At 72.8% G+C, this 54,651-nt stretch carries 52 protein-coding genes and 1 tRNA gene (1 of these 53 only partly in view); 29 read left to right on the forward strand and 24 right to left on the reverse strand.

Translation table 11 applies throughout. The annotated features are described in order from the left end of the window. Positions 1–252: 252 nt before the first annotated feature. From ACZ6YG_RS04140 to ACZ6YG_RS04150, 3 genes are all read right to left on the reverse strand, one after another. Positions 253–326, reverse strand: a tRNA-Ile gene (locus tag ACZ6YG_RS04140). A gap of 430 nt (positions 327–756) precedes the next feature. Beyond that, entirely contained in the window at positions 757–2,256 is a 1,500-nt protein-coding gene (locus ACZ6YG_RS04145; protein ID WP_466017178.1) for a S1 family peptidase, read from the reverse strand. 89 nt (positions 2,257–2,345) lie between these two features. Continuing rightward, positions 2,346–3,278, reverse strand: a complete 933-nt coding sequence (locus ACZ6YG_RS04150) for a LysR family transcriptional regulator (protein WP_148032944.1) — start codon at positions 3,276–3,278, stop codon at positions 2,346–2,348. A gap of 96 nt (positions 3,279–3,374) precedes the next feature. Between ACZ6YG_RS04150 and ACZ6YG_RS04155 the strand changes: the two genes are divergently transcribed. The 3 genes from ACZ6YG_RS04155 to ACZ6YG_RS04165 are packed head-to-tail and all read left to right on the forward strand — an operon-like array spanning position 3,375 to position 4,643. Further along, on the forward strand, positions 3,375–3,599 hold the full coding sequence (locus tag ACZ6YG_RS04155; protein ID WP_148032943.1) for a DUF6158 family protein: 225 nt from the start codon (positions 3,375–3,377) through the stop codon (positions 3,597–3,599). Further along, the gene (locus tag ACZ6YG_RS04160; RefSeq protein ID WP_148032942.1) at positions 3,599–3,835 is read left to right on the forward strand and encodes an RIO2 family protein; all 237 of its coding nucleotides are present in this window, start codon (positions 3,599–3,601) and stop codon (positions 3,833–3,835) included. Before ACZ6YG_RS04155 ends, ACZ6YG_RS04160 begins: the two co-directional genes overlap by 1 nt. A gap of 28 nt (positions 3,836–3,863) precedes the next feature. Then, positions 3,864–4,643: a putative hydro-lyase gene (locus ACZ6YG_RS04165; RefSeq protein WP_222709029.1), complete on the forward strand. Its 780-nt coding sequence runs from the start codon at positions 3,864–3,866 to the stop codon at positions 4,641–4,643. On the opposite strand, the gene ACZ6YG_RS04170 is transcribed toward ACZ6YG_RS04165, so the two are convergent. Further along, positions 4,606–6,819, reverse strand: a complete 2,214-nt coding sequence (locus ACZ6YG_RS04170; protein ID WP_466017179.1) for an ATP-binding cassette domain-containing protein — start codon at positions 6,817–6,819, stop codon at positions 4,606–4,608. The two genes, ACZ6YG_RS04165 and ACZ6YG_RS04170, sit on opposite strands and share 38 nt — an antisense overlap. A gap of 49 nt (positions 6,820–6,868) precedes the next feature. On the opposite strand from ACZ6YG_RS04170, the gene ACZ6YG_RS04175 reads away from it, so the two are divergent. Next, on the forward strand, positions 6,869–7,489 hold the full coding sequence (locus tag ACZ6YG_RS04175) for a TetR/AcrR family transcriptional regulator (RefSeq protein WP_148032940.1): 621 nt from the start codon (positions 6,869–6,871) through the stop codon (positions 7,487–7,489). Here the strand turns inward: ACZ6YG_RS04175 and ACZ6YG_RS04180 are convergent. The 3 genes from ACZ6YG_RS04180 to ACZ6YG_RS04190 are packed head-to-tail and all read right to left on the reverse strand — an operon-like array spanning position 7,431 to position 9,328. Then, complete coding sequence (locus tag ACZ6YG_RS04180; protein ID WP_219544772.1) at positions 7,431–8,021, reverse strand: P-loop nucleotide/nucleoside kinase family protein; 591 nt, start codon at positions 8,019–8,021, stop codon at positions 7,431–7,433. The genes ACZ6YG_RS04175 and ACZ6YG_RS04180 overlap by 59 nt on opposite strands. A 4-nt stretch (positions 8,022–8,025) precedes the next feature. Then, complete coding sequence (locus ACZ6YG_RS04185; RefSeq protein ID WP_219544771.1) at positions 8,026–8,394, reverse strand: PPOX class F420-dependent oxidoreductase; 369 nt, start codon at positions 8,392–8,394, stop codon at positions 8,026–8,028. Positions 8,395–8,416: 22 nt separating this feature from the next. Further along, on the reverse strand, positions 8,417–9,328 hold the full coding sequence (locus ACZ6YG_RS04190) for a phosphotriesterase family protein (RefSeq protein ID WP_466017180.1): 912 nt from the start codon (positions 9,326–9,328) through the stop codon (positions 8,417–8,419). Positions 9,329–9,500: 172 nt separating this feature from the next. On the opposite strand from ACZ6YG_RS04190, the gene ACZ6YG_RS04195 reads away from it, so the two are divergent. Further along, positions 9,501–9,959: a TIGR02611 family protein gene (locus tag ACZ6YG_RS04195; protein WP_148032936.1), complete on the forward strand. Its 459-nt coding sequence runs from the start codon at positions 9,501–9,503 to the stop codon at positions 9,957–9,959. A gap of 10 nt (positions 9,960–9,969) precedes the next feature. On the opposite strand, the gene ACZ6YG_RS04200 is transcribed toward ACZ6YG_RS04195, so the two are convergent. Further along, positions 9,970–10,290 (reverse strand): GroES family chaperonin, encoded by a 321-nt coding sequence (locus ACZ6YG_RS04200; RefSeq protein ID WP_148032935.1) that lies wholly within the window; start codon positions 10,288–10,290, stop codon positions 9,970–9,972. Positions 10,291–10,345: 55 nt separating this feature from the next. Further along, entirely contained in the window at positions 10,346–11,284 is a 939-nt protein-coding gene (locus tag ACZ6YG_RS04205; RefSeq protein ID WP_466017181.1) for an endonuclease/exonuclease/phosphatase family protein, read from the reverse strand. Between the two features lie 84 nt (positions 11,285–11,368). On the opposite strand from ACZ6YG_RS04205, the gene ACZ6YG_RS04210 reads away from it, so the two are divergent. Next, positions 11,369–12,619, forward strand: a complete 1,251-nt coding sequence (locus tag ACZ6YG_RS04210) for an ArgE/DapE family deacylase (RefSeq protein WP_466017182.1) — start codon at positions 11,369–11,371, stop codon at positions 12,617–12,619. A gap of 10 nt (positions 12,620–12,629) precedes the next feature. Here ACZ6YG_RS04210 and ACZ6YG_RS04215 read toward each other — a convergent pair whose 3' ends face one another. The 3 genes from ACZ6YG_RS04215 to ACZ6YG_RS04225 are packed head-to-tail and all read right to left on the reverse strand — an operon-like array spanning position 12,630 to position 15,495. Beyond that, the gene (locus tag ACZ6YG_RS04215) at positions 12,630–13,430 is read right to left on the reverse strand and encodes an ABC transporter ATP-binding protein (RefSeq protein WP_466017183.1); all 801 of its coding nucleotides are present in this window, start codon (positions 13,428–13,430) and stop codon (positions 12,630–12,632) included. After that, positions 13,430–14,437, reverse strand: coding sequence for a FecCD family ABC transporter permease (locus tag ACZ6YG_RS04220; protein ID WP_148032931.1), 1,008 nt, complete (start codon positions 14,435–14,437; stop codon positions 13,430–13,432). Before ACZ6YG_RS04220 ends, ACZ6YG_RS04215 begins: the two co-directional genes overlap by 1 nt. After that, on the reverse strand, positions 14,434–15,495 hold the full coding sequence (locus ACZ6YG_RS04225) for a FecCD family ABC transporter permease (protein WP_364226788.1): 1,062 nt from the start codon (positions 15,493–15,495) through the stop codon (positions 14,434–14,436). Before ACZ6YG_RS04225 ends, ACZ6YG_RS04220 begins: the two co-directional genes overlap by 4 nt. A gap of 85 nt (positions 15,496–15,580) precedes the next feature. Here ACZ6YG_RS04225 and ACZ6YG_RS04230 point away from each other — a divergent pair, with 85 nt between their 5' ends. Further along, positions 15,581–16,588, forward strand: coding sequence for an ABC transporter substrate-binding protein (locus tag ACZ6YG_RS04230; protein ID WP_466017184.1), 1,008 nt, complete (start codon positions 15,581–15,583; stop codon positions 16,586–16,588). On the opposite strand, the gene ACZ6YG_RS04235 is transcribed toward ACZ6YG_RS04230, so the two are convergent. Both ACZ6YG_RS04235 and ACZ6YG_RS04240 read right to left on the reverse strand, forming a co-directional pair. Next, a complete protein-coding gene (locus tag ACZ6YG_RS04235; RefSeq protein ID WP_466017185.1) occupies positions 16,572–18,977 on the reverse strand; it encodes a helicase-associated domain-containing protein in 2,406 nt (801 codons plus the stop codon). The two genes, ACZ6YG_RS04230 and ACZ6YG_RS04235, sit on opposite strands and share 17 nt — an antisense overlap. 78 nt (positions 18,978–19,055) lie before the next feature. Continuing rightward, complete coding sequence (locus tag ACZ6YG_RS04240) at positions 19,056–19,559, reverse strand: ATP-binding protein (protein ID WP_148032927.1); 504 nt, start codon at positions 19,557–19,559, stop codon at positions 19,056–19,058. Positions 19,560–19,782: 223 nt separating this feature from the next. On the opposite strand from ACZ6YG_RS04240, the gene ACZ6YG_RS04245 reads away from it, so the two are divergent. From ACZ6YG_RS04245 to ACZ6YG_RS04255, 3 genes are all read left to right on the forward strand, one after another. Then, positions 19,783–20,604 carry a helix-turn-helix domain-containing protein gene (locus tag ACZ6YG_RS04245; RefSeq protein ID WP_148034773.1) on the forward strand — a complete coding sequence of 274 codons (822 nt, stop codon included), beginning with the start codon at positions 19,783–19,785 and terminating at the stop codon, positions 20,602–20,604. After that, positions 20,605–20,841 carry a DUF397 domain-containing protein gene (locus ACZ6YG_RS04250; protein WP_148032926.1) on the forward strand — a complete coding sequence of 79 codons (237 nt, stop codon included), beginning with the start codon at positions 20,605–20,607 and terminating at the stop codon, positions 20,839–20,841. An 87-nt stretch (positions 20,842–20,928) separates the two neighbouring features. Next, positions 20,929–21,186: a hypothetical protein gene (locus tag ACZ6YG_RS04255; protein ID WP_148032925.1), complete on the forward strand. Its 258-nt coding sequence runs from the start codon at positions 20,929–20,931 to the stop codon at positions 21,184–21,186. Positions 21,187–21,197: 11 nt separating this feature from the next. Here ACZ6YG_RS04255 and ACZ6YG_RS04260 read toward each other — a convergent pair whose 3' ends face one another. Continuing rightward, on the reverse strand, positions 21,198–21,782 hold the full coding sequence (locus tag ACZ6YG_RS04260) for a histidine phosphatase family protein (RefSeq protein WP_148032924.1): 585 nt from the start codon (positions 21,780–21,782) through the stop codon (positions 21,198–21,200). A 25-nt stretch (positions 21,783–21,807) separates the two neighbouring features. After that, a complete protein-coding gene (locus ACZ6YG_RS04265; RefSeq protein ID WP_466017186.1) occupies positions 21,808–22,980 on the reverse strand; it encodes an MFS transporter in 1,173 nt (390 codons plus the stop codon). Between the two features lie 49 nt (positions 22,981–23,029). Between ACZ6YG_RS04265 and ACZ6YG_RS04270 the strand changes: the two genes are divergently transcribed. From ACZ6YG_RS04270 to ACZ6YG_RS04320, 11 genes are all read left to right on the forward strand, one after another. Beyond that, positions 23,030–23,914: a Gfo/Idh/MocA family protein gene (locus tag ACZ6YG_RS04270; protein ID WP_261808699.1), complete on the forward strand. Its 885-nt coding sequence runs from the start codon at positions 23,030–23,032 to the stop codon at positions 23,912–23,914. A 198-nt stretch (positions 23,915–24,112) separates the two neighbouring features. Continuing rightward, positions 24,113–25,081 (forward strand): ABC transporter substrate-binding protein, encoded by a 969-nt coding sequence (locus tag ACZ6YG_RS04275; RefSeq protein WP_466017187.1) that lies wholly within the window; start codon positions 24,113–24,115, stop codon positions 25,079–25,081. Between the two features lie 44 nt (positions 25,082–25,125). Next, complete coding sequence (locus tag ACZ6YG_RS04280; RefSeq protein WP_378525118.1) at positions 25,126–26,157, forward strand: FecCD family ABC transporter permease; 1,032 nt, start codon at positions 25,126–25,128, stop codon at positions 26,155–26,157. Then, the gene (locus ACZ6YG_RS04285) at positions 26,154–26,927 is read left to right on the forward strand and encodes an ABC transporter ATP-binding protein (protein WP_466017188.1); all 774 of its coding nucleotides are present in this window, start codon (positions 26,154–26,156) and stop codon (positions 26,925–26,927) included. Before ACZ6YG_RS04280 ends, ACZ6YG_RS04285 begins: the two co-directional genes overlap by 4 nt. Beyond that, the gene (locus ACZ6YG_RS04290) at positions 26,924–27,577 is read left to right on the forward strand and encodes an adenosylcobinamide amidohydrolase (protein WP_148032920.1); all 654 of its coding nucleotides are present in this window, start codon (positions 26,924–26,926) and stop codon (positions 27,575–27,577) included. The genes ACZ6YG_RS04285 and ACZ6YG_RS04290 overlap by 4 nt, the downstream gene beginning before the upstream one ends. 160 nt (positions 27,578–27,737) lie before the next feature. Then, positions 27,738–29,225 carry a tetratricopeptide repeat protein gene (locus tag ACZ6YG_RS04295; protein WP_466017189.1) on the forward strand — a complete coding sequence of 496 codons (1,488 nt, stop codon included), beginning with the start codon at positions 27,738–27,740 and terminating at the stop codon, positions 29,223–29,225. Next, the gene (locus ACZ6YG_RS04300; RefSeq protein ID WP_466017190.1) at positions 29,225–31,060 is read left to right on the forward strand and encodes a serine/threonine protein kinase; all 1,836 of its coding nucleotides are present in this window, start codon (positions 29,225–29,227) and stop codon (positions 31,058–31,060) included. Before ACZ6YG_RS04295 ends, ACZ6YG_RS04300 begins: the two co-directional genes overlap by 1 nt. Before the next feature lie 89 nt (positions 31,061–31,149). Then, on the forward strand, positions 31,150–31,809 hold the full coding sequence (locus ACZ6YG_RS04305; protein ID WP_148032917.1) for a response regulator: 660 nt from the start codon (positions 31,150–31,152) through the stop codon (positions 31,807–31,809). An 86-nt stretch (positions 31,810–31,895) separates the two neighbouring features. Then, positions 31,896–33,971, forward strand: coding sequence for a DUF6421 family protein (locus tag ACZ6YG_RS04310; protein ID WP_466017191.1), 2,076 nt, complete (start codon positions 31,896–31,898; stop codon positions 33,969–33,971). Beyond that, positions 33,968–34,597: an SDR family NAD(P)-dependent oxidoreductase gene (locus tag ACZ6YG_RS04315; protein ID WP_148032915.1), complete on the forward strand. Its 630-nt coding sequence runs from the start codon at positions 33,968–33,970 to the stop codon at positions 34,595–34,597. The genes ACZ6YG_RS04310 and ACZ6YG_RS04315 overlap by 4 nt, the downstream gene beginning before the upstream one ends. Then, the gene (locus ACZ6YG_RS04320) at positions 34,594–35,643 is read left to right on the forward strand and encodes a threonine aldolase family protein (RefSeq protein ID WP_148032914.1); all 1,050 of its coding nucleotides are present in this window, start codon (positions 34,594–34,596) and stop codon (positions 35,641–35,643) included. Before ACZ6YG_RS04315 ends, ACZ6YG_RS04320 begins: the two co-directional genes overlap by 4 nt. 16 nt (positions 35,644–35,659) lie before the next feature. Here the strand turns inward: ACZ6YG_RS04320 and ACZ6YG_RS04325 are convergent, their stop codons facing one another. Then, positions 35,660–37,063, reverse strand: coding sequence for a phytoene desaturase family protein (locus ACZ6YG_RS04325; protein ID WP_466017192.1), 1,404 nt, complete (start codon positions 37,061–37,063; stop codon positions 35,660–35,662). Between the two features lie 73 nt (positions 37,064–37,136). Next, positions 37,137–37,766, reverse strand: a complete 630-nt coding sequence (locus ACZ6YG_RS04330) for a DUF305 domain-containing protein (RefSeq protein ID WP_466017193.1) — start codon at positions 37,764–37,766, stop codon at positions 37,137–37,139. A 122-nt stretch (positions 37,767–37,888) separates the two neighbouring features. On the opposite strand from ACZ6YG_RS04330, the gene ACZ6YG_RS04335 reads away from it, so the two are divergent. Continuing rightward, a complete protein-coding gene (locus ACZ6YG_RS04335) occupies positions 37,889–38,599 on the forward strand; it encodes a DUF3105 domain-containing protein (RefSeq protein WP_364226823.1) in 711 nt (236 codons plus the stop codon). Positions 38,600–38,660: 61 nt separating this feature from the next. Continuing rightward, entirely contained in the window at positions 38,661–39,116 is a 456-nt protein-coding gene (locus ACZ6YG_RS04340; protein WP_364226826.1) for an SRPBCC family protein, read from the forward strand. Here the strand turns inward: ACZ6YG_RS04340 and ald are convergent. Further along, the gene (gene ald, locus ACZ6YG_RS04345; protein WP_148032909.1) at positions 39,109–40,224 is read right to left on the reverse strand and encodes an alanine dehydrogenase; all 1,116 of its coding nucleotides are present in this window, start codon (positions 40,222–40,224) and stop codon (positions 39,109–39,111) included. The two genes, ACZ6YG_RS04340 and ald, sit on opposite strands and share 8 nt — an antisense overlap. 159 nt (positions 40,225–40,383) lie before the next feature. On the opposite strand from ald, the gene ACZ6YG_RS04350 reads away from it, so the two are divergent. After that, positions 40,384–41,250 (forward strand): excalibur calcium-binding domain-containing protein, encoded by an 867-nt coding sequence (locus ACZ6YG_RS04350; protein ID WP_466017194.1) that lies wholly within the window; start codon positions 40,384–40,386, stop codon positions 41,248–41,250. Here the strand turns inward: ACZ6YG_RS04350 and ACZ6YG_RS04355 are convergent. Genes ACZ6YG_RS04355 through ACZ6YG_RS04365 form a run of 3 tightly spaced genes read right to left on the reverse strand, consistent with a single transcriptional unit; the run spans position 41,247 to position 45,110 of the window. Continuing rightward, a complete protein-coding gene (locus tag ACZ6YG_RS04355; protein WP_148032907.1) occupies positions 41,247–42,632 on the reverse strand; it encodes an NCS2 family permease in 1,386 nt (461 codons plus the stop codon). The two genes, ACZ6YG_RS04350 and ACZ6YG_RS04355, sit on opposite strands and share 4 nt — an antisense overlap. Before the next feature lie 54 nt (positions 42,633–42,686). Continuing rightward, the gene (locus tag ACZ6YG_RS04360) at positions 42,687–42,920 is read right to left on the reverse strand and encodes an EF-hand domain-containing protein (protein WP_466017195.1); all 234 of its coding nucleotides are present in this window, start codon (positions 42,918–42,920) and stop codon (positions 42,687–42,689) included. A 21-nt stretch (positions 42,921–42,941) separates the two neighbouring features. After that, positions 42,942–45,110, reverse strand: a complete 2,169-nt coding sequence (locus tag ACZ6YG_RS04365) for a xanthine dehydrogenase family protein molybdopterin-binding subunit (RefSeq protein ID WP_466017196.1) — start codon at positions 45,108–45,110, stop codon at positions 42,942–42,944. Positions 45,111–45,204: 94 nt separating this feature from the next. Here ACZ6YG_RS04365 and ACZ6YG_RS04370 point away from each other — a divergent pair, with 94 nt between their 5' ends. Further along, positions 45,205–46,773, forward strand: coding sequence for a PucR family transcriptional regulator (locus tag ACZ6YG_RS04370; protein WP_466017197.1), 1,569 nt, complete (start codon positions 45,205–45,207; stop codon positions 46,771–46,773). Between the two features lie 7 nt (positions 46,774–46,780). Here ACZ6YG_RS04370 and ACZ6YG_RS04375 read toward each other — a convergent pair whose 3' ends face one another. Continuing rightward, complete coding sequence (locus ACZ6YG_RS04375) at positions 46,781–49,606, reverse strand: AfsR/SARP family transcriptional regulator (protein WP_148032903.1); 2,826 nt, start codon at positions 49,604–49,606, stop codon at positions 46,781–46,783. Positions 49,607–50,089: 483 nt separating this feature from the next. Here ACZ6YG_RS04375 and ACZ6YG_RS04380 point away from each other — a divergent pair, with 483 nt between their 5' ends. The 4 genes from ACZ6YG_RS04380 to ACZ6YG_RS04395 all read left to right on the forward strand — a co-directional run bounded on the left by ACZ6YG_RS04380 (position 50,090) and on the right by ACZ6YG_RS04395 (position 54,549). Further along, entirely contained in the window at positions 50,090–51,373 is a 1,284-nt protein-coding gene (locus ACZ6YG_RS04380) for a helix-turn-helix domain-containing protein (RefSeq protein ID WP_261808698.1), read from the forward strand. Positions 51,374–51,418: 45 nt separating this feature from the next. Further along, complete coding sequence (locus ACZ6YG_RS04385) at positions 51,419–52,012, forward strand: copper resistance CopC family protein (RefSeq protein WP_148032901.1); 594 nt, start codon at positions 51,419–51,421, stop codon at positions 52,010–52,012. Continuing rightward, a complete protein-coding gene (locus ACZ6YG_RS04390; protein ID WP_148032900.1) occupies positions 52,009–53,979 on the forward strand; it encodes a bifunctional copper resistance protein CopD/cytochrome c oxidase assembly protein in 1,971 nt (656 codons plus the stop codon). Before ACZ6YG_RS04385 ends, ACZ6YG_RS04390 begins: the two co-directional genes overlap by 4 nt. 165 nt (positions 53,980–54,144) lie before the next feature. Continuing rightward, the gene (locus tag ACZ6YG_RS04395) at positions 54,145–54,549 is read left to right on the forward strand and encodes a sensor histidine kinase (protein WP_148032899.1); all 405 of its coding nucleotides are present in this window, start codon (positions 54,145–54,147) and stop codon (positions 54,547–54,549) included. Here the strand turns inward: ACZ6YG_RS04395 and map are convergent. After that, positions 54,536–54,651, reverse strand: partial view of a type I methionyl aminopeptidase gene (gene map / locus ACZ6YG_RS04400; RefSeq protein WP_148032898.1) — the 3' end only. The gene runs 733 nt beyond the window's last position; 116 of the gene's 849 nt are visible here — the last part of the coding sequence; the start codon falls outside the window, past its right edge; its stop codon occupies positions 54,536–54,538. The genes ACZ6YG_RS04395 and map overlap by 14 nt on opposite strands.

The raw sequence follows: 54,651 nt of genomic DNA on the forward strand, positions 1-54,651 counted from the left end.
CAAATGATGCTAAAGTGACCATCGAGGCGATTGCCTCCTAATAGTCCACCGGATTACAGGTGGCCTTCTCAAACACCATCTCCCTGGGCGCGGCCAATCCTCGGCGCGGTGCAGGGCGGCAGCGGAGGCGGCGGTTCGCCCGGTGCCTCGAAAAATCATGCTGAAGGAGGGGTCCGAAACTGGCGGTCCCCCAACCGCCGCTTCCCCCGCCCGCGGAAGCGGGATAGGGTGCTCCGTACCTGGTGAAGTGGGTAGGGCGGGTGGGACTTGAACCCACGACCCACGGATTATGAGTCCGATGCTCTGACCGGCTGAGCTACCGCCCCTGGATTGAGTTGTGCGCATCGACAAGGTTAAAGCATGGTGAGCGCCCCCAGCCCCGCCTGATGCCTCGCACATCATTCCACGCCTAGCCCTCTCGGGGGAGAGTAGGACGATCATTCTTCCGAGAGCGGACGGGGTGGCGCGCTCGCCGGTGAAGCTGATCTACGAGACGCACGCCACCACGGTGGAGCCGGCGAGCTGTCCGCCGCCGGGCGGGAACAGGCGCGTGAGCTGGGGGAGCGGCGGAAGGACGTGGACATGGTCCACGCCTCGGACCTGCGCCGCGCCGTACGGACCGCGGAGATCGGCGGGCGGCAACAGGGGCAGGGCCGCACCGTTGTCAACCGGTGGGCCCTGCGGGTGCTGTTCGGCGGGACGCCGCTGGAGGAGCTGGTTGAGGGCCCGTTCCAGTGGCGTCCCGGGGGGAGTACGTTACGGCCGGTTGAAGCCGAGGGTGTACGCGCCGGAGCCGCTGTAGGCGTGCACGCGGTAGCGGTAGTAGCCGGCGCTGCCGTTGTAGGTGACGGTCTCGTCGGCGCCGGGCGTGATGCCCTGGGCCACGGTGCTCCAGGAGAAACCGTTCCACCTCTGGAGGTAGAGGTCGAAGTCGGTGCCGTCAGGGGCGTCCAGGCAGGCGGCGTGGGTGCCCGACGTCGTCGTCTGGTAGTAGGAGCCGTTCGGCTGGTAGGCGTTCTGGCCGGACGACAGCGAGCCGGTGTGGGTCGACTGGTAGCCCTGGCAGCCGGTGGGCGGGTCGGGGTCGCCGCCGCCGTCGCTGGTCACCAGGGTCAGGCCGCCGACGGAGATGATCTCGCCGATGGGCTGGAAGTACGTGGTGCCGCCGATGCTGCAGTTGCCGGAGCCGCCGGAGGTCATGCCCTGGGCCTGGTCGCCGGAGATGAACGCGCCGCCGGAGTCGCCGGGCTCGGCGCAGACGGAGGTGCGGGTGAGTCCGGAGACGGTGCCCTGCGGGTAGTTCACGGTGCTGTTGAGCGCCTGTACGGTGCCGCAGTGCCACTGGGTGGTGGAGCCGGAGCGGCACACGGAGCCGCCGGGCTGGGTGACGGACGCGCCGCGCACCGGCAGGATGCCGGCCGAGTAGCCGTTGACCACGCCGGGGGCGGTCCAGTCGGCGTTCGTCGCGACCCAGGCGTAGTCGTTGCCGGGGAACGAGGAGATCTGGAAGGTGCCCTGCGCCACGCGGTTGTAGCCGGTCGTGGACTGGCCGTTGGAGCCGCAGTGGCCGGCGGTGGTGAAGCCGACCTGGGTGCCGCGCCGCGCGGCGAACCCGACGGAGCAGCGCGAGGACGAGATGTAGTACGCGTCGCCGCCGCGGATGTCGTACAGGAGCTTCGGCCGGTCCGCCGAGTCGGCGAACTTGACCGCGCCGGTGTCGACGCCGGCGCTCTTCGCCCAGGCCAGGGCCGCGTCCTGGTCGGCGGCCTGCACGACGACCGCGTTGTCGGCGGGTGAGACCGACCAGCTGTGCACGGTGTCGGGCGGCGCGGCCTTGTCCAGGCCGTCCTTGACGGCGGTGAGCTGGGCCAGCGTGCGGGTCACGATGCGGGCCTCGGCGCCGGAGCTCTTGATCGCGGCGGCGTCCGACTGCTTGACGCTGGCCGCGACCAGCTTGCTCTCCGGCCCTTCGAACCAGGCGCCGGCGTAGCGGTCGCCGAGCTGCTTGGCCAGGGCGGGCGCGGCCTGGTTGCCGCGGGCCTCGTTGGCCATCCGGGCGACGGCCTGCCTCTCGCTGATGCCGAGGTCGCGCTCGATGGCGTCGATCACGCCCTTGGGGGGCTCGGCCGTGGCGGTGGTCGTGGCGGTGGTGGTGGTCGTGGTGGTGGTCGTGGTGGTGGGGGTGGCGACGGCGGGGGTGGCCGTCATGACTAAGGCACCGATCGAGATGGCGATCAGCGCTGGGGTCCGCAGCATGGGGTGTCTCCTCGCTGTGGCTGGGGGGTGCCGTCAACGTACGCGGGTGGCCGAGACCCGAGGAGTACCAGTTCGGCCCTATCACGGTGTTATGGCGCGGTGCCGAACCCGGGGTTGCGGCCCAGCCAGTCGTGGTAGGCGCGGCTGCGCCGTACCGCTTCCCGGTGTGTCTGCTTGGCCTGGAGGAGCACCCACGCGGCGTCCGGCGCGGCCGGGTGGCGGCCGAGGAGCTGGCGCCAGCGCAGCGGCGCGTTCTTCAGCGGCACCACCACCATGCCGGGGGCGGGCTGGTGGGTGGCCTGGCAGAGCACCACCGCGCGGCCCACCTGCGCCAGGTGCACGCAGGTGGCCACGTCGGTCTCGTAGATGGTGCCCGGCGTGAACCCGGCCCGCGCGCACGCCATCGCGAAGCAGTCGTTGAAGCAGCCGTCCCCCGGCGTGACCGCCCACTGCTCGTCCGCCAGGTCGGCGAGCTCCACCTCCTTCTCCACGGCCAGCGGGTGGTCCACGGAGAGCAGGGTGAAGACCGGGTCGAGGCTGATCGTCTCCCAGGCCAGGGTGCCCGCCGGAGTGCCGTTGTCGCCGCACGCCCCGGTCAGCACGTAGTCGAGCCGGCCCAGCTCGACCATGGTGGTCAGCTCGTGCGCCGACCAGCTGGTGTAGGTGGTTACCTGGCGTTCCGCGGCCAGGCGGTGCACCAGGCCGCCGAGTATCGGGCCGTTGGTGGCGCCTATCCGGTAGCCGGAGGTGGGGGCGTGCGCGAACCGTACGGCCTCCTCCTGCAGCTCCTTGGCGGCGGGCAGGAGTACCCGGGCGCGGGCGAGCACCAGCTCGCCCAGCCGGGTGGGGCGGGCGCCGTGACGGTCGCGCTCGAAGAGCGCGCCGCCGAGCATCCGCTCGATGCGCTTGAGCTGGGCGGTGAGGGCGGGCTGGGCCAACCCGAGCATGGAAGCGGCCTTGCTGACACTTCCGGCGTCCGCGACGGCGCGGACGATCTTGAGGTGCCTGAGCTCGAGGTCCATAACGGGAAGGTAAGGCGGTCTAATCTCCCAAACAATGCCTATGTGTCAGGAAATGTGACAGATATTGTCGAGCGCCATCTGGGGTAGAGGGAGCCCATGACGACGATGGGAATCGACCCGGCCCAGCTGAGCGACGAGGACCTGCTGCGCGAGCTGCGGCAACTGCACACCACCCGCACCGACACCTTCCTGCACGGATCCGACGACGCGCTCGCCCGTCACACCTCGCGGACGAACGAGATGGAGTCCGAATATCTGCGCCGCTATCCGGAGCGCGAGATCGACCCGAACCGGCTGCGCGAGGGAGCGAGGGCACGCTGATGGATCCGCGACACGACGTGCAGGCGCTGTCCGACGTCGACATCCACGTCTATGAGGCCGTCGCGGGCCCGGCCGTCGAGCACGGCTGGGTCGGTATGGACGAGCTGGTGCACATCACCGGCCTGCCCGGCGAGGAGGTACGGGAGAGCCTGGAGCGGCTGATCGGCCAGGGGTACGTGCTGCCGACCCCTGACGGGTACGGGCTCGGGCCGCACACCTTCGGCGTCTGGCGCTGATCCGGCGACTCGGGCGTACGCTCGAGGAGTGGACGTCGCACACCTGACCCCCGCGCAGGCGCGCGAGCGCTTCCGCGGCGGGGAGCGCACGCCGACGGCGGGCTGGTGCAGGGGCTGGACCCAGGCCAATCTGATCGCCGTGCCCCAGGAGCTGGCCTACGACCTGCTGCTGTTCGCGCACCGCAACGCACGGGCCTGCCCGCTGCTCGACGTGGGCGAGCCCGGCGCGGTGCGCACCCGCCTGTTCCCCGGCGACCTGCGCACCGACCTGCCCGGCTACCGCGTCTACCAGGACGGACGCGCCGTCGCCGACACCGGTGAGGTGGTGGCGGAGTGGCGGGCGGACCTGGTGCCGTTCCTGTTCGGCTGCAGCTTCACCTTCGAGCGGGCGCTGCTGGCCGCGGGCGTGCCGATCCGGCACCTGGAGCAGGGCGTGAACGTGCCGATGTACCGGACGAACGTGCCGTGCGAGCCGTCGGGGCCGCTGGCGGGGCCGCTCGTGGTGTCGATGCGGCCGGTGCCGGAGGCGCTGGTGGCCACCGCGATCGAGGTCAGCGGGCGCTACCCGATGGTGCACGGCGCGCCGGTCCACACCGGCGACCCGGCCGTGATCGGCATCGGCGACCTGGGCAGGCCCGACTTCGGCGACCCGGTGGAGGTGCGGGAGGGGGAGACGCCGCTGTTCTGGGCGTGCGGGGTGACGCCGCAGGCGGCGGTGATGGCCAGCGGCGTGGAGTTCGCGATCGGGCACCTGCCGGGGCACATGGCGATCATCGACGCGCGGGACGAGGACTATCGAGAGACTTAGCCAGATATTTCGCGGTATGGGTGGAGGCTTCGGCCAGCGCCGCCGGGGTGCCCTCGAACACCACCCGCCCGCCGTGCCGTCCCGCCTCCGGCCCCAGGTCGATCACCCAGTCGGCGTGCTTGACCACGTCGAGGTCGTGCTCCACCACGATCACCGCGTTGCCGCCGTCGACGAGCCGGTCGAGCAGCGCCAGCAGCCGGTCGACGTCGGCCGGGTGCAGGCCCCTGGTCGGCTCGTCGAACACGTACACGTGACCGGTCTCGTGCAGCCGGTGCGCCAGCTTGAGCCGCTGCCGCTCGCCGCCCGACAGCGTGGCCAGCGAACGCCCCAGGGTCAGGTGGCCCAGCCCCAGTTCGCCCAGCCGGTCGAGGCCCGGCAGGTCGTAGTCGCGCACGGCCTCGCCGGCGGTCAGCGCCAGCACGCCGGCGATGTCGCGCCCGGCCAGGCGGTACGACAGGGCCTCGCGGTTGTAGCGGGTGCCGCCGCAGGCGTCGCAGACGCGGGTCACCGGGTCCATGAACGCCAGATCGGTCCTGATCTCGCCGCGCCCGCCGCACTCCGGGCAGGCGCCCGCCGAGTTGGCGCTGAACAGCTTGGCCGGCACCCCGTGCGCGGCCGCGAACAGCTTGCGCAGCCGGTCCATCGCCCCCAGGTAGGTGGCGAGCGTCGAACGGGGCGAGGCGTGCACGGCCGACTGGTCGACCAGCACCGTGCCGGGGTGGCAGGCGGGCAGCTCGCGGGTCATCAGCGTGCTCTTGCCCGACCCGGCCACGCCGGTCACCGCCGTCAGCACGCCCAGCGGCACCCGGACCGTCACGTCCGCCAGGTTGTGGGTCCGGGCGCCGCCGATCGTCAGCCACCCGGACGGTTCGCGTACCCGCTCCTTGAGCCCGCGCGCCCGCCGCAGCGCGCGGCCGGTCGGCGTGTCGCCGAGCCCGGCCACCGGGCCCTGGTAGACCACCCGCCCGCCGTCGGCGCCCGCGCCCGGCCCCAGGTCGACCACCTGGTCGGCGAGCGCGATCACGTCGCGGTCGTGCTCGACCACGAGCACCGTGTTGCCCTTGTCGCGCAGCTGCAACAGCAGCCCGCCGAGCAGGTGCACGTCGCGCGGATGCAGGCCGGCGCTGGGCTCGTCGAAGACGTACGTGAGACCGGTGAGGCCGCTGCCCAGGTGGCGCACGGTCTTGAGGCGCTGGGCCTCGCCGCCCGACAGGGTCGGCGTCTCCCGGTCGAGGCTGAGGTAGCCGAGCCCGATGGCCTCGACGCGGCGCAACGCCTCCACCGCCGCGCGGGCGACCGGGTCGGCCGTCTCCGCCAGCACGCCGATCAGGTCGGTGATCTCCATCGCGCAGTGGTCGGCCAGGCTGCGGCCGTCGATGCGGGAGGCCAGCGCCGCCGGGTTGAGCCGCCGGCCGCCGCACGCGGGGCAGGCGCGCTCGCGCACCACCTCCCGCGCCGCCTGGTCGAGCGACTCCACGTCGCGGTGGAGGTGGACGCGGTCGAACCGGGTGATCACGCCCTCGTAGTCGTGGGCGCGGCCGTCGCGCTCGACCTTGAACCCGCTCCCGTGCAGCAGCAGGCCGAGCTCCCGCTCGGTGTAGTCGCGCAGCGGCTTGGCCGGGTCGAACAGCCCCGACTTCGCGTAGAGGCTCCACACGTAGCCGCCGACCGCGTACGGCCGCAGCGCTCCCTGGGCCAGCGACAGGTCGAAGTCGACCAGCCGCCCGACGTCGACCTCCGTCTTCCGCCCGAGGCCGGCGCACTCCGGGCACATGCCCGCCGGGTCGTTGAACGAGTAGGCCGTCGCCGGGCCCGCCGAGGGCTCGCCGCGCCGCGAGAACAGCACCCGCAGCATGGGGTGGATCTCGGTCATCGTGCCGACCGTGGAGCGGGCGTTGCCGCCCACCGGCCGCTGGTCGACGACCACCGCGGCGGTCAGCCCCTCCAGCCGCCCGGCGCGCGGGCGCTCGTGCTTGGGCAGCCGGTTCCTGACGAACGCGCTGTAGGTCTCGTTGAGCTGGCGCTGCGACTCGGCCGCGATGGTCTCGAACACCACCGACGACTTGCCGGAGCCGGACACGCCGGTGAACACGATGAGCCGCTCCTTGGGCAGCCGCAGGGAGACGTCGCGCAGGTTGTTCTGCCGGAGACCGGTGAGCACGATCTCGCGGGACATGGCTCTCCTCCATAGCTCCAGCTATTACCTGTAGCCTAAGCTACATGTCATGGCTGACATTCCCGATCGGAGGGCCCGCCGGCGGGCGGAGACGCTGGAGGAGATCCTGGCCATCGCCCTGGAGGTGATGGCCGAGGACGGCGTGGCCGGGCTGAGCCTGTCGGCCGTGGCCAGGCGGCTCGGCATCCGGCCGCCGTCGCTGTACAAGTACTTCCCGTCCCGGCACGCCGTCTACGACGCGCTCTTCGAACGCGGCCAGCGGGCCTACCTGGAGGCGGTGCTGCGGGGCGCCGCGGGCGCTGAGCCCGGCCTGGCCGCGATGGCCGCCTCGCTGGAGGCCGGCGCGCGGTGGGTGATGGCCAACCAGGCGCTGGCCCAGCTGCTGTTCTGGCGGCCGGTGCCCGGGTTCGAGCCCTCCGAGCGGGCGTACGCCCCGGCCCTGGCCGTCCACGACCACTTCACCGCGCTGACGTCGGCCGCCATCGAGCGCGGCGAACTGCATCCGGACGCCGCCGGCGAGGAGGGTCAGGCCCTGGGCTCCAGCCTGATCGCCGGCCTGCTGTCGCAGCAGCTCGCCAACGAGCCGGGCGCCGCGTTCGAGGAGGGGCGGTTCACCCGGTGGGTGGCCCGCCTGCCCGGGGTGCTCGGGGCGATATACCCGCCGCGGTGAGCTGCGCCCCCAGCGGGGGCGCGCCGCGCCGGTTGTCGATCTCCAGGTGCGGCACCGCGGGCGGCTCGTCCACCCTGATCCTGGCCAGGTACGCGTCGAACGCCGCCAGCTTGCCCGCGTCCCTCGGCAGGCCCCTGGCCTCCAGGCGCTCGCGCAGCGTCGAGGCGTCGGAGCGCACCCACACCAGCCGCACCGGCGGGCCGCCCAGCTCCGCCACCCAGCGTCGCCAGCGCGCCGCGTCGTGCACCTGGCCGGTGAAAGGGCCGTCGAGCATGACCGGGCAGCCGTGCTCGCGGATCCGCCGGGCGGTCGCGGTCATGCCGGCATACTCGTGCCTTTTGACGTGCTCGTCGTACCAGGAACCCTCGCGTTCCCCATGAGGCCTGCCGTAGCCGGCCAGCACCTCGGCGACGAGGCCCCCGTACATCGTGTCCTTGTCGAGCAGGGCGGGCACCGGCGACAGGCGGGCGAGCAGCGCGGCGGCCACCGTGGACTTGCCCGCCCCCGGCGGGCCGCTGACGACCCAGATCACGGTCTCAGTCTGGCAGGCCCCAGGAGATGACCTTCGCCGGCTTGACGCGGATGACCGCGTCGGACATGCCGGGCCTGGGCGGGCGCACGCCGGTGAGCGCCTCCGCGGTGCCGCGGATCTCCACCCCGCGCACGATCCACGGGCTGACCGAGGCCAGCTCGTCCACCACCAGCGAGACCGTGCTGCCGGCCCGTACGTTGCGGAACTTCTTGGTGGCGGCCAGGTCGAGGCCGCCGATGTCGATCGTGCCGGCCTCGGCGTCGACGAAGAAGCCGACGGGGTTGTTCTGCACCTGGCCGCCGGGCGCGACCGTGGCCAGGCGGCCCAGCCGCTGGGTGGACAGGAAAGCCAGCTCGGATTCGGTGAGTCTCATGACGTCAGCATGAGACCTCGACTCAGCTTGAGGTCAACCCGTCCGTCAGCCAGCGCAGCGGGTTGTCGTGGATGATCGCGCTCAGCGTCTCCGCCTCGACGCCGGCCTCGCGCAGCCTGGGCAGCACCGCGGCGGACAGGTGCCCGTAGCCGGGGCCGCCGTACTTGCCGAGCTGCGCGACCCGGCTCACGCCGCTGCTGAGCAGCAGCCGGCCGGCGTGGCCCTCGCGGATGAGGTCCAGGGCGACGGCCGCGGCCCGCTCGGCGCCCACGCCGATCGAGCCCATGCTCACGTACGCGCCGGACTCGGCGATCTTGCGGGCCGCGGCCGGGTCGGCGCCCGAGCAGCCCACGGACACCCGGGAGGCGGGCAGGCCCTCGATCATCAGCAGTTCCAGCATGGCCAGGCCGTCCTGGCCGTAGGTGGCCACCGACAGCCGGGAGGAGAGCGCGGCGCGGGCGGCGGCCCGCAGGGCGCGCTCCTCGGCCGGGGTGGGGTGCGCGCCCCAGCAGCCGACCTCGCCGATCACGCCGGGGAACACGCCGCTGTCGTCCATCCCGTCGAGGATGTCGGCCATCAGCAGGCCGGTGAGCGTGTCGGCGTCGGCGTCGGCGTCGGCGGCGCCGGAGAACGGCCCAGTGGAAAGGCCCGTGGCGGCGACCACCGGCACACGGCTGCCGGCGGCGATCCTGGCCAGGGCGGCCGCGTCGCGGCCCATGCCGATGGAGGTGAGCTCCACGACCAGGCCGAGCGGGTCGTCGCCGGTGCGCAGCGCGCGGAGCTCGGCGATGACGGCCTGCTCCTCGTCCAGCCAGCGGTACGGATCGGAGTCGATGCCCACGGCCCAGCGCATGTCGGCGCGGAGGTGTTCGTGGGGGAGTACGGCACCGGTCACCGCGGCCGCGCGGACGGGGCCGGTAACAGTGCGAAGCATAACCTCGGGCATGCTCTACAGTAGCTGAGAAAAGCCCGATATATCCTGGTTTAGCGCCAGATTTTACCGTTCAGCGGGTTTGACGGACGTTCCGGGTGTAGTCCACATTTGGCCACTCGTGCCTGTGGGCCTACCCGTATCCTGGTGACCACACCGACTGTCCGGGGGGACCGTGCCGACGCAGAAATCCGAGACGGGGGACGCCGACCTCATGAAGGACGAGGCCGCGCGTCACTCCAGCATTCCTCGCCGTCGCGGGCTCAAGGGCTGGCTCGACGGCGTCAGGGCCACGCGCACCGGCGCGCTCACCCTCAAGGTGGTGATCGGCGTGATCGGCACCATCATGGTGGTCGGCGGCCTGATCATGGTGCCGTTCCCCGGCCCCGGCTGGCTGGTCGTGTTCGGCGGCCTGGCGGTGCTGGCGACCGAGTTTCACTGGGCGCACCGGGTGCTGGAGTTCGGCAAGCGGATGCTGCACGCCTGGACCGAGTGGTACAAGCGGCGGGGCTGGACCGTGCGGATCATCGTGGCGTTCGTGACGCTCTGCGCCATGGGCCTGATCATCTACCTCAGCCTGCTCACGTTCGGCGTGGACGTCATCCAGGTGGCCAGGCAGTTCGTCCTCCCCTGAGGCGGGGGCCTCAGAGATAGAGACCCGTGCCGTGGTCGGTCTCCTGCGTGGCCACCGCGTGCAGGTCGCGCTCGCGCATCACGAGATAGGTCTGCGCGTGCAGCTCCACCTCGAACTGGTCTTCAGGATTGAGCAGCACCTTGTCGCCGACCCGGACCGAGCGCACGTTGGCGCCCACGCCGCAGACCTCGCCCCAGGCGAGCCGGTTGGCCATCTTCACCGTCGCCGGGATGACGATGCCCGATCCGCTGCGTCGCTCCTCGGTGTCGCGCTCCAGCCGGATCATCACCCGATCGTGCAGCATCTGAATCTCGAACTTCGGCTCTTCCACGTGCCAAGTTTACGTTCCGCCGGGTAAGGATCACTCCACGCCCGTACGGCGGACTTCAGGGAAGGGTGAGAACGGCGGAGACCGGGTGGTGGTCGGTGCCCTTGAGCGTGTGCACGCCGAAGGAGCGGACGCCGATGCGGGAGTCCGCCACGACGTGGTCGATGGCGACTCCCGGGAGCGGGCCCCAGCCGCCCTGCGGCCAGGTGGTGCGCAGGCCGTGGCCGGTGACGTCGGCGGCGTCCCGGTAGCCGCTCGCGAGGAGCTCGCGCATGGGCAGGTGGTCGAGCGTGGCGTTGAAGTCGCCGGCCAGGACCCGCAGCGGGCCGCCGGCGCGGGGGAGCGCCTCCAGCCCGGCCCGCCAGCAGGGCTGCCGACCGTACCTCTTGGGCGCGCACGGGTGCACGGAGACCAGCTCCACCCGCGCCCCGCCCGGGTGCGCGAGCACCGCGCGGACCTGGCCGAAGCGGCCGTGCTCGATCGCCTCGCCGGGGGTGAGCGGGTGCCGCGCGTACAGGGCCGAGCCGCCGGCTCCCTGCCTGGGCCGGGTCACGGCGTACGGGAACGTCTCGGGCAACCCGGCTTCCTCCAGCCGCTCCATGGCGTCAGGCGTCAGCTCCTGCAACGCCAGCACGTCGGGCCGGAGCCGGGCCACCAGCGCCATCAGCTCGCCGGTGTCGGCCACGCCGACCATGAGGTTGGCCGCCAGCACCCGCAGCGGCGCCCCGGCCGGCTCCGTGCCGCCGTCGGCCAGGCTCCTCGGCACCACGGCGAAGCCCAGGGCCACCGTGGCGGCCAGGGCCAGCACGGCCGCCGCCCGTTTCCTGAGCGCCGCCGCCAGCACCAGCCCGGCCCCCGCGGCCGCCGCGACGTGCGGGGTGACCGCCACCGCGGGCACCCACGGCCAGTCCGGCTCGAACCCCGACAGCCGCAGCGCCGCCCACACCGCCGCCGCGCCCGTCACACCCCACGCCACCAGACTCGCCACGATCTTCACGCCTGAGTATCGCCACAACTTCCGGTACGAGTTCACGGGATTTCCTGGCATTCCCGTCATGAGCCGTCATGAGAAGGTGTGCGCATGCGCGACGTGGAACTCAGGGTGCTGGACGCCATCGACGACTCCGAGGCCGTGAACCTGCTGGCCGAGACCGTCGGCGTGCCCAGCGTCACCGGCACCGACGCCGAGTCGGAGCTGCAGCATCACTTCGCCGGCCTGCTGACCGAGGCCGGCATGGACGTGGACGTGTGGAAGCTCGACCTCGACGACCTGCGCGAGCGCGACGGGTTCCCCGGCACCGAGGCGCCGAGGAGCGAGGGGTACGGGGTCGTCGGGGTGGTGGGCGGCGACGGCGTCCCCGCGCTGGCGCTGCAGGGGCATGTGGACGTGGTGCCCGTCGGAGACCTGGCCAGATGGGAGGGGAACGACCCGTTCGCCGCCCGGATCAGCGGCGACGTCCTGCACGGCAGGGGCGCCTGCGACATGAAGGCGGGCCTGGTGGCCAACCTGGCCGTGGTGCGGGCCGTCCAGCGGGCCGGGATCAGGCTCACCCGCCCGCTGGCCGTGCACTGCGTCGTCAGCGAGGAGGACGGCGGGCTGGGCGCGTTCGGCACCCTGGCCAGGGGGCACACCGCCGAGGCGGCGGTGATCACCGAGCCGACCAGCGGCCAGGTGATCACCGCCAACGCGGGCGCGCTCACGTTCCGGCTGGAGATCGCCGGCCGGGCCGCGCACGGCGCCGCCCGGCTGGAGGGGGTCAACGCCATCGAGGTGTTCTGGCCGGTGTTCGAGACGATCAGGCGCCTGGAGGCCGAGCGGAACAGGGACGTCCCCGCCGTGTTCGGCGGCAACCCGCTGCCGTACCCGATCGAGATCGGCACCGTCCACGCCGGCGACTGGGCGAGCACGGTGCCGGACCTGCTGGTCGCCGAGGGCCGGCTGGGCGTGCGGCTGGACGAGGACCCGGCGGCGGCGCGGGCCGCGTTCGAGGAGGCGGTGCGGTCGGCCGCGCACCCGTGGCTGCGGGAGAACCCGCCGGCGGTGACCTGGCCAGGCGGCCAGTTCGCCAGCGGCCGGCTGCCCGCCGGTCACCCGCTGCTCAGCGAGGTGAGGCAGGCGGTCGCCGACACCGGCGGGGCCACCCTCACCGAAGCCGCCGCCCCGTACGGGAGCGACCTGCGGCTGTACGCGGGCAGCGGGATCCCGACGCTGCACTACGGCCCCGGCGACGTGCGCTTCGCGCACGCGCCCCGTGAGCAGGTGGCGGTGCCGGAGTTCCTGGAGGTGATCCGCGCCCTGGCCGTCCTGGCGGTCCGCCGCTGCGCGCCCTAGCAGGGGCTCCTCAGGCCGGGGACGTGACCCGGTGGCGGGACTCGGGGACGATCAGCGGGGTGCCCGACTGGGGGTCCTGGATGATCTCGCAACGCAGCTCGAACACCTGCTCGACCAGCTCCGGGGTGACGATCTCGGCGGGGTCGCCCTCGGCCAGCACGCTGCCCTCCCGCATGACGATGAGGTGGGTGGCGTAGCGGCAGGCCTGGTTCAGGTCGTGCAGCACGGCCACCATCGTCCGGCCCGCCTCGTGCAGGTCGGCGCAGAGGTCGAGCACCTCGATCTGGTGCGAGATGTCGAGGAACGTGGTCGGCTCGTCCAGCAGCAGGATCGGCGTCTCCTGGGCCAGCGCCATGGCCAGCCACACCCGCTGCCGCTGCCCGCCCGACAGCTCGTCGACGATCCGGTCGGCCAGCCCGGTCACGTCCGTGGCCCGCATCGCCTCGGTCACGGCCGCCTCGTCGGCCTTCGACCACTGCCGCATCAGCCGCTGGTGCGGGTAGCGGCCGCGCGCCACCAGGTCGGCCACGGTGATCCCGTCAGGGACGATCGAGCTCTGCGGCAGCAGCCCGAGCCGCCGCGCGACCTCCTTCGACGGCAGCGAGGTGATGACGCTGCCGTCGAGGTGCACGGCGCCCTGCTTCGGCTTGAGCATCCTGGCCAGGGCGCGCAGCAGGGTGGACTTGCCGCACGCGTTCGGGCCGATGATCACGGTGAAGGACCGGTCGGGGATGGCCACGGACAGCTGACTGGCCACGACCCGCTGGTCGTAGGCGAGGGTGAGGTCGGTTCCTGAGAGGCGGGTGGTCATCAGTAGCGGTCCTTTCGCAGCAGGAAGGCCAGGTACGCGCCGCCGATGGCGGCCGTCACCACGCCGACGGGCAGCTGGACGGGGGCCAGCAGGCGCTGGGCGATCAGGTCGGAGGCGGTCAGCAGCACGGCGCCCATGAGCGCCGAGGAGGCCAGCGTGACGCCGGGTGAGCGGGTCAGCCGGCGGGCGAGCTGCGGCGAGGCCAGCGCGACGAACATCACCGGCCCGGCGGCGGCCGTCGCCACCCCGCACAGCAGCACGCCCGCCACGATCGCGACAGCGCGCACCGGCTCGACCCTGATGCCCATGGCGCGGGCGGCGTCGTCGCCCATCTCGATCATGCGCAGCGGCCTGGCCACGTACGCGCAGAGCGGCAGCAGCAGCGCCAGCGCGACGGCGACCGGGATCGCGTGGTCCCAGCCGCGCCCGCTCAGGCTGCCGGTCAGCCAGGCGGCGGCGGTGGCGGCGTCGTAGATGTTGGACCGCGTCAGCAGGTAGGAGTTGGCCGCCAGGAGCAGCGCGTTCGCCCCGATGCCGACCAGGACGAGCCGGTAGCCCTGCACGCCGCGCCGGTACGACAGGGCGTAGACCAGCACGGCGGTGATCACGCATCCGGCCAGCGCGCCGCCGGCGATGACCGCGGCCGAGCCGCCCGCGACCACGGCCAGGATGCCGCCGGTCGAGGCGCCGGCGGTGAAGCCGATGAAGTCGGGGCTGCCGAGCGCGTTTCTGGTGAGGCTCTGGAAGATGGCGCCGCTCAGCCCGAACGCGGCCCCCACCAGCAGCCCGGTGGCCACCCGGGGAGCGCGCAGCTTGTTCACGATCAGCTCGGCGACCGGCGTGCCCTCACCCGCCAGAGCCGCCAGGATGTCCGGCACCGGCACGGTGAACTCGCCCGTCGAGATCGCCGCCACCGCCACCGCGCACGCGATGAGCAGCAGCAGCGCGGTGACGGCCAGGGAACGCGGGGCCAGCCGCATCGACCAGGGGCCCAGGCGGACGTTCATAGTGCGGCGAGCCTCCTGCGCCGGGCCAACAGGATGAAGATCGGCGCGCCGATCGCCGCGCACATGATGCCGACCTGCACCTCGCCCGGCCGGGCGATCAGCCGCCCCACGATGTCGGCGCCGAGCAGCAGCACCGGCGCCACCACCGCCGAGTACGGCAGCACCCACCGCTGGTCCTGGCCCACGACGGCGCGCACCGCGTGCGGCACCGCCAGCCCGATGAACCACAGCGGCCCGGCCGCCGCCGTCGCCGCCCCGCACAGCAGCGTCACCGCCACCGCCGTCAGCGCCCGGGTGCGGCCGACCGCCACGCCCAGGGCGCGGCCCGCGTCGTCGCCCAGCGACAGCATGTTGAGCGGCCTGCCCAGGCACAGCCCCAGCGCCAGCCCGGCCACCAGGAAAGGCGCCAGCCGCAGCGCCGTGTCGGCCGTCTGCCCCGCCAGCGAGCCGGTCAGCCAGAACCGCATCCGGTCATAGGTCTGGGAGTCGATGCGCAGGATGGCCGACGACATGGCGGTGAAGACCATGCCCACCGCGATGCCCGCCAGCGCGAGCCGTACCGGACCTCCTCCGGTGCGTCCCGCCGCGCCGAGCGAGTAGACCACCAGCGAGGCCCCGGCCGCGCCCGCGAACGCGAACCACACGTAGACGGTCGGGTCCGTGAGCCCGAACAGCCCGAGCGCGAGCGTGACCCCCAGCGCGGCGCCCTCGTTGATGCCCAGGATGCCCGGGTCGGCCAGCGGGTTGCGGGTCAGGCTCTGCATGAGCGCCCCGGCCAGCCCGAGCGCCGCGCCGACGCCGATGCCGAGCAGCGTGCGCGGCACCCGGAGCTCCCTGATGACCGTGTGGTCGCTGGAGCCGTCGGGGGCGAGGAACGCGTCGAAGGCGGCCGTCAGCGGCATCGCCCGCGCGCCCAGCGCCACGCCGGCGAGGCCCACGAGGACTAACAGCCCGAGCGCCACCAGCAGCCCCGCGGCGAGCGTGACCTGCCGGCCGCGCCGCGGCGGCGGGTCCCCGCCCGCCTCGGTGGCAGGTTCGGTGTGCTCGGCCGGGCGCACCCGCCCCCCTCTCCTTACGGTCTGGCTTAGGCGAGGCTAATCTAAAGCCTCAGTACGAAGGCAAGCCTAACCTTAGGGAGTACTCATGTCGGGACCGGTCATGGCTCGGCGAGGTTTCCTCGCCGCGGCGGCGGGTCTGGCCGCCGCCGTCACGCTCGCCGCGTGCGGCGGCGCGGGCGGTACCGCGGCCGCACCGGAGGCGTCCTCCGCCCCGGCCGCCCAGCCGTGGACGTTCACCGACGACCGCGGCAAGAGGGTCGACCTCGACAAGACCCCCTCCAAGGTGGTCGCCCAGGTCGGCGCCGCCGCCGCGCTGTGGGACTTCGGCGTGCGCCCGGTCGGCGTCTTCGGCCCGCACAAGCTCCAGGACGGCAGCAAGGACCCGCAGGTCGGCAACGTCGACATCACCAAGGTCACCGGCCTGGGCAACGTGTGGGACGAGTTCAACGTCGAGCAGTACATCGCCCTGCAGCCCGACCTGCTGGTCAGCAGCATGTACGAGAACGGCACGCTCTGGTACGTGCCCGAGAAGTCCAAGGACACCATCGAGCAGGTCGCCCCCACGGTCGGCGTCATGCTCACCGGCAAGACCGCCACCGAGGTGATCGGCACGTACGAGAAGCTGGCCGCGTCGCTCGGCGCCGACATGGCGGGCGTGCCCGAGGCCAAGGCCCGCATGGAGGCCGCCACCGAGGAGCTGGCGGCGCTCAAGGATCTCAAGATCCTCATGATGTCGGGCGGCGCCGACCAGATGTGGGTGGTCAACCCGCCCGAGTACGCCGACATCCGCCACCTCATGGACAACGGCCTCGACATCGTGGTGCCGGACAAGGTGGACGAGGGCGGCTTCTTCCAGACCCTCAGCTGGGAGAACGCCGACACCTACGACGCGGACGTGATCCTCTACGACACCCGCACGCAGGCGCTGAAGCCCGAGGAGATGATGAAGAAGCCGACCTTCGCCGAGCTCCCCGCGGTCAAGGCCGGCCAGCTCTACCCGTGGCGTGCCGAGGCCCCCTTCAGCTACCAGGGCTACGCCGACTTCCTGGAGGAGCTCGTGGCCAACCTGAAGAAGGCTAATAAGCTCCCTTGACCTCGACGATCTCGGCGAGGGGGAACTCCAGGTAGTCGCCCGCCTCCTCGCACCAGGCGTCGAGCGCCCCGTTGCGCAGCTCGCCGTGGCTGATGGTGGCGGTCAGGCCGTCGGTCAGCGTGATGCCCGCCCGCACGCCCCGGTCGACCACGAAGCCGAGCAGCGACTGCTGCGCCGTCGGCAGCCTGGTCGCCATCCGGCCGATCACCGCCCAGGTGCGGCCGTTGCGCTCGCCCGCCTCACGGCTCTCGGCGATGAGGCGGCGGGCATGCTCGTGCGGGTCGGGCACCGGCTCGGCGATCACCGGCTCATCGGACGGCTGGGCGTCGGACAGCTCGGCCACCTGACCGCCCGGCAGCAGGATCAGCCTGCCGTTGCGGGGCTCCTCGGCGCGGGTGCGGCGGATGGCGATCTCGCCGGTGTCGGCGACGGGCACCGGCGCGTACCCCGCCTCGCGCAGCACCCCGAGCGTGCGCTCGGCGTCGGCGGAGGCGACCAGCACGGTCGGCGCGAGCAGCCGCAGCCCCAGCCGCGACAGCCGCCGGTGTGCGGCGATCTCGGCCAGCAGCGCGGGATCGGAGGCCTGCACCACGCAGCCGACCGTGGTCACCGTCACCTCGCCGTGGCGGCGGGCCACGTCGTGCACGAGGTACTCCAGCGGCTGCGGGACGGCGCCCACTCCCGACAGTTCGTCCAGCAGCTCGTCGGCGTCGTAGCCGCGGTCGAGGGCGCGGCGCACGCTCTCGGTGGTGAACCGCCACACCGAGGCCGCGCCCCGGGACTCGCGTTCGGCCACCCGGTCGAGCAGCTCGGCCAGCTCCGCCGACGGCGGCCCGGTCACCACCGCGGTCAGGTCGGGCCCGAACAGGGCGCTCCTGCGCACGCTGGCCAGCGCCCGGGTGGACGCCTCCACCAGCGCGGGGTCGTGCTCGACCAGCGGGGCCGCGTCGTCGCTCTCGCCGCCCGCCTTGGCCGCCAGCCCGGCCAGCGCCCGGCCGAGGTCGGTGAGCGCGTGGTTGGCCACCAGGCCGAGCAGCCGCGACTCGTCGACCACCGCGGAGGCGCACCGGTCGAGCAGCTCGCGGTCGACCAGCGGCGCGTGCCAGCGCACGTTGGCCACCAGGCTGTCGCGGTCGGCGAAGGCCGTGGCGGACGGCAACCGCAGGAGCGCCGACAGCACGGCGTGACGGATGCGGGCCATCGCGGCGCCGCTCTGGTCGTCGCCCAGGACCGTGCCGTACCGTCCGTCGATCTTGCGGAGGGACGAGCGCTCCATGCGCCACCAGGCCGACAGCAGCACCCGCAGCCGGGCGGCGCCCTCGTCGAGCCGCCAGCGGTCGAACCGCTCGGTCGGCACCAGGCCGCCGGACTTCTCGTCCCACGCGAGCAGCCGCGCCACCGCGCAGATCTCCAGCAGCAGCCGGGTCTCGTCCTCGTCGCAGCCGGTCTCCTTGGCGACCCTGCGGACCTCGCGCACGCCCACGCCGCCGGTCTTGAGCAGCGGCAACGGCGCCTTGGACGTGTTGTCGAGCAGGGCCGCGCAGCGCTCCACGACGTGCGGCGCGGCCAGCGTCATCAGGTGGTCGACCTCCTCGGGGTCGACCGGGATCGTGGCCACCTCGGGCGCCCGCGGCGTGAACGGCGGATGGTAGCCGAGGCCGCGCCGGCCGAGCGCCACCTCGCGGGGCATCTCGGCGACGTTCCAGCTCGGCCGGTAGAGCAGGCCGTGGTCGGCCGCCCACTTCTCGGGCGTGCCGGGGGTGACGAACCTGCCGCCGTCGACTTCGCGTACGGGGCCGTGCCAGGCGAACTCGTCGAGCAGCGCGGCGGCTCCGGCGGGGGCGTGGCGCAGCAGCGCGGCCATGTGGCCGTCGTCGGCCAGCGCCTCGCCCACCCGCGCGACCGTGCGGCGCTTGCCGCCGTGGGAGGGCAGGCCCAGGTTGCCGGCCAGGGTGCGCAGCGTGTCGCCGCTGATCGTCCACGAGTTCAGGTAGTGGTCGAGCGGCTCGCCGAGGCCGAGCGGCGCGCTCCAGTAGCGGGTCACGGCCTCGGCCAGGTGGATCTCGCCGTCGGCAGAGGGACAGGCCAGCGCGTGGTCGTAGAGGTGGTCGAGCCACCGGTCCACCTCGGCGCGCGGCGCCCCGAGGAACCCGGCGAGCCGCTCGGCGGTCGGCCGGGTCAGGACCAGGCAGGCCTCGGCGAGCTGCAGGCAGGGGAGCGGCAGAACGCGCAGCGCCTCCATGACGGCGAAGCCGTTGCTCAGCCGCTGGGCCAGCGTGTCGAGCCGCCGCGGCCACGGCGCGGCGAGGGCGTCAGGCCGGTGCGTCAGGACGCGGGCGAGCCTGTCTTCGTCGAGGGTTCGTAGCCAGCCGAGCAGGTGATCGTCCATCGGTCAGCACTCTCATGGGGTCGCGCGTGGAACTCACCGTGAGCCATGACCATCCACGGTAGTGCAGATCACTCTCGGTCAGGAGAGGACCGCCCACACGATCTTCCCGTGGGGCGAGAGCGCGGACCAGCCCCAGCGAAGGCTCAGTGAGTCGACGATGTGGAGACCCAGGCCGCCGGTATCCAGGAGCCCAGAGTATCTCAGCGCGGGCACCGAGGACCCGGGATCGGCGAAGGCGCTGGCCACCAGGCGGCCGCGGCGCACCAGCGACATGTGCACGGGACCGAGCCCGCAGGGGTCGTCCGCGCGCAGGCCGTGCCGCAGCGCGTTCGTGGCCAGCTCGGAGACCACCAGCTCCATGTTCTCGGCCGGCTCGCTCAGGCCCCACGCGGCCAGCACCCCGGCGGCGTAGCTGCGCGCGCAGTGCACGGACGAGGCGGTGGGAGGGAGCACGAAGGTGGCGCTCGCGGACGGACCAGGCTCGAGGAGATCGCGCGCCGCCTCCGGCCACCAGCCGACAGGGGGCCACCAGTCGAACGTGGTCCACTGGCCGGCTGCCGTGGTGGATTGCACGTTGATCATTGTGCGGCAAACTCTCGTGCACTTGCAAGAGCGAATGCACGTGCAGACACGGTGTGCAAGCGCTACGGTTTCCCTTCAAAGGGTCAATCAGTGGGAAAGGGGATCTTGTCCGCGGCCCATGATCTTTCGGCCGTGAAGTGACAGACTGTGTGACAAGGAAACGACCAAGGAGCACCACGTGTCCATCGATCCGCCCGGTTCAGCTTCGACCGTTCGGCGCATCATGCTCGGTGCGAGCCTGCGGCGCCTGCGCGAGAAGCGCGGGCTCACGCGCGATCAGGCCGGATTCCACATCCGTGCCTCCGAGTCCAAGATCAGCCGTATGGAGCTCGGGCGCGTCGGTTTCAAGACACGTGATGTGGAGGACCTGCTCACGCTGTACGGCGTCATCGACAACGCCGAACGCCGTGCCCTTCTGGAGATGGTCCGAGAGGCCAACACCCCCGGCTGGTGGCAGAACTACTCGCAGGAGCTGCCGAACTGGTTCACCACCTACGTGGGGCTGGAAGAGGCCGCGAGCATGATCCGTACGTACGAGGTGCAGTTCGTGCCCGGCCTGTTGCAGACGGCCGCGTACGCACGATCAGTGATCCAGCTCGGCAATCCCGACATGTCAGCCGATCGGATAGAACGCCGTGTGCATCTGCGCATGCAACGGCAGGAGCGCTTCACCAAGAACGACGGGCCGCGCCTGTGGGCGGTCATCGACGAGGCGACGCTCAAGCGGATCATCGGCGGCCGGAAGGTCATGGCCGAGCAACTCCGGCATCTGCTGGAGGTGGCGGCCCTGCCCAACATCACCCTTCAGGTGATGCCTTTCCGATACGGCATGCACGCCGCCGAGGGGGGCGCGTTCAGCATCTTGCGGTTTCCCGAGTCCGACCTGTCGGACGTCGTCTACGTCGAACAGCTCTGGGGTGCCCTGTACCTGGACAAGCGCGAGGACATCGATCCGTACCTCACGGCCATGGAGCAGCTGTGCGTGGAGAGCACCACGCCGGGGGGCACCGTCGAGCTCATCGGCGGCCTTCTCAGAAAGATGTAGATGAATCAGACCTATAACGGCATGCCCGCCGGCGATCTGTCCGGCGTGGCGTGGCGCAAGAGCCGCTACAGCAACTCGCAGGGCAACTGCGTGGAGCTCGCGAAGCTCCCCGACGGTGGGATAGCGGTGCGCAACTCCCGCTTCCCCGACGGCCCCGCGCTGATCTACACCCGCGACGAGATCCGGGCTCTGGTGCTCGGAGTGAAGGACGGAGAATTCGACGGCCTGCTGGTGTAACGCGCTGTTAACCTCCGGCGGGCCCGCTTAACCGGGCCGCGCCGGAGGCGTAACGGCCCCACCGACTCCTCCGGGCAGGATCGGGTCATGCTCGACCAGACGACGCTCTACCCGATCGCCGACGACGTGCTGTTCGCGCCCGGCGGCAAGGTCGTGATCCGCACCTACGGCGTGGCGCCCGCGGCCTCCGGCGGCTCGGTCTCGTACCGGACCTGGGTGACCGGCATCAGGGACCATCCGCGCTACTGGCGCTGGGGCCACTTCGAGGACGCCACCCGCGGGCACCGCAGTGTCCTGGAGTGGCTGACCGGGCGCGGCCCGCAGCCTGGCCAGGCGCAAGCCTGAGCCGGTGCTGGTCAGACCCCGCCGACCGGCGCGTTCCAGGTCCTGATCACCGGTTCGCCGTGCTCGAAGGCCAGCCGCGAGTACGTGCCGGTGTCCAGCTTGAACAGCCGGCCGTCCGCCGGGGGCAGGCGCAGCCAGCGCGCGGTGAGCACGCGCAGCAGATGACCGTGCGCGACCACCGCCACCCGCCCGTGGACCCGCCGGCACCGCTCGATCACCCGGTCGGCGCGGGCGCCCACCTCGGCGGCGCTCTCGCCCGGGGTGCCGCCCGGTGGGACGCCGTCGCGCCACAGGTACCAGCCGGGCCGGTCCTTCCTGATGTCGGGGGTGGTGATGCCCTCGTAGCCGCCGTAGTCCCACTCCCACAGATCCGGATCGACCTCGTACGAGCTGAGGCCGGCCAGGTCGGCGGTGCGGGTGGCGCGCCGCGCGGGCGAGACCACGACCAGCTCGGACGGGCTCTCCCCGAGCACCGGGATGAGCGCCTTGGCCTGCTCCTCGCCGCGCGGGGTCAGCGGCACGTCGGTCCGGCCGGTGTGCCTGCCCGTCCTGCTCCACTCCGTCTCGCCGTGGCGGAGCAACACCATCTCGTCCATGGGTCCATCATCCGCCACCCCGGTTTCAGGTGGCCGGGGCGCCCTGCTCGGACCGGCTCGCCCTGAGGAGCGGGACGGCCGCCGCCAGCACCCCCGCGGTGGCCGGCACGGCGAGCCACGACCGGCCGGCGCCGGCCAGGGCGAGCAGGGTCTCGAGGACGGACCCGACGGTCGCCGCCAGGGCGACGAGCATGACCAGCGTGCCGCCCGAGCGGCCGAGCAGCCGGGGCGGCGTGATCGCCTGCCGGTGGCTGAGCAGCGCGATCGCCGCCGTCGCCGCGCCGGCCAGCGGCAGCGCCTGGCCGAGCACGTATCCGGCGGCCCCGGACGGGAACGCGAGCAGGAGCGCGAAGGGCTGGGTCGCGAGGACGGCGAACCACGCCAGCCGGAGCGCGCCCACGCGGCGGTGCAGCATGACCGCGGCCAGCGCGCCCACCAGGGGCGGCGCGAGCATGGTGACGAGGTCCCATCCGTCCGCCAGCCCGTCCGGCCGCGGGGCGTCGATCAGCTGCCCCAGGGCCGCCAGCGCGACGAGATAGCCGGCGATCGCGGCGAGCACCGGATGCCGGAGCGTGAACCGCACCCCGGCCACCGCCTCCGGCCATACCCCCTCCCTCGGCGGCGCCGGATCCTCGGGCACGTCCACGTACCGGAACAGCAGCGCCGAGACCGCGAACCCCACCGCCGGCACCACGAGCACGACCACGACGGCCGCCGTGGACGGCAGCCCCGTGGCGACGGCGAAGCCGAACGTCCCCACCGACGCGATCCCGTACAGCCACGCGTTGACCGGGACGAACCGGTGCCGACCGGTCACCGCCGGCAGATAGGCCTCCAGCGCCAGCGCGCCCGTGACGGCCACCAGGGTGACGGCCCCGATCGCCAGCATGACGTGAGCCGTCGTGACGGCGCCGGCCAGGGCGGCGACCGCGAGCGAGCCGAGCGCGACCGCCCCCGCCACCCCCGACCAGACCAGCGCCGACCGGCGTGCCGCCCGGTCCACGAGCACCCCCATCGGCACCGGCAGCAGGAACGCCAGCAGCCCGGCCGGCAGGATCACCAGCCCCAGGGATTGGAAGCCTCCCTCGCCCAGGAACATGAGGGTGACACCGACCAGGCTCGCGTCGGCCCACAAGGCCATCTGGAGGACCGTGCCGCCCGCGACATAGCGGGCGAGCGGCCGGCTGGAAGTGATCATCACGGCATCCTCCCACCGAGGCCCTTCGAGTAGGGTCACGAATCGACTCATGATCGTGCGAAAGGGGATCGCGATGGAGCCGGTGGCGGTCGGTCTGGTCGGGGCGGGCCCGTGGGCGGAGATGGCGCACGCGCCGATGCTGGCCGCGGGCCCGCACACCAGGCTCGCCGGGGTCTGGGCGCGCAGGCCCGAGGCGGCCGCGCGGCTCGGCGCGCCCGTGTTCGAGCGGGTGGAGGAGCTGTTCGACGCGTGCGAGGCGGTCGCGTTCTGCGTGCCGCCCGCGGTCCAGGCCGAGCTGGCGGTACGTGCCGCGCGGGCGGGCAAGGCGCTGCTGCTGGAGAAGCCGCTCGGCGACTCCCTGGAGAGCGCGCGCCGGGTCGCCGACGCGGTCGCCGAGTCGGGCGTGCCGAGCCAGATGGTCCTCACCCTGCGGTACGCGGCCGGCACCCGGGCCTTCCTGGACCGGTGCCGGGAGATCGAGCCGTTCGGCGGGCACGCGGCCAACATCTCCGGCTCCCTCGTCGGCGACCACCCGTTCGCCACCCCGTGGCGGCTGGAACGCGGGGCGCTGCTCGACGCGGGGCCGCACATGGTGGACCTGATGGACGCCGCGCTCGGCCGGATCACCGGGGTGCGCGCGCACGGCGACCCGCTGCGCTGGGCGGGGCTGCTGCTGGAGCACGAGGGCGGCGCGGTCAGCGAGGTGTCGCTGAGCCAGGCCGCCGTCGGCGACCTGCCGCCCGCGAGCGTGGCCGTGTACGGCGGGAAGGGCGTCGCGGTGCTCGGGTCCGGCGGCGGCGACGCGTTGCCCCGGGTGGCCGAGGAGTTCGCCAGGACGGTGCGGCAGGGCGGCGGCCACCCGCTCGACGCCGCGCGCGGCCTCCGCGTCCAGGAGGTGCTCGAAGAAGCGGAATCACAGCTCCGTACCCCTTGACGCGGGCGCCTCCAGGAGGATTGATAGCGTTTGTCCGACGCGCAGTGCTGCAGCGAAGTCCGGTGCGAGTCCGGCGCTGTCCCGCAACTGTCATAGCCAGGTCGCCTGCCTCTGCGTGACGTCATCAACCCTCGTGGAAAAGGGTGATCCGTCGCTCATCGCGGGTCTCTCGGTTCCGACAGTGTGAAAGGACTACTCGTGAGGCCCGTACGCAAGGCGCTCGCGGGCGCGCTGCTGGGAACGCTCGTCCTGGCCGCATGCGGCCAGACCGGCACGACAGCCACCTCCGCCCCCGCCACCAGCCAGCCCTCCTCCAGTCAGCCCGCCTCCAGCCAGGCCGGCGCCGGCTTCCCCGTGACGGTGGAGGCCGCCAACGGCGAGATCACCATCGAGAAGAAGCCGGAGCGGATCGTCTCCCTGTCGGCGGCCCACACCGAGACGCTGTTCGCCATCGGCGCCGGCCCCCAGGTGATCGCCGTCGACGACCAGTCGAACTACCCGCCCGAGGCCCCCAGGACCGACCTGTCGGGCTTCAAGCCGAACGTCGAGGCCATCGTCGCCCAGAAGCCCGACCTGGTCGTGGTCTCCGACGACATGGACCAGGTGATCGCCGGGCTGGCCAAGCTGAACGTCCCCGTGCTGTGGGAGCCGTCCGCCAAGACCCTCGACGAGGCGTACGACGAGATCACCGACCTCGGCGCGGCCACCGGCAACCTGGAGAAGGCCGAGGAGGTGGTCACCACCATGCGGACCACCCTGGACCAGCTCGCCGCCGACGCCCCCAAGGGCAAGGGCCTGACCTACTACCACGAGCTCGACCAGACCCCGTACGCGGCCACGTCCACGACCTTCATCGGCCAGATCTACGCCATCTTCGGCCTCACCAACATCGCCGACAAGGCCCCGGACGCGGCGGGCGGCTACCCCAAGCTGTCCACCGAGTTCATCGCCCAGGCCGACCCCGACCTGATCTTCCTGGCGGACGTGAAGTGCTGCCAGCAGAACAAGGAGGCTCTCGCCAAGCGGCCCGGCTGGAAGAACCTGTCCGCCGTCAAGAACGACCTGGTGATCGAGCTCGACGACGACATCGCCTCCCGCTGGGGGCCGCGCGTCGCCGACCTGGCGCGGACCGTCGGCGACGCGGTCGCGAAGGCGGCCTCCGAATAGTGCTCGCCGAGCAGGCCACCGGGAGGACCGAAGGGCGGGACCCGGTGGCGCACGTCAAGCCCGCCAGAGCCCGGCCGGTGTGGCTGGCCGGGGCGCTGGCGCTGCTGGCCGTCGTCATGATCGCCGGCCTGCTGGGCGGCGCCGCCGACATCGCGCCCTGGCAGGTCGTCCTCCAGGTGGCCGACTGGCTGCCGTTGGTGTCGGCCGACGCCGGGCTGACGCCCGTCGAGCAGGGGCTGCTGTACGAGCTGCGGCTGCCCAGGGTGCTGCTGGCGGCCGTGGTCGGCGGGCTGCTGGCCATGGCCGGGGCCGGCTACCAGGGCGTCTTCCGCAACCCGCTGGCCGACCCTTACCTGCTGGGCGCCGCGGCGGGGGCCGGGCTGACCACGACCGTGGCCGTCGTGCTGCTGCCGGGGTCCGCGCTCACCACCCCCGTCGCGGCGTTCGCGGGCGCGGTCGGCGGCGTGTTCCTCGCCTACGGGCTGGGCAGCGCCGCCGGCCGGACCGGTGGCACGGCCACGCTGGTGCTGGCCGGGGTGGCCGTCACCTCGTTCCTCACCGCGATCCAGACGTTCGTGCAGCAGCTCGGGGTGGAGGAGCTGCGGCGCGTCTACTCCTGGATCCTGGGCGACGTCGGCGGCGGCTGGGAGCAGGTCCGGCTCGTGCTGCCGTACGCGGTCGTCGCCGCGGCGGTGCTGCTGGCGCACGGGCGGATGCTCGACGTGCTGGCCGTCGGCGACGAGGAGGCCGGGGCGCTCGGCGTGCGGGCCACCCGGGTCAGGTTCGTGGTGCTGCTGGCCGCCTCCCTGGCCACGGCCGCGGCGGTGGCGGTGAGCGGGCTCATCGGGTTCGTCGGCATCGTCGTGCCGCACGCGGTGCGCCGGCTGGCCGGCGGCTCCTACCGCAGCGTGCTGCCACTGTCGCTGATCGGCGGCGCCGCGTTCCTGGTCCTCGCCGACCTGCTCGCGCGCACCGTCATCGCCCCCGCCGAGCTGCCCATCGGAGTCGTCACCATGTTCGTGGGCGCGCCGTTCTTCGTGGCCGTGCTGCGCATGACGCGGGGGACCGCCACATGATCCGGGTCAAGGAGCTGTCGGTACGGCTCGGCGGGCGCGAGGTGCTCGACGGGGTGGACGTCGACGTGTCGCGGGGCGAGTGGCTCGCGGTCGTCGGGCCCAACGGCGCCGGCAAGTCCACGCTGCTGAAGGCCGTCATGGGCGTGCTCGCCCACCGGGGCGAGGTGGTCCTCGACGACCGGCGGGGGAGCGGGCTCAAGCCGCGCGAGCGGGCCAGGCTGGTCGCCTACGCGCCGCAGACCCCCGCGCTGCCGCCCGACATGACGGTCTTCGACTACGCGCTGCTCGGCCGTACCCCGTACATCCCGTACTTCGGGCGGGAGAGCCGCCGGGACCGGGAGATCACCGCGGGCGTGCTGGCGCGGCTGGGACTGACCGGGTTCGCCGCCCGCAGGGTCGGCGAGCTGTCCGGCGGCGAGCGGCAGCGGGTGGTGCTCGCCCGCGCGCTCGCCCAGCAGGCGCCGGTGCTGCTGCTCGACGAGCCCACCACCGCGCTCGACCTCGGGCACCAGCAGCAGGTGCTGGAGCTGGTGGACCGGCTGAGGACCGCCGACGGCCTCACCGTGATCACCACGCTGCATGACCTGACCCTGGCCGGCCAGTACGCCGACACGCTCCTGCTGCTGGCAGGCGGCCGGTCCGTGGCGCGGGGCAGGCCGGCCGAGGTGCTCACCGGCGCCCTCGTCGGCGAGCACTTCGACGCCCGTGTCATGATCGAGCAGGGCCCCGGCGGGCGGCCCGTCGTACACCTGGTCAGGGGAGAGACGTGAAGCTCGGCTACCGCGTCGAGGACGGCGACCGGCTCGGGTCGCTGCTGTGGGAGTTCGGGCCGGGCTGGCGGATGATCTCCTCGGCGATGCTCGGCGGCGGCATCGGGCCGCGCACATGGGTGCTCAACGCCCAGGTCGTGGCCGGCTACGCGCGCATGGACCCGGTCGACCACCTGGCCGGGCTGGGGCCGGGCGGCGACGGCGTCGGCATGATGACGGCGGCCTCCGTCGACCGCTACACCAGCGCCGCCGACGGCGGGGCCGAGGCGGTGGCCACGGTCGGGTTACGCGTCCCGACCTGGGCGGCGGCCCCCGAAGGCGCGGCCGACCCGGAGCTGGCCCCGATGGTCGGCACCGTCAACATCGTCGCCACGCTGCCGGTGGCGATGACGGACGCCGCCCTGGTCAACGCCGTCATGACGATGACCGAGGCCAAGACGCAGGCCCTGCTGGAGGCGGGCTACCCGTGCACCGGCACCGCTTCGGACGCGGTCTGCCTCGCCGTGCCGGACTCCGGCCCGCAGGAGTTGTTCTGCGGGCCCCGCTCCGAGTGGGGCGCCCGGCTGGCCCGCGCCGTCCACGCCGCCGTCAGGCAGGGCGCGGTGTCGTGGCGTCCCGGTTACCGGAAGCCGGGGACCGAACTGAGTTGATCTTGAACAAGGTGTAACGCCGCCCGGCTTTCGCGCGATAGGGCCACGTGAGGGGTTCATGCGTCGGGGGAAGTACTGCAACCGCTTCGTCACACGCGGATCTATTGACTTACGACAGGTGATTGGGACCCTTGTTCTGACCCTTCGTGCGGGAGCGGTGATGGCACGTCTCACAGTGCTGGCGGGCGGTGTCGTGGTGACGGTCGCCCTGCTCGCCATACCCGCGACGGCCCACGAGCATCCCAGCGGCATCACCGATCTGGTGACCCCCGCCGTGGTGCGCGTCGAGGCGGTCTCCCACGTCGAGATCACGCTCCTCGACCACGTCAGCCAGCTGCGTCACGTGGAGCGTTCCTACGATTTCCCCATCGGCCAGGGCACCGGCATCGTCGTCAACCCCGACGGCGCGATCGTCACGCTCACCAGCGTGGTCAAGACCGACGACGAGGACGTCGCCGTAAGGGCGGCCAACAAGGTGTTCGCCGAGCACCACGACGTGAAGGTCCCGCAGGACGACAAGCGCCACTCGGTGGACGACGACCCGATACTCGACCGCCACCTCAAGGACTGCTACCCGCCGAAGAGGTCCACCGCGACCTGCATCATCGACGTCACCACCGACATCACGATCTTCCCGAACGTCTCGCCCGCCGACACCGACGGCTTCAAGGCCGAGCTGGTGCGGGCCGGTTCCGGCCCCGACGCCCCGGCCGTGCTGATGCCCGTCGCCCGCGCCGTCGGCAGCGTCGGCATGCCCACCGCCCCGCTCGCCGAGCAGGTGCCCGACCAGCAGGGCGCGCCCACCAGCGTGGCCGGCTTCCTCGGCCGACCCGGCCCCGACGTGCAGACCACCGTCGAGATCGCCCACCTGGGCAAGGGCGGCGGCGCCGGCGAGAAGGGCCGGCCGTTCGGCGACCCGGACAAGAAGGTCGACGAGCCCGCCAAGCTGGGCGGCCTGGCCGACCGCGGCCTGGCCGGCGCCCCCGTCATCGGCGACAAGGACGGCCACGTCGTGGGGCTGCTCATCGGCGGCGGCAAAGAAGCCAAGATGATCGGCGTACGGGAGATCACCTCGACCCTGTCGAAGGCCGGCATCGCGGCGCGCAGGGGAGCGATCGACGCCGCCTTCGAGGCGGCGCTGACCCGCTACCACACCAAGTACTACACCGAGGCCGCGCCGGGCTTCCAGCGCGTCCTGGAGCTCTACCCGGGCAACGTGGTGGCCGCCGACCTGCTCAAGGTCGCGCTCGCCAAGCGGGGCGGCCCGGAGGACGAGGGCACCAAGCGGACGGTCGCGCCGGCCTCCTCCGGCCCGCTGCTGTGGCCGTTCATCGTCGCGGCGAGCGTGCTGTTCCTCGCCGCGGCCGTGGGCGCGTTCCTGCTGTGGCGGCGCCACCGGGCCGGAGACCGGGCCGACGACCACGGGCAGGCCCCGCCGCTCGTGCCCCCGCAGCAGGCGTACGACGAGGGCGCCGACCAGACGGTCATGGTGCGCAGATCGCCGCAGTTCACGGCGGTCCCGCAGCAGCAGCAGCAGGTGCTGACCGCGCAGGAGTCCTCGGTCAAGTTCTGCACGGCCTGCGGCATGCGGCTCGGCCAGGCGCACCGGTTCTGCGGCTACTGTGGCCAGCCCATCGAGACGTCGTGATGCACGTGAACGACAGGGCGCTCATCGGTCAGGAGGTGGCCGGCTACTACGTCGAGGACATCATCGGCAAGGGCGGCATGGCCGTCGTCTACCTGGCGCTGGACCCGAGGCTGAGCCGCCGCGTCGCCCTGAAGATCCTCAACCCGGTGCTGAGCGTCGACGACCGGTTCCGCCAGCGGTTCATCCTGGAGTCTCGCACGGTCGCCAGCATCGAGCACCCCAACATCATCCCCATCTACGAGGCCAACGCCGACGCCGACGGCGTCCTCTACATCGCGATGCGCTACGTCGACGGGCTCGACCTGCGCCGGCTCATCTACGACCGGGGTCCGCTGCCGCTCGACCAGGGCACCAGGATCTTCGCCCAGGTGGCCGCCGCCCTCGACACCGCGCACGCGCACGACCTGATCCACCGCGACGTGAAACCGGCCAACATCCTGCTGGCCGCCGACCACGTCTACCTCACCGACTTCGGCATCACCAAGCACCGCACGTCGATCTCCGGGCTGACGCAGACCGACCAGTTCATCGGCACGCCCCGCTACATGTCGCCCGAGCAGATCAACAAGGAGCACATCGACGGCCGGGCCGACCAGTACGCCCTGGCGTGCGTGGTGTACGAAGGGCTGTCGGGGCGGCTGCCGTTCCAGCGCGACAACGACATCGCGCTGCTGTGGGCGCACCTGGCCGAGCAGCCGGTGCCGCTGACGCAGCTGCGGCCTGAGCTGCCGCTGGAGGTCGACGGGGTGATGATGCGGGCCCTGGCCAAGGCGCCCGAGCAGCGCTTCCCGTCCTGCGCGGCGTTCATCGTGGCGCTGCGCGAGGCGATCACCGGCTCGCCCGCCGACTCGGGCGCCTTCACCGGCCCCCGCACCGGCCCGGGCACCGGCTACGGCTCCGGTCCCCACTCCGGCCCGCACTCGGGTCCCCACTCGGGTCCCCATTCCGGCCCGCACTCTGGTCCCCATTCGGGTCCCCACTCCGGCCCGCACTCCGGCCCGCACTCGGGCGCGCGGCCCGTCGGCGTCGGCCCCGGTCCGGGCGCGCACTACGGTCCCGGTCCTGGTTCCGGCCCGCACTCCGGTCCCGGCACGGGTCCCGGTTCCGGCCCGCACTCCGGGCCCCATCCCGGCTCCCCGTACGGTTACGGGGAGGGGCCGCACACCGGACCCGGCAGCAGCGGGCCGGCGACGGGCCCGGGGACCGGCGTGTCCGCGCGCCCCGCACGCCGCCCCGGCAGGCTGCCCATCGTCGCGGCCACCCTCACCGCGGCGGTCGCCGCGCTGGCGCTGGTCGTGATGATCGTCTTCATGCAGCGCGGCGAGTCGTGGACGCGTTTCCAGGACACCGCCGCCGCCCCGGTCACCTTCGAGTACCCGGCCGGCTGGACCGCCCGCACGCACGCCGACCTGTTCGCGATCGCCTCGCCGCGGGCCGCCGAGTTCGAGTCGATGTTCGTCTCCGGCGCCAGCGCCGACTGGTCGCAGGTGAACAAGGTCATCACCGGCGACCCGGAGAACGCCGTGGGCGTGTACGTCCAGGTGTCCGACACGCTCGACCCGGGCGCCTCCCGTGAAGAGATGAAGGCCATGATGGAGGGCCTGCTGCCGGGCGAGGTCCAGGTGACGGCCCCGGTGCCCGACCGGGCGGGCAACAGCGACGCGACCCGCTACGACGGCACCCTGCGCGACCGCAACAGCGGCAACCAGCTGGGCTTCGTCAGCTACGTCATCGCCCACCGGCCCAAGCCGGTCCTGGTCCTGTACTTCTGCGCGCAGCACCGCTGCGACGACGAGACCCAGGTGCGGGTGCGCCAGAGCGTGCAGGTCTCCTGACCATCCGCTTGCACCTGACTTGCGTACGGCTTGACCTGCCTGTTCGGCGGCTGTTCACGAGCTCCCGCGACCTTTACCCTTCGGAAGCTGTGGGCATCAAAATCGTGATCGTGGACGACCAGGCGATGGTCAGGGCAGGGCTGCGCATGGTCGTGGAGAGCGACCCGGGCATGGAGGTCGTCGGCGAGGCCGCCGACGGCCGTGAGGCCATCGCCGTGGCCCGGCGCGTCAGGCCGGACATCGTGCTGATGGACATCTCCATGCCGCGCCTCGACGGGCTGAGCGCGACCAGGGAACTGCTCGAGACCCCGTCGCCGCCGAAGGTCATCACGCTGACGACGTTCGACACCGACGAGAACCTGTGGGCGGCGCTGCGCGCCGGCACCAGCGGGTTCCTGCTGAAGGTGTCGCCGCCGGAGCAGCTCATCGAGGCCATCCGCATCGTGCACGCCGGTGACGCGCTGCTCGACCCGGCCGTCACCAGCCGGGTGATCGCCTCGTTCGCGGGCCGGTCGGAGCCGACGCCGTCGCCCAGGCTGTCGGAGCTGACGCCGCGCGAGCTGGAGGTGCTGCGCCTGCTCGCCCGCGGGCTCACCAACGCCGAGATCGCCGGGCAGCTGTACGTGGGCGAGGCCACGGTCAAGACGCACGTGGCGCGGGTGCTCATGAAGCTGGCCCTGCGCGACCGGGCGCAGGCGGTCGTGTTCGCGTACGAGTCGGGCGTGGTGCGGCCCGGCACCGCGGCCTGATCTCAGCATGCGAGAGGGTTTGGCGGGGGATTCGGGTCGTATGTGTATATTTTTCGTCATAAGGCGGTAGCGACAGGAGATATTTCATGCACGCGTTCCCCAGGGTGCTGTTCGACGAGGCCCACAGCGAGTCGTGGACCATCCGGCGCGAGGTCGCCGAGGCCGTGAACCCCGCACACCCCGACGACTCCAGCTACGCCCGCGCCGCCGAGCTGCTGCGCCACCTCGGGCACACGGTGACCGCCCACGCCGAGGGCCCGCTCGACCCTGGAACGCTCCGCGACCACGACGTGCTGGTCATCGCCCACCCGGCGGGCGAGCGCTGGGAGCGCACCACCGGCGGGGGCGGCCCGCTGCTCTCCCCGCGGGAGCTGGACGCCGTGCGTGACTTCGTCGCCGAGGGCGGCGGGCTCGTCGTGCTGGCCGAGGAGGAGCAGGACAAGTACGGCAACAACCTGGCCGAGCTGCTCGCCCGCTTCGGCGTGACCGTCGAGCACACCACCGTGCGCGACCCGCGCCACGCCCACCGCGGCGTCGCCTCCTGGGTCGTCGCCCCGCCCGCCACCGGCGACGGGCTGCTCGCCGGGGTCAAGGCCGCCTGCTTCTACCGCTCCGGCGTGCTCACCACCCAAGACGCCACCGCCGAGGACGCCACCGTCCTGTTCGCCACCTCCCCTGACGCGGACCCGGCGGGCGCGCCGCTGGCCGTGGCGCTCCCGTACGGGCAGGGCAGGGTCGTGGTGTTCGCCGACTCCGACCTGTTCGGCGACGACTCCATCGACGACTACGACCACCGCACGCTGTGGGGCAACGTCATCACCTGGGCCGCCCGCGTGCCGGCCGACGCGCCGGCCGCCGCGGCCGGGTCCGGTCCCAAGGCCGCGCTGTTCGGCGAGCTCAAGGCCCTGGTCGAGGAGCTGCGGCCGCTCCAGGTCAAGGACGGGTCGGTGCCGGAGGAGAAGGGCCGGGCCAAGGAACTGGTCGCCGCCGTCGCCGCCAAGGTGGGCGAGCTGGCGCCGCACTTCCCGCACGACGCCGCGTACCTCGAAGCCGTTCAGGACGACCTCGCCCGGTGGGCCGGGCAGGACCTCGGCGTGCCCGACTTCCTCGCCTCGCTCGACCGGTTCCACCCCGACACCCAGCGCGTCGACGGCCTCGAACACCTCGTCGTGTTCCCCATGTACACCCAGAACGGCAACCCCGACCGCAACCTGGAGGCCGTCTGGATCCGTACGATCTGGCCGGACTGGCTGGCCGAGCTGGAGGCCGGCGGCTACGACAACCCCATGTTCGTGCCGATCGCGTTCGAGGACTTCACCTCCGGCTACGACACCCACTCGGCCGTGCTCTTCCCCGAGACGGTCGCGGTCCGGCAGGCGCCCGCCCGCTTCACCTGGGGCGGCATCTTCGCCGACCGCGAGTCCGCCCGGTTCCGCCGGGTGTCCAGGGCCGCCGTCGACACGCTCAAGCTCGACCTGCCGCCGGACGCCGCCCGCCTGCTCGCCTCGCAACGGCTCGCCCAGGACACGTTCGTGCTGTGGGACCTCGTGCACGACCGCACCCACAGCCACGGCGACCTGCCGTTCGACCCGTTCATGATCAAGCAGCGGATGCCGTACTGGCTGTACGCGCTGGAGGAGCTGCGCTGCGACCTGACCGCGTTCGGCGAGGCCGTCAAGCTGGAGCGGCGGGGCGTGCCGCACGCCCGGTACGTCCAGCACGCGATCCTGTTCGACCGGCTGTTCCGGTTCCCGATCACCGGCCCCCGGGTGCGCAACTACGACGGGCTCGGCGGCCAGCTGCTCTTCGCCTACCTGCACCGCAACGACATCGTGCGGTGGACCGACAACCGCCTGTCCGTCGACTGGGACCGGGTCGCCGGCGGCGTCGCCGACCTGCGCGGCGAGGTGGAGAAGCTCTACCGCGACAGCATCGACCGCTCCAAGGTCGCCCACTGGCTGGCCGCGCACGAGCTGGTGAGCGCCTACGTCGCGCCCGACCCGTCCTCCCTCTGGGCAAGGGGCGCCGACGCGCTGCCCGCCGAGCAGAAGGCGAAGGTGGACGCGGTGCTCCCCGACGAGTTCCCCCTGAGCATGTTCTACGAGGCGCTGCGCCGTAAGCTGGCCGATGTGGTCGAGTCGACGAGGGGGATCAGGGCATGATCATTCTGGTCACGGGGGCCGCCGGCCCCACCGGCGCCGCCGTCCGCGAACACTTCGCCAAGCAGGGCCACACCGTGATCGGCGTCGACAAGCACGACGTCGACCTGCTCGACCGCGCCGCCGTCGAGGCCCTCGCCGCCCGCGTCGAGGCCGAGCACGGCCACGTCGACGGCGTCGTCCACCTCGTCGGCGGCTGGCGCGGCGCGTCCACCTTCGCCGAGATCGACCTCGCCGACTGGGACACGCTGCACGACCTGCTCGTCCGCACCCTCCAGCACGTCTCGCTGGCCTTCGAGCCGCTCCTGCGCAAGAGCGCGAACGGCCGGTTCGTGATCGTCTCCGCGAAGGCCGCCCAGCGTCCCACCGCCGGCGGCGCCCCGTACGCCGCGGCCAAGGCCGCCGCCGAGGCGTGGACCCTCTCGCTCGCCGACGCGCTGCGCGACACCTCGTCCGCGGCCGTCATCCTCGTCGTCAAGGCCCTGGTCAACGACGCCATGCGGGCGGCCAAGCCGAAGGCGGCGTTCGCCGGGTTCACCGACGTGCGCGACCTCGCCGAGGCGATCGGCCGCCTCTACGACCAGCCCGCCACCCAGCTCAACGGCACCAGATTGGACCTCACCACGTGACCGTCCGGCACGACCCCCGGCTCAAGGGCTTCGCCAGCGACAACTACGCCGGAGTGCACCCGGAGATCCTCCAGGCCATCGCCGACGCCAACGGAGGCCACCAGACCTCCTACGGCGACGACGTCTACACCGAGGCGCTGCAGGAGGTCTTCCGGCGACACTTCGGCGACACGGCGCGGGCCTGGCCGGTCTTCAACGGCACCGCCGCCAACGTCGTCTCGCTGCGCGCGATGACCGCCCACTGGGAGGCGGTCGTCTGCGCCGAGACCGCCCACATCAACACCGACGAGGGCGGCGCCCCCGAGGTCGCCGGCGGCATCAAGCTGCTGACCGTCCCCACGCCCGACGGCAAGCTCACCCCCGAGCTGATCGACCGGCAGGCGTGGGGGTTCGGCGACGTGCACCGCGCCCAGCCCAAGGTGGTGTCCATCTCCAACACCACCGAGCTCGGCACCGTCTACACCCCCGGCGAGATCGCCGCGATCTGCGCGCACGCGCACGACCTCGGCCTGCTCGTCCACCTCGACGGCTCCCGCCTCACCAACGCCGCCGCCGCGCTCGACGTGCCGCTGCGGGCGCTCACCACCGACGCCGGCGTCGACGTGCTCTCCTTCGGCGGCACGAAGATCGGGCTGCTGTACGGGGAAGCGGTCGTGGTGCTCAACCCCGGGGCGGCGACCGGCGTCGACTACATCCGCAAGACGTTCATGCAGCTGTCGTCCAAGATGCGGTTCGTCTCGGCGCAGTTCGAGGCGCTGCTCACGGACGACCTGTGGCTGCGCAACGCGCGCCGGGCCAACGCCATGGGACGGCGGCTCGCCGAGGCCGTCAGGGACCTGCCCGGCGTCGAGGTGCCGCGCCCGGTCGAGGCCAACGCGGTCTTCGCGATCCTGCCGAAGGACGTCACCGCCCGGCTGCAGAAGCGCTTCCGCTTCTACACCTGGGACGAGTCCACCGGCGAGGTGCGCTGGATGTGCGCCTGGGACACCACCGAGGACGACGTCGACGCCTTCGCCGCCGCACTCGCGGAGGAACTCGGCGCCTGAGCCCGGGGACGGCACGTCAGCGGAGCGCGAGGCGGGCGGCCTGCCAGCCGCCCACCCCGTGCACGCCGGGCCCCGGCGGGGTCGAGGCCGAACAGAGGAACACCCCCCGCAGCGGGGTGCGCCAGGGCGCGGGCGACCACACCGGCCGCTTCAGGAACTGCCCCAGGCTCGCCAGCCCGCCGCCGATGTCGCCGCCGACCAGGTTGGGGTTGGCCGCCTCCAGCTCGGCCGGCCCCATCGCGTGGCGGGCCAGCACCCGCTCGCGGAAGCCCGGCGCGTACCGCTCGATCTGCGCCTCGATCGGGCCTGTCATGTCCACGGTCGAGCCGTTGGGAACATGACAGTAGGCCCACAGCGTGTGCCCGCCCCGCGTCGGATCCGCCGCGTACGGCTGCACCAGCAGCACGTACGGCCTGGGGGAGTGGCGGCCGGCGGCCGTCTCCGCCTCGCTCAGCGCGATCTCCTCCATCGTGCCGCCCAGATGGACGGTGCCCGCCCCCGCCACCGCCGGGTCGCGCCACGGCACCGGCCCGTCCAGCGCCCAGTCCAGCTTGAACACCCCCGGCCCGTGGCGGAACCGGGCCAGCCGGTCGCGGTAAGCAGGCGGCAGGTCGGCCATCCCGAGGAACTGGCGCGGCGAAACGTCGAGCACCACCGTCTCCGCGTCGAGCTCGGCCAGCCGCCGCACCCGGTGGCCGGTCACCGCCTCGCCGCCCAGCTCGCGCAGCCGCGCCACCAGGGCGTCGGCCAGCCGCTGCGAGCCGCCCCGCACCACCGGCCAGCCGACCAGGTGGGCCGTGGCCGCGAGCATGAGCCCGTAGCCGCTCGTGATCGGCGCCCGCAGGTCGAGCAGGGAGTGCGCGGCCATGCCCGCCAGCACCGCGCGCCCTTCCACGGTGCGGAACGCCAGCCGCCCCAGCGTCGTCGCGGGCAGCGCCGCCGCCGCGCCGAACCGGGCCGCCGCGGCCAGCGCGGACGGCCGGGCCAGCCCCGCCGGCCATGGCCCGAGCGGTCGCAGCAGCAGGTCCACCAGCGGGAACCCGGCTCTCGCCGCCGCTCCCGCCGTCGCCCGCCAGGCCGCCGCGTCGCGTCCCAGCCCCGCCGCGGTACGGCCGGCGTCACGGTGCACGAGCACGGCGGGACGGTCGTCCAGCGGGTGGGCGGCGGGCAGCGGCGGGTGGGCGTACTCGACGCCCTTCAGCTCCAGGTCGCGCAGGGCGGGGGAGGCCAGCGCCATCGCCATCACGGTCGCGCCCACGTCGTGGACCAGGCCCGGCAGCGTCAGCTCCGCCGACCGCAGCCCGCCGCCGAACGCGTCGGCCGCCTCCAGCAGCAGCACCCGCCGCCCGGCCTCGGCCAGCTTGACCGCCGCGACCAGCCCGTTCGGCCCCGACCCCACCACGACCGCGTCAACGCTCACCCGCCCGCCCCCCGCTCATCGGACCCGAGTCCCCTGCCGTGTTGAGGTACCCCGAAGCGGGGCCCGCGAGAGGTCAGTCGAGGATCGAGGGGAACGGCTGCGCGTCGCGGTGGCGGAGCATGTCGGTCATCAGCTTGATCTCGCCCTGCTGCCCGGTGACGATCTTGCGGGCCATGCCGGTCACCTCGTCCCGGCCGGACAGCCGGAGCACGCCCTCGGCCATCTCCACCCCGCCCTCGTGATGGCGGATCATCAGCTGCAGGAACAGCACCTCGGCCTCGGTGCCCTCCAGCTCGCGGAGCTTGGCCAGCTCCTCGGCGGACGCCATGCCGGGCATCGGATCTCCGGGCCGCGCCGAGGAGGCGTGGGCGTGGCCGCTCATCCACGCCATCGACCGCATGTCGGTCGCCTGCGTCAGGCCCCACTGCTGCAGCCAGCCCAGGAACATGCCGCGCTGGTTGGCCTGGGTGTTGATGATGTCGAACGCCAGGGACCTGATCTCCCGGGACTGGCTCTTGTCCCTGATGGTGAACGACATGTCGACGGCCTGGGCGTGATGGGTCGCCATGTCGCGGGCGAAACCGGCCTCGGCGGAGTTGTCGCCGGGGGTGCCCCGGCCGCCGAAGAGGAGCAGCGCCGCCGCCGCGACGAGCACCAGCACGGCGACGACGGCGAACATTGAGTTACGAGCGGGCTTTTCCATGGCGTTGTCCAGCGTACCCATCGCCACGCGCGGGTCGTGATCGGACGCTTACAACGCTCTTATTCTCCGCATACGCCCGGAGGGCATAAAGTGACCCCTGTTGGTTCGCCGATGGAGGAACGATGACAAAGGAGAAGGCGCAGGCGCGGCGGGAGCATCTGCAGAGGATGCGCGCCGAGCAGCAGCGCAAAGAACGCCGCACCGCATTCCTGATGTGGGGGACAGGCGGTCTGGTCATCGTCCTGCTCGTCGGTGTGGTGGGCTTCTACCTGGTGAAGCAGGCGCGCGAGACGTCGCTCGACGCCGTGGTGAGCGTCAAGTACGACGGTGGCCAGCATGTCTGGAACAAGGTCGCGTACAAGGAGACCCCGCCCGTGGGCGGTGAGCACAACAACTACTGGCAGCAGTGCGACATCTACGACAAGCCCATCCACAGCGAGCACGCCGTCCACTCGCTGGAGCACGGCGCGGTCTGGATCACCTACCGTCCCGACCTGCCCGCCGACCAGATCGCGAAGCTGAAGGACGTGGCCACCAGCACGGGTCAGCAGGACTACATGCTGATGAGCCCGTTCGAGGGGCTCCCGGCGCCGATCGTGGCCAGCACCTGGAACCACCAGCACAAGTTCGACAGCCCTGACGACCCGAAGCTGGGCGCGTTCATCAAGCGCTACCAGAACGGCGCGGACACGCCCGAGCCGGGCGCGACCTGCGGCGGCCCCGACGCCATCGTCACCACCGCCGACCAGGCCCCCCTCCCGCCGGAGCCCACGGGCCAGAGCCAGACCCCGATGGACACGGCCTCTCCGCAGCCGTCGCAGTCCCAGCAGTAACCCGATCCTCCCGAAAGGCCCGGCCTCGACCGCCGGGCCTTTCGCGTTGCAGGATGGGCGGGTGATCCGGTTCGACGTGGTGACGCTGATCCGGGCGGCTCCCCGCCGGGTGTTCGAGGAGTCGCTGTCCGTGGAGGCCCACATGGCGTCCATGGCGGGCTCGGGGGAGCGGGCCGTGGGCGGGGTGACGTCGGGGCGGATGGGCCCCGGCGACCAGGTCACGTGGCGGGCCAGGCACTTCGGGGTCGCGTGGCGGATGACCTCGGTGATCAGCGCCTACGACGCTCCCGTGTTCTTCGTGGACGAGCAGGTCGCCGGGCCGTTCCGGAGGTGGCGGCACGAGCACCGCTTCGCCGATGACGGCGGCGGGGGCACGGTCATGCGTGACGTGGTGGAGTTCGCGGCGCCGCTGGGCGTCCTCGGGCGGGTGGCCGAGGCGGTGGTGCTGGGGCGTTACATGGAGGCGCTGATCGTGCGGCGCAACGCGCATCTGAAGGCGCTGCTGGAGGCTAGCTGAGCACCTCCTGCGGGGGCGTCCACTCCAGGCGGTGCGCCTGCGCGACCGGGCGGCTGGTCAGGTGGCCCTCGTGGGTGCTCAGGCCGAGCGCCAGCGCCGGGTCCCCGCGCAGCGCCGCGGCCCAGCCGAGGTCCGCGATCGCGAGCGCGTACGGGAGCGTCACGTTCGTCAGCGCGAACGTCGAGGTGTGCGGCACCGCGCCCGGCATGTTGGCCACGCAGTAGAAGACGGAGTCGTGCACCCGGTAGGTCGGGTCGGCGTGCGTGGTGGGACGCGAGCCCTCGAAGCAGCCGCCCTGGTCGATGGAGATGTCGACCAGCACCGAGCCCGGCTTCATCCGCGCGACCAGCTCGTCCGGCACCAGCTTCGGCGCCCTGGCCCCGGGCACCAGCACGGCGCCGATGACGAGGTCCGCCTCCAGCACCGCCCGCTCGATCTCCAGCGTGTTCGAGGCCACCGTCTGGCAGTGGCCCTGGTAGATCAGGTCGGCCTGGCGGAGCTTGTCGACGTTCTTGTCCAGCAGCAGCACCTCGGCCTGCATGCCGAGGGCGATCGCGGCCGCGTTCATGCCCGACACGCCCGCGCCGATGACCACTACGTGCGCGGCCCGCACGCCGGACACGCCGCCCATGAGCACGCCCCTGCCGCCCCGCGAGCGCATCAGATGGTACGCGCCCACCTGCGGGGCGAGCCTGCCCGCCACCTCCGACATCGGGGCGAGCAGCGGCAGCCCGCCGCCGGGCGTCTGCACCGTCTCGTACGCGATGCCGGTGACGCCCGCGTCGAGCATCGCCTTCGTGCACGCCGGCGAGGCCGCGAGGTGCAGGTACGTGAACAGCACCTGGCCCTTGCGCATCCGGTGGTACTCCTCCCGGACCGGCTCCTTGACCTTGAGTATCAGCTCGCACCCGGCCCACAGCTCGTCGGCGTCCGGCAGGATGGCCGCGCCCACCGCCTCGAAGTCCTCGTCGGGGAGCGACGAGCCGGCGCCCGCGCCGCGTTCGACGAACACCTGGTGGCCGTGGCGCACGAGCTCGTGGGCGCCCGCGGGGGTGAGGGCCACGCGGTATTCGCCGTCCTTGACCTCGCGGGGAACACCGACCTTCATGAGGACACTCCCTTTCCCGGGCAGGCGCGCGGTTGCCGTAATTCTTTCTCCATCCCCGGCTTCTGAACACGAACTCGAGAAATGTTCGGCTGATTACCCGGCACCGACCGGTCCTCGATAAGCTCACCGCAGCCCGTAGTCAGGATGGGGACGTCGACGATGGACAAGGCGGAAGAGCCGCCCAAGGCAGCGGATCCGGGGCCGCCGAGGGCCAGCAAGGTCACCACCGTCATATTGATCGTCTCGCTCGTCCTGATCGTGCTCATCGCCGGCGTGCTCGGCACCGTCGCCGTCCTGATGACCCGGACGCCCGACGCCCCGCTCCTCGGCGGCGCCCCGCCGCAGCGGCTGTCCACGCCGATCCACTTCGCCCCCGTGCGCGAGACCAAGGCCGCGCCGTGCCCCGGCGAGGAGGCGGCGCTCGACGACACGCAGACCACCTGCTACCTGCTGGAGGACGGCGTCACGGTCAACGCCGTGCAGGCCGTCGAGGCGGTCCGCGGTCGTGACGGCACCTACTCGGTGCGCATCGCGGTCGCTCCCGCGTACAAGCAGAAGCTCGTCGACCTCATCGACGAGCAGGTGTCCGACCAGCGGCAGATCGCCGTCGTGCTGGTGCCGCGCACGGTCCTGGCCGCGCCCATCGTGACCCAGGGCATGGACGGCGACAGCCTGAGCATCGCGGGGATGACCCAGCAGGAGGCCGAGGCGCTGGCCACCCGCGTGCTCGGCGACGCCGCCCCGCCCTCCTCGCCGCCCGCCTCCACCGATCCGGCCGGTACGGGTGACCCCGCCGGTACGGGTGACCCCACCGGCACGGGCGATCCGGCCGGCACCGGCGACCCGGCCGGGACCGGCCAGACGACGGGCACCGGGACCCGGACCCCCGACCAGCGGTTCGCGAGCTGCCAGGAGGCCACGGCCGCCGGCTTCGGCCCCTACACCAAGGGCACGCACGAGGAGTACGCGTGGTACGCCGACGTCGACGGCAACGGCGTCGCCTGCAACTCCGGCGACCTGCGCTAACTGAAGAACCCGCCCACCCAGTCGATCGCGAAGTAGGCCGCGAACACCAGCGACACCACCCACAGCAGCCACGGGATCTCGCCGAACTTCCCCCGCGCCGCCTTGATCAGCGTGTAGACGATCACCCCGGCGCCCACCCCGTTGGTGATCGAGTACGTGAACGGCATCAGCGCGATCGTCAGGAAGGCCGGCAGCGCCAGATCCGGATCGTCCCACGGCACGTTCTTGCTCTGCATCATCATCAGCGCCCCGACCAGCACCAGCGCGGGCGCGGCCGCCGCCGCGGGCACCACCGCGGCCAGCGGGGTGAACAACAGCGCCAGCGCCATCAGCGCCCCGGTGACCAGGCTCGCCAGGCCGGTCCGCGCGCCCTCGCCGACGCCCGCGGCCGACTCCACGAAAACCGTGTTCGCCGAGGAGCTCGACACCCCGCCCATCATGGCGGCCACGCCGTCCACGGTGAGGATCCGGCCCAGCCGCGGCACCCGCCCCCGCTCGTCCACGAGCCCGGCCTCGTCGCTGACGCCGATGATCGTGCCCATCGCGTCGAAGAACCCCGACAGCACCAGCGTGAACAGCACCACGGTCGCGGTCAGCGCGCCCGCCGTGACGAACCCGCCGAACACGTCGACCTGCCCGACCAGCCCGAAGTCCGGCGCCGACACCACCGACTCGGGCACCCGCGGCGCCACCACCCCCCAGTCGGCCTGGTCGATCGTGGCCACCGAGTTCACCACGATCGCCACGATCGCCGTCACCACGATGCTGATCAGGATCGCCGCCGGCGTGCGCCGCGCGTACAGGGCGATCATCAGGAGCAGCCCGAAGCAGAACACCGCCACCGGCCATCCGGTCAGGTGGCCGGTCGTGCCGAGCTGCACCGGCGTGCCCGAGCCGCGTGTCACGAACCCGGAGTCCACCAGCCCGATCAGCGCGATGAACAGCCCGATCCCGACGCTGATGGCGTGCTTGAGCGCCAGCGGGATCGAGTTCATGATCAGCGCGCGCAGGCCGCTCACGGCCAGCACGATGATGACCGCGCCTTCCAGTACGACCAGGCCCATCGCCTGAGGCCAGGTCATGTGCGGGGCGGCCTGGTAGGCGACCACCGCGTTCAGCCCCAGGCCCGCGGCCAGCGCCAGCGGCGCGTTGCCGACCAGGCCCATGAGCAGAGTCGAGATCGCCGCGGTCAGCGCGGTCGACGTGGTGAGCTGCGCGATGGTCAGCTTGGCGCCGGTGACGTCGTGGGCGCCCGCGAGGATGATCGGGTTGAGCAGGATGATGTACGCCATGGCCATGAACGTGGTGACACCACCGCGCACCTCACGGCCGACGGTGCTCCCCCGCCGGGACAGCTCGAAGAACCTGTCGAGCACCGGCATCCCCCTTCAGCGACGCGGGGGATCGCCCGGTGCCCTACCCGGCGGGGGAACCGATCATGCCTTCTCGTGCCTGCCGCCGCCGACCAGAGCGGCGAACTCGTCCAGCCCGATCCGGCCGTCGCCGTCGCGGTCGGCGGCCTCGATGAACGCCTCGATCTCCGCCTCCGAGGCGCCCAGGCCGCCCATGGCCTCGTTGGCCTTCCTGATCTCGGCGGTCGTCAGCAGACCGTCGCCGTCGGCGTCGAACCGCTCGAACTCCGCCTTGGCCGCCTCGCATGCGTCAGCCATAAGGGTCCTCCCCGTGGTCGTTCAGCCCCCGATGTGGGCCAAGGCGATATCTTCGGGTCTTATCGGAACGCGCGTCAACCGCAGGCCGGTCGCCGCGCGCACCGCGGCCGCGATCGCGGGGGTGGAGGAGAGTGTCGGGGGCTCACCGGCGCCACGCAATCCGTACGGGGCAGCCGGGTCTGGATTTTCCAGGATTTTCATCGTCATGGGCGGCATGTCGAGAATGGTGGGGATCAGGTAGTCGGTGAAGGACGGGTTCAGCACCCTGCCGTCCCTGACCTGGATCTCCTCCATCAGGGCCAGCCCGAGGCCCTGCGCCGACCCGCCGTGGATCTGGCCCTCCAGCGCCTGCGGGTTCAGGATCCGGCCGACGTCCTGCACGGCCGCCAGCTCGACCACCTTGACCAGGCCCAGCTCCACGTCCACGTCCACCACCGCCCGGTGCACGCAGAGCGCGAGCTGGGTGTGCGAGTCGCCCTGCCCGGTGAGCGGGTCCAGCGGGAACGTCGGCCGGTGCCGGAACTCCCGCGTCTCCTCGACGGGACCGAACTTCTCCAGCGCCTCCCGCACGGGCAGCCCGCCGAACCGCTCGCGCACCGCCTCGCAGGCCGCCTTCACCGCGCCGCCCGTCACGTACGACTGGCGCGAGGCCGACGACGAGCCGGCCGACCCGACCGAGGTGTCGGCGGTCGCCACCGTCACGTGCTCCACGCCCAGCTCGGTGCGGGCGATCTGGGCCTGGATCGTCACCAGCCCCTGGCCCACCTCGGCCGCCGCGGTGTGCACGGTGACGTGCGGCTCGCCGTTGACCAGCTCGGCCCGCACCCGGGCCGTGGAGTAGTCGTCGAACCCCTCCGAGAAGCAGATGTTCTTGATCCCGACCCCGTACCCGACGCCGCGCCGCACCGACTCGCCGTGCGTGGTCTGCGACACGCCGCCCGGCAGCCCGCGCAGGTCGTCACCGGCGGGCGGCGGCAGCGGGAACGACTCCAGCTCGCGCAGCATGTCGGCGAGCGGCGCCGGCGAGTCGATCACCTGCCCGGTGATCAGTGCCGAGCCCTGCGACACCGCGTTGCGCCGCCGGATCTCCACCGGCGACAGCCCGCACGCCTCGGCCAGGCGGTCCATCTGCGACTCGTACGCGTAACACGCCTGCACCGCGCCGAACCCGCGCATCGCGCCGCACGGCGGGTTGTTGGTGTAGACGCCGGTGGCCTCCACCAGCACGTTCGGCACCTCGTACGGGCCCACGCCGAGCGAGGCGGCGTTGCCCACCACGGCGGGGGAGGAGGAGCAGTAGGCGCCGCCGTCCAGCAGGATGGCGGCCTTGACGTAGACGAGCCGGCCGTCGCGGGTGGCGCCGTGCTCGTACCGCATCCGCGCAGGATGGCGGTGCACGTGGCCGAAGAACGACTCCTCGCGCCCGTACACGATCTTGACGGGACGGTTCAGCCGGAGCGCCAGCATGCACGCGTGCACCTGCATCGACAGGTCCTCGCGGGCGCCGAACGCGCCCCCGACCCCGGCCAGCGTCAGCCGCACCTTCTCCGGCGGCAGCCCCAGGCAGGGGGCGAGCTGGTCGCGGTCCACGTGCAGCCACTGGGTGGCGATGTAGAGGTCGACGCCCCCGTCCTCGGCAGGCACCGCCAGCCCCGACTCCGGGCCGAGGAACGCCTGGTCCTGCATGCCGACCTCGTACTCGCCGCTGACCACGACCTGTGCCTCGAACACCTCGCCCGTGCGCACCGGCTGGTGGCGCACCAGCTCCGTCGCCAGGCGCGGGTCCGTCACGGCCTCGCGCACCTCGTAGTCCACCACGATCGCGTCCGCCGCCCGCCGCGCGGTCTCCGGATGGTCGGCGGCCACCAGCGCCACCGGCTCGCCCTGGTAGCGGACCTGGTCGACGGCGAGCACCGGCTGGTCCTTGCGCTCCAGCCCGTAGAACTTCTCGCCCGGCACGTCCTCGTGCGTCATGACCGCGCGCACGCCAGGGACGGCCAGCGCCGGACCCACGTCGATGGACCTGATCCACGCCGACGGGTGCGGGCTGCGCAGCGTCGCCCCCCACACCATGCCTTCGAGCCACAGGTCAGAGGCGTAGGCGAACTCGCCCGTCACCTTGAGCACCGCGTCCGGCCGCCGCGCGCTCTCGCCGACGCCCAGCCGCAGCGAACTCGCCGTCTCCGTCATCCTTCGAGTAGAGCACCGGCCCGGTGCGGGCGGTATGCGCGCCAGGTGAAATCGGGGTAAGCGCCGCCACCGGCGGGCTTGTATATTCCTCCAAATGCGGATACGTGACCTGCTGGCCGTCGGCGAGCCGCGTCTCCGGCTGCTCACCGGCGACCCGGACCGCGCGTTCACCTCGGTCCACATCACCGACCTGCCGGAGCCGGGGCGCTACCTGTCGGGCGGCGAGCTCGTGCTGACCGGCCTGATGTGGCGCCAGGGGCCGGAGGACTCGGCCCGGTTCGTGGCCGCGCTGGTCGAGGCGGGGGTGGCCGGGCTCGGCGCGGGGCAGGCGTGGCTCGGCCACATCCCCGCCGACCTCGTGACGGCGTGCGAGCGGGCAGGGCTGCCGCTGCTGGAGGTGCCGACCGAGGTGTCCTTCCGCACCCTGGCCGAGCAGGCCGGGCACCGTCTGACGGGCGACGCGCGCGAGGCGCTCGGCCGTCACCGCAGGCTTGTCGCCGCCGTGGCCGAGGGCGCCGACCTGCCCGAGCTGTTCGCGCTGACCGCCGCCGAGCTGGGCGTCACCGGGGCGGTCGTGTCCGCCGCGGGCGAGGTCATCGTCGGCGCGCCGGACGACCCCGCCGGCCTGGCGCGCGCCTACCTGACCGCGACCCGGCTGCCGTGCCTGGCCGGCGGCCACACGCTGTTCGGCGTCGGGCGCGGCCACCGGGCGGGCGGGTGGATGCTCGCCTGCGACGGCGACCTGCTCGACCGGGCCGACCTGGGCTACGAGCTGGCGGCCTGCGTGGCGCTGGAACGCAGCCGCATGGAGGAGGGGCGGCGGGTGGAACGGCGGCTCGCCGGCGAGCTCCTGGCCGCCGCCCTCGCCGGCGCCGACGCCGCGGAGCTGAACGCCCGCTTCCGCACCTCCGGCCTGGACACCGCCGAACCGTACGCGGTCGTCAACGCCGCCATCACCCACCCCGGCCCTGCGCCCGGCTTCGCCCGGCCGGACGCGGTGTCCGGTCCCGGCGAGCCCGGCTTGGTCGGGGTCGCCCGCTCCGCTGGGCACGGTGCGCCCCGCGAGCACGGCCCGGGGGTGCTCGGGGGGCAGGTGCTGGAGGAGTTGCTGGGCCGGGAGATCGTCGCACCGCCGGGCGCCGACGGGGCGGTGGCGGTGGTGCCGCTGCGCGGCGGGGACGTCGCCGATCTGGCCGCCCGCCTGCGCGCCGGGGCCGCGATCCTGTCGGCGCTGCCGGACGCCCGCGTCTGTCTGGGCCTGAGCGGCGCACTCACCGGCGCGGCCGCACTCCGAGGCGGCGTCGAGGAGGCCGGTCACGCCAGACGGCTGGCCGAGGCCCGCGACGGCGGGGTGGTGACGTCCGACGAGATCTACACGCACGCGCTGTTGCTGGCCACCGTCCCCGGCGACGTGCGCAGGTCGTTCGCCGGGCGGCTGCTCGCCCCGCTGCTCGACTACGACGCCGGCCACCAGTCGGAGCTGGTGCGCACGCTCGCCACCTTCCTCGACTGCGCCGGGTCCTGGAACGCGTGCGCCGAGCGGATGCACGTGCACGTCAACACCGTGCGCTACCGGATCAAGCGGGTGGAGGAGCTGACCGGCAGGGACCTGTCGACGATGGCCGACCGGGTCGACCTCTTCCTCGCGCTCAGGGCGAGATGACCGGCCGTCACACGCGCACGGTGGGGACGCCGACCAGCTCGTGCACGATCCGCTGCTCGTTCTCCGTCTCGATCCGCCACTTGGCGTTCTCCAGCTCCGCCGCCAGCGGCATCGCCTCGGCGATGTGCGGCAGGGCCGCGTGTGCGTCGCCCAGCTCCCGGCGCGCCCGGGACAGCAGGACGAGGCACTCCAGCTCGCCGAGCCGGTTGCGATGGGCCCGGCTCGCCGCCAGCGCCCGCTCCAGGTGGTCCGCGGCCTCGCCCGGCTTGCCCTCGTCGAGGCAGAGCTCACCGAGTATCCGGCGCATGTTCATCTCGTGACCGGTGTCGCCGATGCTCTCGGCGGCGGCGAGCGCCTCTTCCAGAGGCCCGCGCGCCTCCGCCGGGCGGCCGAGCTTCTGGCAGGCCAGCCCTCTCATCATCAGCGCGTAACGCACCCCCACGTCCGCGCCGATCCGCCGCGCCAGCGCGAGCTGCCGGCCGGCGTAGCCGAGCGCCTGCTCGTGCAGCCCCCGCTCGACCGACAGGTTGGCCAGGTTGCCCAGCGTGCGCTGCTCGCTGAACCGGTCGCCCAGCTCCCTGGCCAGGATGAGCTGCGCCTCCAGATGGCCCATGGCCTCCGCCTTGCCCTGCAGGGCCAGGCCGCAGGCGACGTGCCCGTGCGCGTGATAGGCGCCGAGCCGGTCGCCCAGCCGCTCGCAGACGTCCAGCGCCCGCCGGTTCAGCGCGATCAGAGGCGCGGGCTCGTGCGCGTACTGCTGATACCAGAACAGCGAGAAGCACAGCGCCACCCCCAGCGCGGCCAGCCCGGAGTCAGGGCCGGCCATGGCCTGCCCGGCCGCGGCCACCAGGTTGGTCTCCTCGCCGGCCAGCCAGGCGATCGCCTCGTCCGGTCCGCCGACGGCGTGCGGCACGGCGTCGACCTCGGGACCCTCGGCCTGCACCCGGTGCGGGTCCATGGTGGTGACGGCCAGCCGCGCGGAGGCGATGTAGAAGCTCAGCGCCCGGGCGAGCGGCCCGGCGGCGTCGCCCGGCGCCATCTCGGCCGCGAACAGCCGGACCAGGTCGTGGAGCTGGTAGCGGCCCGGGCCCGCGAGGTGTTCCAGCAGGTGGGCGTCCACCAGCCGTTCGAGCGCCCGCTCGGCCTCGTCGGCGCCGGTGCCGAGCAGCGCCGCCGCCACCTCCGCCGTCACGTCGTGCAGGTGCAGCAGGCCGAGCAGGCCCAGAGCGCGGGCGGCGACCCGGTCGATCGGCCTGGCGCTGCCGGCCAGGGCGCTCCAGCTCGACGCCAGGCTCGCCCGTACCGCCAGCTCGCCCGCCTCCAGCTCGTGCAGCCTGCGGCGCTCGTCGCGCAGCCGGCCGGTCAGCGCCGACACGCTCCAGGCCGGGCGGTCGGCCAGGCGCGCGCCCGCGATGCGCAGCGCGAGCGGCAGGCCGTCGCAGAGCCGCACCAGACCGGCCGTCTCCTCGGGGTCAGCCGCCATCCGCTCGGCCCCGGCCAGCTTGGCCAGCACCGTCACGGACTCCGGGAGCGACAGGCGAGGCAGGTGGAGCTGGACGCAGTCGTCGCCGGCGGCGAGCGTCTCGCGGCTGGTCACCACGATGGCGGTGCCGCGCGGAGCCGGTAACAGCGGCAGGATCTGCCCGAGCCCGGCGGCGTCGTCCAGCAGGATCAGCGTCCGCCTGCCGGACAGCGTGCTGCGCCACAGCGCCGCGGCCTCGTCCACGTCGCCGGGGATGGCGTCGCCGTCGATGCCGAACGCGCGCAGGAACCGGCCCAGCACGTCCAGCGGGTCGAGGCCCGGCAGCCCGACCGTGGCCCCGCGCAGGTTCACGTAGAGCTGGCCGTCGGGGTAGCGGTCCTTGACGAGGTTGCCGATCCGCACCGCCAGCGCCGACTTGCCCACGCCCGGCGGCCCGGAGATGACCACGAGAGGGTTCGGCTCGGTGTCGTCCCACGGCGCCAGCAGCCCTTTGAGCCGGATGACCTCCTGGGTCCTGCCCACGAACCCGGCCAGGTCGCGGGGCAACTGGCGGGGCAGCGGGGGCGGCCCGTCACCGGGCCGCTCGCGGGGCCCGGCCGCCAGCGCCAGCCGGTGGGAACGGCGCAGCGCCTCTCCCGGGTCCACGCCCAGCTCCTCGCGGAGCAGCCGCCGGCTCTCCTCGTAGACCACCAGGGCCTCGGCGCGCCTGCCGCACCGCACCAGGGCGAGCATCAGCAGCTCGCGCGGCCGTTCGCGGAGGGGATGGCGGTAGGTCATGGCCCGCAGCGGGGCCAGCGCGTCCTGCGGCCTGTCGAGCCCGAGCAACGCCTCGGCGCGGTATTCCTGCGCGGCGAGCCGCGCCTCGGTCAGCCGGGCGCGCTCGCTCTCGGCGAAGGGCCCGGGAACCCCGGGCAGCGCTTCGCCGTGCCACAGGGCGAGGGCCTCTTCGAGGTCGGGCAGGGCGCCCGCATGGTCGCCGCGCAGGACGGCGCGGCGCGCGTGGTCGAGCCGCTCGGTGAAGGCGATGGCGTCCACCCGGGAGCCGTCGAGGCGGAGCCGGTAGCCCCCGGCGGCGCCGACGACCAGCTTCGAGGGCTCGCGCCGCCCCCGGGACGGCTCCAGCGCGTTCCTGAGCCCGGCCACGTAGGTGTAGACGCTCTGCTCGGCCGTCTTGGGCGGGTCGTCGCCCCAGATGCCGTCGATGATGCGCGGAATCGGCACCACGCGCCCCGGCCACGCGGCGAGGATCGCCGTCAGCGCCTGCCGGCGGGGTGGACCGAGATCGATCTCCTTGCCGTCGCGCGCGGCGGTGACCGGCCCCAGGAGCCGGACGATGACGCCCTCGGCCAACGGACTCTCCCACCCGTGGAGCTGACCACGGCGGCGTAGACCGGATCACGGTGAGGGAGCAGGGCCGATCGGGCCGACGTGGCGACGTCTAGAGGAAATGTAGATGCCCCGCCTAGGCTGCTCGCCTACGGGGAATGCGCGGAGACTTCTACGGGTGATGCGCGGAGAAGCGGAGAGAACGAGGGCAGCGGCGACGGGGGTGTGACACGCAGGAGATGGCTCTCACCTGACATGGCGGCCCCGCCGCCGGTCTCACCCGCGTGCTCAGCAACAATAGGCGTCGCCGAGGACGGCGAGAGAGACGGCGGAGACTGCTGCGGGGGCAGACGTTTCCGCATTCGCGACCGTACTATTGCCTGCAACGGCCACCACGGCCCCGAGCAAGGCAACAAGTGCGGACATCGTGAGGCGCGTGCGCATGAGGATCTCCCTCGCGGATCTACGGGACTTGCTTGGAACTTATCATTTCAGGGAGCGACGACCGTGACCACATCTGACCTAGTCGGACTCCGTATCAAGACGGTGCGGCGGCAGCGCGGCCTCTCGCAGGCACAGCTCGCGCACCCCGAGTTGTCTGACAGTTACGTCTCCTTGATCGAGAGTGGCAAGCGTACTCCCACGCCGGCGGTCCTGGAGCTGCTGGCCCAGAAACTGGACTGCTCGCTCTCCTATCTGATCAACGGTGTGACGGCCGAGCAGATGGAGGACATCGAACTCTCGCTCGGCTATGCCCGGATCGCGCTGGAAAACGGCGAGGTCGCCGAGGCCCGCAACCGCTTCACCGAGCTGCTCGCGGACAACAACCTGACAGGTCTGACCGAGCTTCGTCAAGACACCGAATTCGGGCTGGCCCTCGCCACGGAGGCGTGCGGCGACAGCGACGAGGCGATCGCCATCCTGCAGCGGCTGCAGGGCGAGGACGTCCCCGCCGAGCGCCGGATCGAGATCGCCATCGCCCTGTGCCGCGTCTACCGGCAGAGCAACCGGCTCGTGGAGGCCGTCGAGATCGGCGAGCGCATCCTGGGCGGCGCCAACCGGCCCGCGTGGTCCGACCTGCTGGTGGAGCTGGGCGCCACCCTGCTGGCGGCCTACTTCGTGCGCGGCGACCACCTGCGCGCCCGGCAGTTCGCCGCCGAGCTGCTCAACGCCGCCGACGCGCTCGGCTCCCCGCGCGCCATGGCCGCGGCCAACTGGAACGCCGCCTTCGCGGCCGACTACACCGGCCACCGGGAGGAGGCGCTCGTCTTCGCCGAGCGGGCCCTGGCGCTGGTGGCCGAGTCCGGTCACCCGCGCCTGCTCGCCATGATGCGGGTCGCGTACGTCCAGCTGCGGCGCCGCGTGCAGCCCGAGGAGGCGGCCTCGCTCCTGGAGCACGTCAACCGCGCCATCAGGGACCAGGAGCAGAGCTCCACCAGCGTGACCGACCGGGCGCGGGCGCTGACCGAGCTGGCCCACGTCGAGTTCATGACCGGCGACCTCGACCGGGCCCTGGAGCACGCCCACACCGCCGGCGGCCTGCTGTCCGGCGCCGCCGTCGCCCAGGTGCCGCAGACGCACCTGCTGCTGGGGCGGGCGCACAGCGTGCGCGGCGAGGCCGCCGAGGCCGACCGGCACCTGCGGACGATCCGCGACGCCCTCGACTCGGTCCCGCCGTCCTTCCTCTCGGCCGGCGCGTGGTATGCCACGGCGGAGACGCTCTACGAGATCGGCGACGCCGAGGCCAGCGTCGAGGCCTACCAGCGGGCGCTCGCCTGCGCGGGTCTCTGATCGGGGTACGAACCGGGCGGGGTGCTCGGTAGCCTTGAAGGCGCCATGAAGAGTTCCCCGCTCGCGGCCCTCACCGCGATCCTCGCCACGCTGCTCGTCCTCGTCACCGCCGGGCCGGCTCTGGCTCACGACGCGCTCAAGAGCAGCGACCCCGCCAAGGACGCCACGGTCGAGTCCGTGGACGAGATCACGCTGGAGTTCACCGGCAAGATCCGCATGCCCTTCGTGAGCGTCCGCGGGCCGGGTGACACCCAGCACCAGGCCGGCGACCCGGAGCTCGACGGGGTGAAGGTGAAGCAGGCGCTGAAGGGCGAGCTGCCCGACGGCGACTACACCATCGCCTACCGGGTCGTCTCGTCCGACGGCCACCCGATCGAGGGCGAGATCCCGTTCACCGTCAAGGGCGCGAGCCCGTCCCCGGCGGAGACTCCTGAGGGGAGCACGGCGCCGACGGCCGAGGCGACCACCGCCGAGCCGGCCCCCACCGCCACCGAGCCGGCCGAGGCCCAGCCCGCCGAGGAGGTGTCCGCCGAGAGCGACGCCGCCACCTTCCCGGTCTGGCTCCTCATCGTGGTCGGCGCGCTCGTCGGCATCGGCATCGGGTTTCTCATGAGCGCCAGGAAGAAGAAGCAGCCGTGACCAGAGCCGCGCGTCTCGCGCTGGCGGCGGCCGGGGCGGCGATCGCCGCCCTCGTGATCGCCATGATCGCCGGAGGCGCGGCGTTCCCCAGGATCATCCTCGGCGTGCCCTCGTCAGGCGTCGTGACGCGCTGGGGGCTGCCGGTCTCCAAGCTGGCCATGGACGTCGCGGGCGTCGCCACGGTCGGCCTGCTGCTGGCCGCCGCCCTGCTGCTGCCCAACGACAAGGGCGTGCTCGGCAAGACCGCGCAGGGCTACCTGCGGGCCGCCTCCTGGACGGGGCTCGCCTGGGCGGGCGCGGCCTTCCTCACCATGGTCTTCAGCGTCTCCGACGTGTGGGCGCGCTCGGTCCCCGAGATCCTCAACCGCAACTTCCTGGTCGGCTTCGCCACCCAGGAGAGCCCCGGCATCGCGCTCACCCTCGTGGTGCTGTTCGGGCTGTCGATCGCGCTGTTCTCCCGCGGCGTCATCACCGCCGGGGCGGCGGCCGGGCTGCTGGTGCTCGCGCTGGTCACGCTGATGCCGCCGGCGCTCACCGGCCACTCCGCCTCCTCGCCCAACCACGGCCTGGCCATCACCTCGGTCACCCTCCACCTGCTGACGCTGGCTCTGTGGGTGGGCGGGCTGGCCGTGCTGGCCCTGCACGCCGCGCTGAAGCGGCCGCAGCTCGACGTGGCGGCCTCCCGCTTCTCGCGGATGGCGCTGTGGGTCTACATCGGCGTGGGGATGTCGGGCGTGTTCAGCACGCTCGCGCGGCTCACGTCGCTGTCCGACCTGTGGACGTCCAGCTACGGCGTGCTCATCGTGGCCAAGACCGTGGCGTTCGTGCTGCTCGGCTACGTCGGCTGGTGGCACCGCCAGCGCACGCTCGCCGACCTCGGCGCGGGCCGCCCGCGCGCGTTCGCCCGGCTCGCGGCCGGCGAGCTCATGCTCATGCTGGCGACGATCGGGCTGGCGGTGGCGCTGTCGCGCACCCCGCCCCCGCCGGTCAGCCTGCCCGCCGACCGCGCCTTCGACCTCCTCGGCCACCCGGTCCCGCCGCCGATCTCGGCCGCGAACATCCTCTCGCTGTGGTGGTTCGACCTGTTCTTCGCGCTGCTCGCCGCGATCCTGGCCGGGCTGTACGGCGCGGGCGTCGTACGGATGCGGCGGCGCGGCGACGCCTGGCCGTGGGGCCGCACCGCGTCGTGGTTCGCCGGCGTGGCCATCCTGGTCTTCACCACCCAGAGCGGCGTGGCGCGGTACGCCAAGGTCATGTTCGACGTGCACATGATCGAGCACATGACGCTGGCCATGATCGTCCCGATCTTCCTGGTGCTCGGCGCCCCCGTCACGCTCGCGCTGCGCGCGCTCAAGCCCGCCGCCCGGCGCGGCGACCGGGGGCCGCGCGAGTGGCTGATGGCGATCCTGCACAGTGGTTACGCGCGCGTCGTCACCCATCCGGGCATCGCCACCGCGATCTTCATCGCGTCCACCTACGCGCTCTACTTCACGCCGCTGTTCGAGGCCGCCATGGAGGAGCACCTCGGCCACATCCTCATGATCCTCCACTTCCTGGTCAGCGGGTGCCTGTTCTTCTGGGTGGTCATCGGGGTCGACCCCGGCCCTCACCAGCTCCCGTACGTGGGCAGGCTGCTGCTGCTGTTCGTCACCATGCCGTTCCACGCGTTCTTCGGCATCGCGCTGATGATGACCGGCACGCTCATCGCGCCCGGCTGGTACGAGCAGCTCGACCGGTCCTGGGGCGGGCCGCTGCTGCAGGAGCAGCAGAACGGCGGCGCGATCGCGTGGGGGTTCGGGGAGATCCCGACCCTCATGGTGCTCCTGGCCATCGCGGTGCAGTGGTACCGCAGCGAGGACCGCAAGGCCCGGCGCGACGACCGGTCCGCGGCGCGTTCCGGCGATCCGGAGCTCACCTCGTACAACGACTATCTGGCCAGGCTCAACGAGCTCGACAAACGCGAGTAGCCGTTCAGGCAGGGCCTGCTATCTTCACCCGGTGTGACGGCGGCACGGCGGGTAGCCTTTCCCGATAGGGGGTGGCGCGAGCCTGCCGTGGGGGGTGGCGCTCCGCGCTTTCGGCGCCGGCGGTGGAGCCGGCGCGCTCGGGCCTCAGGAAGGCGTGGAGCGGTGATGGAAGTGACGCGCATGCGCGGGGGTGAAAGCCTGGCCGAAGCCCTTGAGGGCAACCTGGCCGAATGGTCGCGGCGGACGGGGATCGCGGTGGAGGTGTGGGCGCTGCCCGCGGCCGACGTGCGGCCGCGGGTCGCCAAGGGGGTTCTGGAGGCGCTGGCCGAGGCGCTCGACAACGTGCACAAGCACAGCGAGGCCACGACGGTGTCGATCGCCGTCACGGTGGGCCGCGGCGGTCTGCGGATGACGGTCAGCGACCACGGCAGGGGCTTCGATCTCTCGCGGGCGGGCCGCGGGATCGCCCGCATGCGGGCGGCGCTGGGCGAGGCCGGCGGGTCGCTGTCGGTCAACAGCGTGCCCGGCGAGGGCACCACCGTGACGGGGGTCGTGCCTAAGGCGCGGTGAGGATCTCGCTGCCGGTGGCGGTGACCACGATCGTGTGCTCGAACTGTGCCGTGCGCTTGCGGTCCTTGGTCACCGCGGTCCACTTGTCGGGCCAGATGTCGT

This window comes from Nonomuraea sp. NPDC054003 (genome assembly GCF_055585125.1).

What these genes read in the sequence shown, in the direction of transcription:
- ACZ6YG_RS04145 (WP_466017178.1), bottom strand. Translation starts at nt 2,256, where the DNA reads ATGCTGCGGACCCCAGCGCTGATCGCCATCTCGATCGGTGCCTTAGTC.
- ACZ6YG_RS04150 (WP_148032944.1), bottom strand. Translation starts at nt 3,278, where the DNA reads ATGGACCTCGAGCTCAGGCACCTCAAGATCGTCCGCGCCGTCGCGGAC.
- ACZ6YG_RS04155 (WP_148032943.1), top strand. Translation starts at nt 3,375, where the DNA reads ATGACGACGATGGGAATCGACCCGGCCCAGCTGAGCGACGAGGACCTG.
- ACZ6YG_RS04160 (WP_148032942.1), top strand. Translation starts at nt 3,599, where the DNA reads ATGGATCCGCGACACGACGTGCAGGCGCTGTCCGACGTCGACATCCAC.
- ACZ6YG_RS04170 (WP_466017179.1), bottom strand. Translation starts at nt 6,819, where the DNA reads ATGTCCCGCGAGATCGTGCTCACCGGTCTCCGGCAGAACAACCTGCGC.
- ACZ6YG_RS04175 (WP_148032940.1), top strand. Translation starts at nt 6,869, where the DNA reads ATGGCTGACATTCCCGATCGGAGGGCCCGCCGGCGGGCGGAGACGCTG.
- ACZ6YG_RS04185 (WP_219544771.1), bottom strand. Translation starts at nt 8,394, where the DNA reads ATGAGACTCACCGAATCCGAGCTGGCTTTCCTGTCCACCCAGCGGCTG.
- ACZ6YG_RS04190 (WP_466017180.1), bottom strand. Translation starts at nt 9,328, where the DNA reads ATGCTTCGCACTGTTACCGGCCCCGTCCGCGCGGCCGCGGTGACCGGT.
- ACZ6YG_RS04210 (WP_466017182.1), top strand. Translation starts at nt 11,369, where the DNA reads ATGCGCGACGTGGAACTCAGGGTGCTGGACGCCATCGACGACTCCGAG.
- ACZ6YG_RS04215 (WP_466017183.1), bottom strand. Translation starts at nt 13,430, where the DNA reads ATGACCACCCGCCTCTCAGGAACCGACCTCACCCTCGCCTACGACCAG.
- ACZ6YG_RS04220 (WP_148032931.1), bottom strand. Translation starts at nt 14,437, where the DNA reads ATGAACGTCCGCCTGGGCCCCTGGTCGATGCGGCTGGCCCCGCGTTCC.
- ACZ6YG_RS04230 (WP_466017184.1), top strand. Translation starts at nt 15,581, where the DNA reads ATGTCGGGACCGGTCATGGCTCGGCGAGGTTTCCTCGCCGCGGCGGCG.
- ACZ6YG_RS04235 (WP_466017185.1), bottom strand. Translation starts at nt 18,977, where the DNA reads ATGGACGATCACCTGCTCGGCTGGCTACGAACCCTCGACGAAGACAGG.
- ACZ6YG_RS04240 (WP_148032927.1), bottom strand. Translation starts at nt 19,559, where the DNA reads ATGATCAACGTGCAATCCACCACGGCAGCCGGCCAGTGGACCACGTTC.
- ACZ6YG_RS04245 (WP_148034773.1), top strand. Translation starts at nt 19,783, where the DNA reads ATGCTCGGTGCGAGCCTGCGGCGCCTGCGCGAGAAGCGCGGGCTCACG.
- ACZ6YG_RS04250 (WP_148032926.1), top strand. Translation starts at nt 20,605, where the DNA reads ATGAATCAGACCTATAACGGCATGCCCGCCGGCGATCTGTCCGGCGTG.
- ACZ6YG_RS04255 (WP_148032925.1), top strand. Translation starts at nt 20,929, where the DNA reads ATGCTCGACCAGACGACGCTCTACCCGATCGCCGACGACGTGCTGTTC.
- ACZ6YG_RS04260 (WP_148032924.1), bottom strand. Translation starts at nt 21,782, where the DNA reads ATGGACGAGATGGTGTTGCTCCGCCACGGCGAGACGGAGTGGAGCAGG.
- ACZ6YG_RS04265 (WP_466017186.1), bottom strand. Translation starts at nt 22,980, where the DNA reads ATGATCACTTCCAGCCGGCCGCTCGCCCGCTATGTCGCGGGCGGCACG.
- ACZ6YG_RS04270 (WP_261808699.1), top strand. Translation starts at nt 23,030, where the DNA reads ATGATCGTGCGAAAGGGGATCGCGATGGAGCCGGTGGCGGTCGGTCTG.
- ACZ6YG_RS04285 (WP_466017188.1), top strand. Translation starts at nt 26,154, where the DNA reads ATGATCCGGGTCAAGGAGCTGTCGGTACGGCTCGGCGGGCGCGAGGTG.
- ACZ6YG_RS04295 (WP_466017189.1), top strand. Translation starts at nt 27,738, where the DNA reads ATGGCACGTCTCACAGTGCTGGCGGGCGGTGTCGTGGTGACGGTCGCC.
- ACZ6YG_RS04300 (WP_466017190.1), top strand. Translation starts at nt 29,225, where the DNA reads ATGCACGTGAACGACAGGGCGCTCATCGGTCAGGAGGTGGCCGGCTAC.
- ACZ6YG_RS04310 (WP_466017191.1), top strand. Translation starts at nt 31,896, where the DNA reads ATGCACGCGTTCCCCAGGGTGCTGTTCGACGAGGCCCACAGCGAGTCG.
- ACZ6YG_RS04315 (WP_148032915.1), top strand. Translation starts at nt 33,968, where the DNA reads ATGATCATTCTGGTCACGGGGGCCGCCGGCCCCACCGGCGCCGCCGTC.
- ACZ6YG_RS04330 (WP_466017193.1), bottom strand. Translation starts at nt 37,766, where the DNA reads ATGGAAAAGCCCGCTCGTAACTCAATGTTCGCCGTCGTCGCCGTGCTG.
- ACZ6YG_RS04335 (WP_364226823.1), top strand. Translation starts at nt 37,889, where the DNA reads ATGACAAAGGAGAAGGCGCAGGCGCGGCGGGAGCATCTGCAGAGGATG.
- ald (WP_148032909.1), bottom strand. Translation starts at nt 40,224, where the DNA reads ATGAAGGTCGGTGTTCCCCGCGAGGTCAAGGACGGCGAATACCGCGTG.
- ACZ6YG_RS04350 (WP_466017194.1), top strand. Translation starts at nt 40,384, where the DNA reads ATGGACAAGGCGGAAGAGCCGCCCAAGGCAGCGGATCCGGGGCCGCCG.
- ACZ6YG_RS04355 (WP_148032907.1), bottom strand. Translation starts at nt 42,632, where the DNA reads ATGCCGGTGCTCGACAGGTTCTTCGAGCTGTCCCGGCGGGGGAGCACC.
- ACZ6YG_RS04360 (WP_466017195.1), bottom strand. Translation starts at nt 42,920, where the DNA reads ATGGCTGACGCATGCGAGGCGGCCAAGGCGGAGTTCGAGCGGTTCGAC.
- ACZ6YG_RS04365 (WP_466017196.1), bottom strand. Translation starts at nt 45,110, where the DNA reads ATGACGGAGACGGCGAGTTCGCTGCGGCTGGGCGTCGGCGAGAGCGCG.
- ACZ6YG_RS04370 (WP_466017197.1), top strand. Translation starts at nt 45,205, where the DNA reads ATGCGGATACGTGACCTGCTGGCCGTCGGCGAGCCGCGTCTCCGGCTG.
- ACZ6YG_RS04385 (WP_148032901.1), top strand. Translation starts at nt 51,419, where the DNA reads ATGAAGAGTTCCCCGCTCGCGGCCCTCACCGCGATCCTCGCCACGCTG.
- ACZ6YG_RS04395 (WP_148032899.1), top strand. Translation starts at nt 54,145, where the DNA reads ATGGAAGTGACGCGCATGCGCGGGGGTGAAAGCCTGGCCGAAGCCCTT.